Annotated in this window: 35 protein-coding genes and 1 pseudogene; 12 read left to right on the forward strand and 24 right to left on the reverse strand. The window is 70.7% G+C overall.

What is annotated here, in order from left to right:
- Positions 1 to 244 precede the first annotated feature (244 nt).
- Positions 245 to 877, reverse strand: a complete 633-nt coding sequence (locus ACWD6R_RS26705; RefSeq protein ID WP_451821033.1) for a TetR/AcrR family transcriptional regulator — start codon at positions 875 to 877, stop codon at positions 245 to 247.
- Positions 878 to 1,001: 124 nt separating this feature from the next.
- On the opposite strand from ACWD6R_RS26705, the gene ACWD6R_RS26710 reads away from it, so the two are divergent.
- Positions 1,002 to 1,952, forward strand: coding sequence for an alpha/beta fold hydrolase (locus ACWD6R_RS26710; RefSeq protein WP_451821034.1), 951 nt, complete (start codon positions 1,002 to 1,004; stop codon positions 1,950 to 1,952).
- 381 nt (positions 1,953 to 2,333) lie between these two features.
- On the opposite strand, the gene ACWD6R_RS26715 is transcribed toward ACWD6R_RS26710, so the two are convergent.
- The 3 genes from ACWD6R_RS26715 to ACWD6R_RS26725 form a co-directional block, all read right to left on the reverse strand.
- Complete coding sequence (locus ACWD6R_RS26715; protein ID WP_451821061.1) at positions 2,334 to 3,539, reverse strand: vWA domain-containing protein; 1,206 nt, start codon at positions 3,537 to 3,539, stop codon at positions 2,334 to 2,336.
- A 131-nt stretch (positions 3,540 to 3,670) separates the two neighbouring features.
- The gene (locus ACWD6R_RS26720; RefSeq protein ID WP_451821035.1) at positions 3,671 to 4,978 is read right to left on the reverse strand and encodes an AAA family ATPase; all 1,308 of its coding nucleotides are present in this window, start codon (positions 4,976 to 4,978) and stop codon (positions 3,671 to 3,673) included.
- Between the two features lie 108 nt (positions 4,979 to 5,086).
- Entirely contained in the window at positions 5,087 to 6,613 is a 1,527-nt protein-coding gene (locus ACWD6R_RS26725) for a hypothetical protein (protein ID WP_451821036.1), read from the reverse strand.
- A 743-nt stretch (positions 6,614 to 7,356) separates the two neighbouring features.
- Here ACWD6R_RS26725 and ACWD6R_RS26730 point away from each other — a divergent pair.
- A pseudogene (locus tag ACWD6R_RS26730) lies at positions 7,357 to 7,479 on the forward strand (NAD(P)/FAD-dependent oxidoreductase); the annotation flags it as partial.
- A 359-nt stretch (positions 7,480 to 7,838) separates the two neighbouring features.
- A complete protein-coding gene (locus ACWD6R_RS26735) occupies positions 7,839 to 8,768 on the forward strand; it encodes an oxidoreductase (RefSeq protein ID WP_451821037.1) in 930 nt (309 codons plus the stop codon).
- Between the two features lie 21 nt (positions 8,769 to 8,789).
- On the opposite strand, the gene ACWD6R_RS26740 is transcribed toward ACWD6R_RS26735, so the two are convergent.
- From ACWD6R_RS26740 to ACWD6R_RS26765, 6 genes are all read right to left on the reverse strand, one after another.
- Entirely contained in the window at positions 8,790 to 9,200 is a 411-nt protein-coding gene (locus ACWD6R_RS26740; RefSeq protein WP_406424920.1) for a VOC family protein, read from the reverse strand.
- A gap of 478 nt (positions 9,201 to 9,678) precedes the next feature.
- Complete coding sequence (gene ppdK, locus ACWD6R_RS26745; RefSeq protein ID WP_451821038.1) at positions 9,679 to 12,417, reverse strand: pyruvate, phosphate dikinase; 2,739 nt, start codon at positions 12,415 to 12,417, stop codon at positions 9,679 to 9,681.
- A 543-nt stretch (positions 12,418 to 12,960) separates the two neighbouring features.
- Positions 12,961 to 14,109, reverse strand: coding sequence for a tRNA dihydrouridine synthase DusB (dusB, locus tag ACWD6R_RS26750; RefSeq protein WP_451821039.1), 1,149 nt, complete (start codon positions 14,107 to 14,109; stop codon positions 12,961 to 12,963).
- Positions 14,110 to 14,309: 200 nt separating this feature from the next.
- The gene (locus ACWD6R_RS26755; RefSeq protein WP_451821040.1) at positions 14,310 to 14,540 is read right to left on the reverse strand and encodes a DUF6243 family protein; all 231 of its coding nucleotides are present in this window, start codon (positions 14,538 to 14,540) and stop codon (positions 14,310 to 14,312) included.
- Positions 14,541 to 14,827: 287 nt separating this feature from the next.
- Positions 14,828 to 15,031 carry a hypothetical protein gene (locus ACWD6R_RS26760; RefSeq protein ID WP_451821041.1) on the reverse strand — a complete coding sequence of 68 codons (204 nt, stop codon included), beginning with the start codon at positions 15,029 to 15,031 and terminating at the stop codon, positions 14,828 to 14,830.
- Positions 15,032 to 15,131: 100 nt separating this feature from the next.
- Complete coding sequence (locus ACWD6R_RS26765) at positions 15,132 to 16,514, reverse strand: glycine--tRNA ligase (protein WP_451821042.1); 1,383 nt, start codon at positions 16,512 to 16,514, stop codon at positions 15,132 to 15,134.
- Positions 16,515 to 16,669: 155 nt separating this feature from the next.
- On the opposite strand from ACWD6R_RS26765, the gene ACWD6R_RS26770 reads away from it, so the two are divergent.
- The 4 genes from ACWD6R_RS26770 to ACWD6R_RS26785 all read left to right on the forward strand — a co-directional run bounded on the left by ACWD6R_RS26770 (position 16,670) and on the right by ACWD6R_RS26785 (position 19,864).
- A complete protein-coding gene (locus tag ACWD6R_RS26770) occupies positions 16,670 to 17,629 on the forward strand; it encodes a metal ABC transporter substrate-binding protein (RefSeq protein ID WP_451821043.1) in 960 nt (319 codons plus the stop codon).
- A 38-nt stretch (positions 17,630 to 17,667) separates the two neighbouring features.
- Positions 17,668 to 18,450, forward strand: coding sequence for a metal ABC transporter ATP-binding protein (locus ACWD6R_RS26775; RefSeq protein ID WP_384034569.1), 783 nt, complete (start codon positions 17,668 to 17,670; stop codon positions 18,448 to 18,450).
- Between the two features lie 2 nt (positions 18,451 to 18,452).
- The gene (locus ACWD6R_RS26780) at positions 18,453 to 19,361 is read left to right on the forward strand and encodes a metal ABC transporter permease (protein WP_451821044.1); all 909 of its coding nucleotides are present in this window, start codon (positions 18,453 to 18,455) and stop codon (positions 19,359 to 19,361) included.
- Between the two features lie 65 nt (positions 19,362 to 19,426).
- Positions 19,427 to 19,864: a Fur family transcriptional regulator gene (locus tag ACWD6R_RS26785; RefSeq protein ID WP_451821045.1), complete on the forward strand. Its 438-nt coding sequence runs from the start codon at positions 19,427 to 19,429 to the stop codon at positions 19,862 to 19,864.
- A 107-nt stretch (positions 19,865 to 19,971) separates the two neighbouring features.
- Here ACWD6R_RS26785 and ACWD6R_RS26790 read toward each other — a convergent pair whose 3' ends face one another.
- The 4 genes from ACWD6R_RS26790 to ACWD6R_RS26805 all read right to left on the reverse strand — a co-directional run bounded on the left by ACWD6R_RS26790 (position 19,972) and on the right by ACWD6R_RS26805 (position 25,873).
- The gene (locus tag ACWD6R_RS26790) at positions 19,972 to 21,240 is read right to left on the reverse strand and encodes a beta-ketoacyl-[acyl-carrier-protein] synthase family protein (protein WP_451821046.1); all 1,269 of its coding nucleotides are present in this window, start codon (positions 21,238 to 21,240) and stop codon (positions 19,972 to 19,974) included.
- A 95-nt stretch (positions 21,241 to 21,335) separates the two neighbouring features.
- The gene (locus tag ACWD6R_RS26795; protein WP_451821047.1) at positions 21,336 to 22,301 is read right to left on the reverse strand and encodes an IclR family transcriptional regulator; all 966 of its coding nucleotides are present in this window, start codon (positions 22,299 to 22,301) and stop codon (positions 21,336 to 21,338) included.
- A 288-nt stretch (positions 22,302 to 22,589) separates the two neighbouring features.
- A complete protein-coding gene (locus tag ACWD6R_RS26800; RefSeq protein ID WP_451821048.1) occupies positions 22,590 to 23,600 on the reverse strand; it encodes a hypothetical protein in 1,011 nt (336 codons plus the stop codon).
- Positions 23,597 to 25,873 (reverse strand): MMPL family transporter, encoded by a 2,277-nt coding sequence (locus ACWD6R_RS26805; RefSeq protein ID WP_451821049.1) that lies wholly within the window; start codon positions 25,871 to 25,873, stop codon positions 23,597 to 23,599. Before ACWD6R_RS26805 ends, ACWD6R_RS26800 begins: the two co-directional genes overlap by 4 nt.
- 301 nt (positions 25,874 to 26,174) lie before the next feature.
- Here ACWD6R_RS26805 and ACWD6R_RS26810 point away from each other — a divergent pair, with 301 nt between their 5' ends.
- The gene (locus ACWD6R_RS26810; protein WP_451821050.1) at positions 26,175 to 26,903 is read left to right on the forward strand and encodes a TetR/AcrR family transcriptional regulator; all 729 of its coding nucleotides are present in this window, start codon (positions 26,175 to 26,177) and stop codon (positions 26,901 to 26,903) included.
- A gap of 391 nt (positions 26,904 to 27,294) precedes the next feature.
- Entirely contained in the window at positions 27,295 to 32,070 is a 4,776-nt protein-coding gene (locus ACWD6R_RS26815) for an aminotransferase class I/II-fold pyridoxal phosphate-dependent enzyme (RefSeq protein ID WP_451821051.1), read from the forward strand.
- 106 nt (positions 32,071 to 32,176) lie between these two features.
- On the opposite strand, the gene ACWD6R_RS26820 is transcribed toward ACWD6R_RS26815, so the two are convergent.
- The 7 genes from ACWD6R_RS26820 to leuA all read right to left on the reverse strand — a co-directional run bounded on the left by ACWD6R_RS26820 (position 32,177) and on the right by leuA (position 40,761).
- Positions 32,177 to 33,031, reverse strand: coding sequence for an isoprenyl transferase (locus ACWD6R_RS26820; RefSeq protein ID WP_451821052.1), 855 nt, complete (start codon positions 33,029 to 33,031; stop codon positions 32,177 to 32,179).
- A gap of 36 nt (positions 33,032 to 33,067) precedes the next feature.
- On the reverse strand, positions 33,068 to 33,814 hold the full coding sequence (gene recO, locus ACWD6R_RS26825; RefSeq protein WP_037698093.1) for a DNA repair protein RecO: 747 nt from the start codon (positions 33,812 to 33,814) through the stop codon (positions 33,068 to 33,070).
- A gap of 83 nt (positions 33,815 to 33,897) precedes the next feature.
- Complete coding sequence (locus ACWD6R_RS26830; RefSeq protein WP_451821053.1) at positions 33,898 to 34,581, reverse strand: response regulator transcription factor; 684 nt, start codon at positions 34,579 to 34,581, stop codon at positions 33,898 to 33,900.
- The gene (locus ACWD6R_RS26835; RefSeq protein ID WP_451821062.1) at positions 34,578 to 35,783 is read right to left on the reverse strand and encodes a sensor histidine kinase; all 1,206 of its coding nucleotides are present in this window, start codon (positions 35,781 to 35,783) and stop codon (positions 34,578 to 34,580) included. The genes ACWD6R_RS26830 and ACWD6R_RS26835 overlap by 4 nt, the downstream gene beginning before the upstream one ends.
- Before the next feature lie 44 nt (positions 35,784 to 35,827).
- A complete protein-coding gene (locus ACWD6R_RS26840) occupies positions 35,828 to 37,927 on the reverse strand; it encodes an MMPL family transporter (RefSeq protein ID WP_451821054.1) in 2,100 nt (699 codons plus the stop codon).
- Between the two features lie 161 nt (positions 37,928 to 38,088).
- The gene (locus ACWD6R_RS26845; protein WP_451821055.1) at positions 38,089 to 38,793 is read right to left on the reverse strand and encodes a TerB family tellurite resistance protein; all 705 of its coding nucleotides are present in this window, start codon (positions 38,791 to 38,793) and stop codon (positions 38,089 to 38,091) included.
- A 180-nt stretch (positions 38,794 to 38,973) separates the two neighbouring features.
- Positions 38,974 to 40,761, reverse strand: coding sequence for a 2-isopropylmalate synthase (leuA, locus tag ACWD6R_RS26850; protein WP_451821056.1), 1,788 nt, complete (start codon positions 40,759 to 40,761; stop codon positions 38,974 to 38,976).
- Between the two features lie 294 nt (positions 40,762 to 41,055).
- On the opposite strand from leuA, the gene ACWD6R_RS26855 reads away from it, so the two are divergent.
- Both ACWD6R_RS26855 and ACWD6R_RS26860 read left to right on the forward strand, forming a co-directional pair.
- Entirely contained in the window at positions 41,056 to 42,132 is a 1,077-nt protein-coding gene (locus ACWD6R_RS26855; protein ID WP_451821057.1) for a M4 family metallopeptidase, read from the forward strand.
- Between the two features lie 118 nt (positions 42,133 to 42,250).
- Positions 42,251 to 42,517 carry a protealysin inhibitor emfourin gene (locus tag ACWD6R_RS26860; RefSeq protein WP_393299178.1) on the forward strand — a complete coding sequence of 89 codons (267 nt, stop codon included), beginning with the start codon at positions 42,251 to 42,253 and terminating at the stop codon, positions 42,515 to 42,517.
- A gap of 41 nt (positions 42,518 to 42,558) precedes the next feature.
- On the opposite strand, the gene era is transcribed toward ACWD6R_RS26860, so the two are convergent.
- From era to ACWD6R_RS26875, 3 genes are all read right to left on the reverse strand, one after another.
- Complete coding sequence (gene era, locus ACWD6R_RS26865; protein ID WP_451821058.1) at positions 42,559 to 43,533, reverse strand: GTPase Era; 975 nt, start codon at positions 43,531 to 43,533, stop codon at positions 42,559 to 42,561.
- 50 nt (positions 43,534 to 43,583) lie between these two features.
- Positions 43,584 to 44,528 (reverse strand): WxL protein peptidoglycan domain-containing protein, encoded by a 945-nt coding sequence (locus tag ACWD6R_RS26870; RefSeq protein WP_451821059.1) that lies wholly within the window; start codon positions 44,526 to 44,528, stop codon positions 43,584 to 43,586.
- Between the two features lie 87 nt (positions 44,529 to 44,615).
- A complete protein-coding gene (locus ACWD6R_RS26875; RefSeq protein WP_451821060.1) occupies positions 44,616 to 45,995 on the reverse strand; it encodes a beta-xylosidase in 1,380 nt (459 codons plus the stop codon).
- Between the two features lie 522 nt (positions 45,996 to 46,517).
- Between ACWD6R_RS26875 and ACWD6R_RS26880 the strand changes: the two genes are divergently transcribed.
- Positions 46,518 to 47,514 (forward strand): IS701 family transposase (locus tag ACWD6R_RS26880; RefSeq protein ID WP_451821063.1); only part of this gene is annotated, 997 nt, incomplete at its 3' end.

A 47,514-nucleotide genomic window follows, 5' to 3' on the forward strand; every position in this document is an offset into this window, starting at 1 on the left:
CGGATTAGGCGTAGGAACCTCGATCTTCTCAAACTCGAAGCGCACCTGTCGTCGTATCAGCTACCGGACACCGCCACTACCTGCGGATTCGGGTCAGACCGGATATCGAAATCCAAGCACCGGTTGATTCCCAAGCTCAGAGCGCGAGTTCGATTCTCGTCACCCGCTCTTGAGAGAAGGCCCAGGCCTTCTCGGAGCCCACGCGCCATTCGCGCGCCACAAGTGCCCTGACAGCGCGTCAGATTTAGCCCGCCGCCCCGTTCACCGACGTCTCAGTGGTCGAGAAGATCCGGTCCAGATGGTGACGAAGTACCGCGATGGCCGACTCCGGACTCCGCTGGCCCACGAGGATGCTGGTGCCCATGGTCGCCGCCATGGCGAGCAGGCTGATCGCCTCCGTGCGCGCGGCAATGCCGGGATCGGTCAGGCCTGACGCCTGGGCCTGTTCGAGCAGCCCGGTCAGGGCGTTCTCCGCGGCGTCGGGGTTGCCGATGAAGGGCTGGGCAGCCAGCGCCTCGTCGGTCACGGACAGGATCGAGTAGGAGCTGTAGAGGAGGTGGAAGGTGCGGCTCTCCTCGTCGGTCGGCAGGGAGGCCAGCAGCAGCGCTTCGATCGTCGCGCGCGGGTCCGGGTCCGGACCGGCGGCGGCGAGGCGGGCGCCCACCCGCGCCGTGAAGCGGTCGGTCAGGTGCTGGAGCCCGTAGAAGAGCAGCTTCTCCTTGGTCTCGAAGTAGTATTGAACGAGCCGGAGCGAGACGCCGGCCTCTGCGGCCACGTCGCGCATGCCGACGGCGTGCAGCCCTCGCCGCCCCGCGACCTGGATGAGCGCCTCGGCGATCTGGGCGCGTCGTTCCTCGTGGTCCACGCGCTTTGGCATGTGCCGCGTCTCCGCCCGTCGGTCGCGTTCGCGGTCCGGCCTGCCCGAACCTCTTCATGGTACCGCCGTACCATCGTTATGGTACGGTCGTATCACGAAGAACGGATCTCCCCGGAGGTGCCCCGTGCCCGAGAACACGACCCGTGTGCGCCGCGACGTCGGCCGCTACGTCAACGACACCCTGCGCGACCGCTACTTCGCCGCCAGCGACGTCCTCTACACGATGGGCGCACCCGCTCGTTCCGAGACGGACGTCGAGACGAGCTTCGGCACCACGCACGTCTACCGGTACGGCCCCACCGACCCGGCCGCCGAGTCCCGCACTCCGGTGGTCCTGATCCATGGCGCGGGCTACTGCTCGGCGATGTGGTACCCCAACACCCCCGAGCTCAGCGCCGAACGGCCCGTCTACGCGCTCGACACCCCCGGCGACGCCGGGCGCAGCGTCCACCGCGAGCCCATGTGGCAGCCCGAGCGCGCCGCGCAGTGGATGGACGAGGCCCTCGACGCGCTCGGCCTCGACCGGGTCCACCTCGTCGGCTCGTCCTACGGCGGCTGGCTGGTCATCAACCAGGCGCACCGCCGGCCCGGACGGCTCGCCTCGGTCACCGCCCTCGACCCGGGCGGCCTGGAGAAGGTGGGCCTGCGCTTCTTCGCCTGGGTCTTCGTGAGCCTCTTCGCCAGCTTCGCTCCCAAGGCGCTGCGCCCGCACCTCGCCTCCTGGCTGGAACAGCCGGTCATCGCCGTTCCCGAGTTGCGGAAGTGGGTCCAGGTAGGCGCCCGGGCCTTTCGGATCCGCCGTCCCGCACCTCTGCCGCTGGCCGAGGACGCGCTGCGCTCCATCCGGACCCCGCTCTACCTCATCATGGGCAAGCGCAGCCTCCTGGTACACCCGAAGCGGCAGCTGGAGCGCGTACCGCGCCTGATCCCCGGCGCCCGCGCCGAGATCATCGCCGCGACCGGCCACGGACCGCAGATCGACCACCCCGACGTCGTCAACGCCCGGATGCTGAGCTTCATGGAGGACGTCGACTCCCTCGACCCGGCCGCCGTTGACGGCGCAGTCGACGCGTAGGACCTGCAGCTGGGAACACTGGCGTCGGCGTGGCGGCTATGAACCACCGGCCTCGAAGGAACCCGTCGGTCCGGGTGAGCGGTGCCTTGCAGGTGTCCCAGTGGAAGCGTGCCACCCCAGTTGGATTCCCACGCTCTGGCGAAGCCCCGCAGGGCGTTGGAGGGGGACGTCATGGGCCTCCCGTGCCCGTTCGGCCGGGAAACTGCAAGGTCCGTCCCTCACGGTGACGCAGGCGGAAGGCTTCGATGATCGAGACGCTGACGGACGTCTATTGGAAGGACAACTCGTCCAATCACGTCCGAAGGTCGAGCGTCGGTAAGGCGCTCCGCGCTCCCCCCACGAACAGCAGCCCGGGTGGCGACACCGCGCCGCCGCGCTTTCTCAGGTGATGGTGACGACACGCGCCCAGGGCGGCGGGGTGTCCGGGACGTAGTCGGGGTTCTCTTCTTCCGCAACGCGGACGGGACGGGGGAAGAGACCGACAACGGTGCGGCAGGGCGGATGCGCGGCGGGCCACGGTGTCTGACCGTCCGTCAGGGCGACGATCACGTCCGGGCAGGGCCGGGAGCGGAGCGCCCGGGCGAAGCCGGAGCGCAGATCCGTTCCCCCACCGCCGACCAGTTCGATGTTCTCGGCGCGGCAGAGCGGGACGGCGACCCCGGCCGCCGCGTCGCAGGAGATCACCGAGACCAGGTCACGCCGCCCGCCCACCGCCCGTGAGATCGCCGCCACCTCCAGCAGCGCGCTGCCCAGCTCGGCGTCGCTCACCGACCCGGAGGTGTCGATCACGACGCAGACCCGGGGCGGCGTATGGCGCAGGCTCGGCAGCAGCACTCCGGGGACACTGGCCGAACGCCGGGACGGACGCCGGTAGCTGTGGTCCTCGCCCACCCCCGGCGCACTTGCCGCGGAGCGGATCGCAGCCCCCAGCAATCGCCGCCACGGCTGCGGTGGATGGAACGCCTCGTCAGCCCACCGGCGCCATCCCTCCGGAGCTTCGCCCGGCCGGCCCCTGATCCCCTCGGCGACCCGGAAGCGGACCGCGTCCCGCTGCTGCTTGCTCAGCCCGTGTGCCCCATTGGGCCCCAGCTCCCACGGTCGGCCCTGCCCGTCGGCACCACTGCCGCAGTCCAGCCAGGCCAAGTCCCCAGTGAGCCCTGACATCGACGCCGTCCGCAGGTACTCCTCCATCAGCAGCCCGTCGGGCAGCCGCAGCAGAGATGGCAGCACCGCCCCGGCAGGCAGGGGCAGACCGTCACCGTAGATGTCGTCGTTGATCTCGAAGTCGGCGGCGATGTTCCGCCGCAGCCGCGCGCCCGGCCCGTACTCCTCGTGCTCCCGCGCATACCGCTCGCCCCGCCCGTGGTGGTCCCGGAGCAGATGGGAGACCTCGTGCACCCAGACACCCGCGAGCTCCTCCACCGGAGTGCGCGCCACGAAGCCGGGGGAGACGTAGCAGTGCCAGTGCGCGTCCACCGCCATCGTCGGCACCGACCGGTCTTCCACCACGTGCAGCGCAAAGAGTGCGCTTGCCAGGTAGGGACGGACCTTCACCGCGTGCAGCCGGGCGGCCAGCAGTTTCTCCATGTCCAGCGGTAGTCCGGGCGGGCCGTACGGCGTGCCGGAGCCGGCCGGTGCCACCGGCACGGTGGCCCGCACCGGGCGCGGCGGCGCGGGCCGGGCCGTCGGGCGCGGCAGCGGGTGCTTCGCGCCCCCCGTCATCGGCGTACCCTCGTCGCACGCCCGGCGTCGGCTGCCGCTGCGACCCGCCCCACCGACCGGTCCGCCCGTCGGGCGAGACCGATCACCCCGATCAGCCGCTCCACCGCCGCCGGCACCTCCCAGTCGTCGCGCCGCAGCGAGGCCAGCGCCGTCGCCGGGGCGACCAGCAGGTCCGGGGCGCCGGTCTCCAGCGCCCGGACCAGCACCGCCCAGCCCGCCTCCCACCGCGCCCGCTCGGGCCGCGCCCCGACGGCGGCCACCACCGCATCCAGCGCAGCCTGACGCAGATCGCCCCGCACCGGCAGCTCGGCGGAGGCCGGATCGGCGAGCAGCGACTCCGGGTCCGGCAGGTCCATCCGGTCCAGATGGGCGAGAAGTTCGAGGCCCGGCCCGTCCCCTACCGTGCCCCGCACCAGCAGTGCCAGCACCTCCCGGGAGACGGAGGCCGCCGTGCCGAAGGCCAGCAGGGCCAACGCGGCCTCCCAGCTCCGGGGCGAGGGCCAGGCACCGCCGCGCCGTGTCTCCGTGCTGGGCAGCCGGTGGATCAGCGTCGGCCGGGCCTCCAGAAATCCGCAGACCGCGTGCCGGGCGAAGGCCACCGCCTCCGGCAACCGCTCCGGCACCAGCCGGGGCAGCTCCGCCCGGGGCCAGACCCCGCCCAGTCCGCGCACCACCACCTCCCGGTCGTGCACCCAGTACAGATGCACGAACCGGTTGGCCAGTGGCGGGCTCAGCTCCCACCCGTCCGCCGCCGACGTGCTCGGATTGGCCGCGGCCACGATCCGCACCTCCGGCGGCAGTTGCAGCGCACCGACCCTCCGCTCCAGGACGACCCGGAGCAGCGCGGCCTGGACGGCCGGTGTGGCGGTGGAGAGTTCGTCCAGGAAGAGCAGCCCCCGCCCTGCCCGCACGAGTTCCACGGCCCACTGCGGCGGCGCCATCGGCACCCCCTGCACCGCCGGGTCGTCGCCGACGATGGGCAGCCCGGAGAAGTCGGTCGGCTCGTGGACGCTGGCGATCACGGTCGTCAGCGGCAGGTTGAGGGAAGTGGCGAGCTGCGTCAGGGCCGCGGTCTTGCCGATGCCCGGCTCGCCCCAGAGCAGCACGGGCAGGTCGGCCGCGACGGCCAGGGTGAGGGCTTCGAGTTGCTCGTCCGGGCGCGGCTCGGTGGTGGTCGTGCGCAGGAGGGCCAGGAGGTCGTCGGCGACAGCGAGTTGGGTGCCGGTTCCGGATGCGCCGGCGGGGGTGGGTGCGGGAGCGCCGGGGGCCGGGAGCGGGGCGGACAGGAGGGTACTGGGGGTCATGGGCATCACCTTGGGTGGGATAAGGGAACGGGACGGCCCGTCCCGGATGTCGTGGGCGTACAGCGGGGAATACGCAGTGCGAGCACGGGACTCAGGTGGGACAGCTGGTCAGCTGGTACTCAGGTTCAGGCCGGTACGGGGCCGGGCCCGGCTGCTCTGCTTGAGGCGGATTGCGGGAGGCGTACGGCGGTCGAGTCGGGGGCGGTGGCCCGCCTCCGCGTGCCTCAGGTCCGAGGCCTGTCCGCCCGCTGCCGCACCCGCACCGGGGTGCACGGCGACCAACCCCGAGCGGAAGAGCCCGTGGTCGATGCGGCGGGCCGCAGCCGACTCCAGTTCCTCCCGCAGCGGACCGTCGCGCAGGACCGCACCGGGACCGAGCAGCCCCTCGACTACGGCCAGCGCCCCAGCGACGTCACCATGGCCCAGCCGCTCCCGGACCGCAGGCAGTGCCTCCGGGTCACGGTGCACCTCGTCGATGGCCCGCAGGCAGGCCAGCGCGGGCCCGCCGAGCGCCACCAGCAGCTCCTCCCGGCGCAGTTGTGCCGGGTCGTGATCGATCGCTGTCAGTGTCCCGTCCCGCAGCGCTATCCGGTGGACCTCACCCCGGCATTCCACCCGGTGCGGATCACCGGGCTGGAGGGCGGGGCCGGTCGCCGGACCCGAGCTGGACGACGCCGCTGAGCCGAACGCCGCCAATGCTGTGGCGACGAGCGGATGCAGGCGATCGGTCGCGACCAGCCCGGCCCGCAGCAGCTCCAGATCCGGAAGGACCCGGGCCGCCGCCTCCGGCAGCACCGGAAGCGCCGCAACCTCCTGCTGCGGCAGCGTCTCCCGCAGCGGCCGGAACGTCGGGGCATGGCTGTCGTCGGGGGCGATGAGTTCGAGCACGGCGCGGCTCCGCGTACCGAGCCGCACGGTGAAGGCCCCGCGAGGGCTTCCCTCGGCCTTCAATAGCAACTCCGCCTCGGCGGCCCAACGTGCCAACGCCCACGAGTAATCGTGGACGGCGGGCCGATCCAGCCAGTCCGGCACGTCTGGCCGAGCGGATGCGTGGGGCCGGTCGGGCGGCACCATGGACGGCGCCTCGCCCGCACCGCACCGCCACGCCAGTTCGCCGCTCCGCTCGGAGTCCCAAAGATGCCGGTGCAGGTCGAGCCGAAAACGCCGGTCGGGATGCGGGTGCGGATGCGGAAGGTGCCCTGGGGCGCCGTTCCCGGACTCCTCCCACAGAGCCAGGGATATCCTCTGTCCAGCGTCCGCCCAGGCTGGCGGTGTCCGCACCACCAGCTGCAGCGGCGTGGCGCCGGAACTCCGGTAACGGGCCAGGGAGATGGTGAGGCCGGCGCGGAGCCGCCCGTCGGGGGCGATCCGGGGCATGTGCCAGCGGAGCAGATCCGGAGCCAGGCGGCGCAGATCTGCACGAAGGTGGGTGACGAGATCGGTGCCGTGGCGGTCACGCACGGCGCGCAGATCGAGATCGATGTCGACCCGGGCGGCGGCGCACGCCCCGGCCCAGTCACCAACTGCACGCCGTGCGGTCGCGGTCTCGATCATGGACGGTGGCACGGCGTACTCGCGCACGCGCTGCCACATCAACAGGTGGGCCGGAATCGCATTCGCGAAGTGATGTGCCATCAGCAATCACCTTGCGCGAACGATTCCCCCGATCTGTACGAGGAGTAGTTCTTCATCCCCGGCATCATATGCACCACGATGAGGATCTGTCAGTCCCCCTCCACCGCCCATCGACCTTCCTCCACGCACGCCGCAACGCCCGGAGTCGCGCGGCGAGTACCGCCCTCGCCGCCCGTTACGGACCGTGTGGACCGGCATGGAGGGAAAGACCAGCGGCCGAGCCCGAGCACTGCACGGTGGCGACCAGCCGGGCAGAGCGATCATTTGCCCGATTTCGGCCACGTGGTGAGGGCCATTCGTCGTCTGCGGCAAACAACCCGACCGTGCCATAACGTGCCAGTCGGAGCGGTAAACAGCGGTCACCGGCAGCACCTACAAGGCAACCCCAAACTGCTCTGGATCGACTGTTTCAGCAGCTCAGAGGCCTTACGACAGCCCAGTGCCGGTTGATTCCCAAGCTCAGAGCGCGAGTTCGATTCTCGTCACCCGCTCCATGAAAAAGCCCCAGACCAACGGCCCGGGGCTTCTTTGTTGTCTAGTCCAATTTCACAGCCGCCGCCGTCCTCGACCAGGCACTGGACCAGCCCACCCTGGACGACGCCCGCAACCCCGCACGCGCGCTGACCTGGCGCGTCCGCCGCCTCGGCCAACGTCACGCTCCCAGCCCACCGGCACAAGCAGCCAGGGCTCGCAGCGCCGCGCAATGCCCCGCCGCTCCGATCCCCCCAGCCGCAGCCGCTCCGCTGGCGGGCGGTGTGCTGCTCGGCGATCTCGCCGCGGTCGGCACCCTCGCCCGCACCTGGGAGGACGACGAACCGCTCCCCGCCGAAACATCCCTGCTCCACCTGCTCACCAACGACGGAGGCTTCTGAGATGCCGGTGTCCACTCCCCCGACCGACCGTACCTCCGCCCTCCCGACCATCGTGGTCGTCGGACACGGCATGGTCGGCCAGCGGTTCCTGGAGGCGCTCGCCGAGCGCGGTCTGACGGCGAACGATGGGGCCGCCGCCGCAGGCCATTCACCGCCGACGGCCGGTTCTACCGCGTCCGCCCCACCACCTGGGGCAACCTCGCGAGCGGCACCCTCGAGGCGCTCGTGGCGCGTACCGCCACCAGCGGCACAGGCACCAGCGGCAGTTCCTCCGGCGGCGGCATCACGTACGAGGTGAAGGGGCCGTTCCGCAGCTGATTCCGGCCGTGGGGCTCCGGTCGTACGCTTGTTCCATGACCCAGGGCTGGAACGCGAGCGACATCCCCGACCAGAGCGGCCGTACGGCCGTGGTCACCGGAGCCAACAGCGGTATCGGACTTGTCACGGCACGCGAACTGGCGCGCAGCGGTGCGCGGGTGCTGCTCGCGTGCCGTGACGAGACCCGCGGCAAGGAGGCCGAGTCACGCATCCGGGCGGCCGTGCCGGGCGCGGAGGTGGAGTTCGTACCGCTGGATCTGGCCGATCTCTCCTCCGTACGGGAGTTCGCCGCTTCGTACCGGTCCGACCGGCTGGATCTGCTGATCAACAACGCCGGTGTGATGGCCCTGCCGTACCGGAAGACGGCCGACGGTTTCGAGACCCAGTTCGGCGTCAACCACCTCGGGCACTTTGCTCTCACCGGTCTGCTGCTGCCGAAGCTCATCAACACTCCGGGCGCCCGGGTGGTGAGCGTGTCGAGCGGGATGCACGCCCTGTCCAACATCGACATGGGCGATCTCAACAGTGAGCGGAACTACCGGCGTTGGATCGCCTACGCCCGCTCGAAGACCGCCAATCTGCTCTTCGTCCATGAGCTGGCGCGCCGGCTCTCCGCGGCCGGCTCCGACGTCGTCGCCGTGGCCGCGCACCCCGGATACGCGGCGACCAATCTGCAGACGGCAGGCGTCAGGATGGAGAACCGCAGGACTGCGGAACGGGTGGTCGGACTCGGCAACCGGATCCTCGCCCAGCCCGCGTCCTCCGGTGCGCTGCCGACGCTGTACGCGGCCACCGCGCCCGGGGTGCGCCCCGACTCGTTCACCGGCCCGAAGCTGCTGGGCTGGCGGGGTGCGCCCGCCCCGTCCTGGCGGACGGGCTGGACGCGGAACGATGTGGCGAGCGAACGCCTGTGGGTGGCGTCCGAGCAACTCACCGGGGTGACCTGGCCGGGCCTCGGGACCTGAGGCCCGGGCCGCGCGCTGCGCTCAGCCCTGGTCCTGGACCGCGGCCGGGTCCATCCACACGATCTCCCAGATGTGGTGATCGGGGTCCTGGAAGGACCGGCCGTACATGAACCCTTGGTCGATGGGCTCGTTGGCGGGCGATCCGCCGGAGGCGAGCGCGGTGTCGGCCAGCTCATCGACCTTCTCGCGGCTCTCGGCGCTCAGCGCAATGATCGCCTCGGTGGACTTCGAGGCGTCGGCGATCTCCTTCTTGGTGAAGTCCTTGAAGCGCGGCTCGGTGATGAGCATGGCGAAGATCGTGTCGCTGATGACGAGACACGTGGTGGTCTCGTCACTGAACTGCGGGTTGAACGAGAATCCGAGCTTGCCGAAGAAGCTCTTGGTCGTCTCAAGGTCCTTGACCGGCAGGTTCACGAAGATCATCTGCGGCATGTCCGTCTCTTCTCTACTCATATGTGGTGCTCTGTTCGAGCGCTTTCGAGGGGTAGACGGCGGGCAGACTCCGAACTCATCGCCGACGGCGAAAAAATCGCCGGAGTTCCTACCGTCGGACCCATGAACGTATCGAAGGACGGGGCAGGAAGCGGAGCGACCGGCCGACGGATCACGGACGCAGGACGGCGATGAGCCGCCCGAGAGGTTCGGCGCGCCCCACGGAGAGCGCGTCCAGCCGAAGGGGCGGCACGGGCCGTCCCTCGCCGGGGCGCCCGCCCATGGGCCGCACCCCACCAGCTGGGTGCGGCAATCACCGAAAGCGCTTGCGCGCTCCTTTTGTCTCCGCCCGGGATCCGGACATGACGAAGCGGCGGCACCCCCGCACAGGGTGCCGCCGCTTCAGGGTTGTCCGGAGCTGTCGTCGAGTCGTTGAGGGTGGTGAGCCGACGACGGCCCCGGAGTCCGGGTGATCAGGTCAGCGGCTGTCGCTGCCCTTCGCCTCTGCCGCGGCCCGGCCCGCCTCCAGGCGGGCGACCGGGATCCGGAACGGCGAGCAGGAGACGTAGTCGAGGCCCACCTCGTGGAAGAAGTGCACCGACTCCGGGTCGCCGCCGTGCTCGCCACAGACACCGAGCTTCAGGTCCGGGCGGGTGGCCCGGCCGGCCGCGACGGCGCTGCGGACCAGCGAACCGACGCCGTCCTTGTCGATCGTCTCGAACGGCGACACCCCGAAGATGCCCTTCTCCAGGTACGCGGTGAAGAACGAGGCCTCCACGTCGTCACGGGAGAAGCCCCACACCGTCTGGGTCAGGTCGTTCGTGCCGAAGGAGAAGAACTGTGCGGCCTCGGCGATCTGACCGGCGGTCAGCGCGGCGCGCGGCAGCTCGATCATCGTGCCGATGGTCAGCTTCAGCTCGGTGCCGGTGGCCGCCTCGACCTCCGCGATGACCTGGTCGGCCTCCTCGCGGACGATCTCCAGCTCCTGGACCGTGCCGACGAGCGGAATCATGATCTCGGCGCGCGGGTCGCCCTTGGCGTTCTTGCGGTGGGCGGCCGCCTCGGCGATCGCCCGCACCTGCATCGCGAACAGACCGGGGATGACCAGCCCGAGCCGTACGCCGCGCAGACCGAGCATCGGGTTCTGCTCGTGCAGCTTGTGCACGGCCTGGAGGAGCCGCAGGTCGTTCTCGTTCGCGTCCTTGCGGGACTCGGCGAGCGCGACCCGTACCGACAGCTCGGTGATGTCGGGCAGGAACTCGTGCAGCGGCGGGTCGAGCAGCCGCACGGTGACGGGCAGCCCGTCCATCGACTCGAACAGCTCGATGAAGTCGGCCTTCTGGAGCGGCAGCAGTGCGGCAAGCGCGGCCTCGCGCTCGTCGTCGGTGTCCGCGAGGATCAGCTTCTCGACCATCTCGCGGCGCTCGCCGAGGAACATGTGCTCGGTGCGGCACAGGCCGATGCCCTGGGCACCGAAGCGCCGCGCCCGCAGCGCGTCCTCGGCGTTGTCCGCGTTGGCCCGCACCCGCAGCCGGCGCACCCGGTCCGCGTACGCCATGATCCGGTGCACGGCTGCGACCAGCTCGTCGGCGTCGTCGGCGCCCGCGTGCATCCGGCCCTCGAAGTACTCGACGACCGGGGACGGCACGACGGGGACCTCACCGAGGTACACCTTGCCGGTGGAGCCGTCGACCGAGACGATGTCGCCCTCCTCGACGACGGTCCCGCCGACGGTCAGCCGGCGTCGCTTGGTGTCGACCTCGATCTCCTCGGCGCCGCAGACACAGGTCTTGCCCATGCCACGGGCGACGACGGCGGCGTGCGAGGTCTTGCCGCCGCGCGAGGTCAGGATGCCCTCGGCGGCGATCATGCCGTCGAGGTCGTCGGGGTTGGTCTCGCGGCGGATCAGGATGACCTTCTCGCCCGACCGGGACCACTTGACCGCGGTGTACGAGTCGAAGACCGCCTTGCCGACCGCGGCGCCCGGCGACGCGGCGATGCCACGGCCGAGCAGCACCGCCTTCGCGTCCTCGTCGAAGCGCGGGAACATCAGCTGCGCCAGCTGCGCCCCGTTGACGCGCTGGAGCGCCTCCGCCTCGTCGATGAGCCCCTGGTCGACGAGCTGCGTCGCGATCCGGAACGCGGCACCGGCGGTGCGCTTGCCGACCCGGGTCTGGAGCATCCACAGCTGGCCGCGCTCGATGGTGAACTCGATGTCGCACAGGTCCTTGTAGTGCGTTTCGAGGGTCTGCATGATCTGCATCAGCTGGTCGTACGACTTCTTGTCGATCGACTCCAGATCGGCGAGCGGCACGGTGTTGCGGATACCCGCGACGACGTCCTCGCCCTGCGCGTTCTGCAGGTAGTCGCCGTACACGCCCGCGTGGCCGCTGGCCGGGTCGCGGGTGAAGGCGACGCCCGTACCGGAGTCGGGACCGAGGTTGCCGAAGACCATCGAACAGACGTTGACGGCCGTGCCGAGGTCGCCGGGGATGCGCTCCTGGCGGCGGTAGAGCTTGGCGCGGTCGGTGTTCCACGAGTCGAAGACGGCCTTTATGGCCAGGTCCATCTGCTCGCGCGGGTCCTGCGGGAAGTCACGCCCGGCGTCGCGCGTGACGATCTTCTTGAACTGCTTGACCAGCTTCTTCAGGTCGGCCGCGTCGAGATCCACATCGACGGTGACGCCCTTGGCCTCCTTCGCGGCCTCCAGCGCCTCCTCGAAGAGGTCGCCGTCGACTCCGAGGACGGTCTTGCCGAACATCTGGATCAGGCGGCGGTACGAGTCCCACGCGAACCGCTCGTCGCCGGCCTGGGCGGTGAGACCGACGACGGACTCGTCGGAGAGGCCGATGTTGAGAACCGTGTCCATCATGCCGGGCATCGAGAACTTCGCGCCGGAGCGGACGGAGACCAGCAGCGGGTCGCCGGCCTGGCCGAGCTTCTTGCCCATCTGCTTCTCCAGGGCGGCGAGGTGCGCACTCACCTCGTCGCGGAGCGCCGTCGGCTCCTCGCCACTGTCGAGGTAGACCTTGCACGCCTCGGTGGTGATCGTGAAGCCCGGAGGGACGGGCAACCCGAGGTTCGTCATCTCGGCGAGGTTGGCACCCTTGCCGCCGAGCAGGTCCTTCAGATCCTTGTTGCCCTCGGTGAAGTCATAAACGAACTTCTGACCCCGGAGCTCCGGCGTGGGTACGTGAGGATCTTTGTTTTCCGACACGGGTCTCGACTCCTAGAGGACTCGGGTGGCTGCCCTGACGGCGAGGAACATACCCAGATCGAAGGTGTCTGGGTACGTCCACTTGCGCGTCATGCGGCCTTAACCACTCGTCCGCCAGCAGATCGAAAGTTTCGTTCCAGACTCACGCATCGACGCGTTCATTCACTTCTTGAACGCATCACTACTCAAAGTCCCCAAGATCGCGAGAATTGCACACGGTGCGTAGCGTATGCGTCGATCGATCAAAGTAAAGTCGAGTGGCACCGAGTGCCATCATTTGAGAAGTGCAGTTCCCAGAAATCCGCTCATCTGAGCAATGAACCCTCGGGGGTGGCGAGAATCACGCCCCGATGGGCGCTCAGATGTCACCATCCGGACGCCTCCGCGGCCACGCACGGTCACGCGCCGACCACAAGGGGCGAAAGAAATGCGGACGCGGCACCTCCCTCGCACGCCGCGACGCCCCGCGCCATCCGGTCCACCCTCAATTCACCCCGGATTGGCGCTCAGATGAGCGGGCGTGAATCAAGGGCACTGGGTGCCTCATCCGCCCGAGGTGTCGAGCTCGGCGTCCGCGCTCACGCCCGAGCAGTCGTAGGGGTCCTTCAGCCAGCCGTCCGGCAGCACCACACGGTTGTTGCCGGAGGTGCGCCCGCGCGGCCCGTCCGCCCCGTCCGGCCAGGCCTGGTCCAGGTCGAGCTCGTCCAGCTGCCCGCCCAGCTCGTCCAGCGACGAGGTGATCGCCAGCTTCTTGCGCATCTCCGAGCCGACCGAGAAGCCCTTGAGATACCAGGCCACATGCTTACGGAAGTCGATCACGCCACGGGTCTCGTCGCCGATCCACTCCCCCAGCAGCGTCGCGTGCCGCAGCATCACCGTCGCGACCTCCCGGAGCGTCGGCGCCTGCCTCGCCTCCGTACCCTCGAAGGCGCTCACCAGGTCACCGAAGAGCCACGGGCGCCCCAGGCAGCCGCGGCCCACGACCACGCCGTCGCAGCCGGTCTCGCGCATCATCCGGCGGGCGTCGTCCGCACACCAGATGTCGCCGTTGCCGAGGACCGGGATCTCCGGGACGTGCTCCTTGAGGCGGGCGATCGCGTCCCAGTCGGCGGTGCCGCCGTAGTGCTGGGCGGCGGTCCTGCCGTGCAGGGCGACCGCCGTGACGCCCTCCTCCACCGCTATCCGGCCCGCGTCGAGGTAGGTGAGGTGGTCGTCGTTGATGCCCTTGCGCATCTTGATGGTGACCGGCAGGTCGCCGGCGTTGGATACGGCCTCGTTGAGGATCGCGCGCAGCAGCGGCCGCTTGAACGGGAGCGCGGAGCCGCCGCCCTTGCGGGTCACCTTGGGGACCGGGCAGCCGAAGTTCAGGTCGATGTGGTCGGCGAGGTCCTCGTCGACGATCATGCGGACGGCCTTGCCGACCGTGACCGGGTCCACTCCGTACAGCTGGATCGAGCGCGGGGTCTCGCTCGCGTCGAAGTGGATGAGCTGCATGGTCTTCTCGTTGCGCTCGACCAGCGCCCGCGTCGTGATCATCTCGCTGACGAACAGCCCCTTGCCGCCGGAGAACTCCCGGCACAGGGTGCGGAACGGGGCGTTGGTGATACCGGCCATGGGCGCGAGCACCACTGGCGGCTGCACCGTGTGCGGGCCGATCCGGAGCTGCGGGAGCGAGGGGGCGAGCGTGGTCATTGCTCCATTGTCGCGTACAGCGGGAGCTGCTTCGGCGGGCGCCGGGGCGAGAGGCGGGCAACCGCACGGGCGAAAGTCGTTGGTCAACCGTGCTGTCCATGTATGCCCGAGCTCAGCCACCGCCGACGGGCGGGAACGGGTGTGGGCCCGGATCACCAGAGGTGATCCGGGCCCACAGTCGTACGGGCGCCGAGAAGGCGTCAGCTCTGCGCCGCGGAGTCGCCCTCCTGGGTCGACGTCGCGGCATCGGCGGACGCCGTGGCCTGCCCGGCCCCGGCGCGCTCGCGCATCTTGCGCAGCAGCTCCTGCTTCCGGTCGTCCGCGGTCCTGCGGTCGGCGTTACGCGCGCTGCCCGCTCCCTGCTGATCGGCGCGGGACAGCTTCTTGCGCTGTCCGCCGACACCGAGAAGGTTGTTGCGGCTCTTGGCCACGGGGGTTCTCCCATTCGTGGTGAGACGTCGTGAGACGTGAGGTCGTGAGCGACCTGGAATCGATCCGGTGGGCGGCGGGCGGTCGGGCCCGCCGCGCTCTCACTCGTAGATCTGGAAGAACGAAGACATACCGGAACCGTACCCCGGCCGCACCGGGTGCGGCACCCGGTTTTCGGCCTGCCCGCGCGAAGCACACGGAACCCGCCCCGTCGAAGCTGCGGCACTGGCCGGCGGCGCTGTTCGCCCTGACAGCCCCGCGCACCGGGGCAGGTCACACCGGGCGGCCGTCAGGCCGTCGGGTCGATCGTCGCCTGGTGGGCCCGGGCCAGGTGTTCCTCGGCCTTCAGCCAGGGCAGGAACTGCACGCCCTTGCGCCAGTCGCACGTGTCGCAGCTCAGTTGCCGCTGCATCCCCGACTTCCGTACATGGACGACATGTTCACGGCCGTGCTGATCCCATCGGCTGACCTTGCTCGTGGTCATGGACGGCATCCGAGCCTCCTGTTGACGCATGGTCGCGTGGTGCCCAGTGTGTAACGAAGCCCCGGTTCCGTACGAGGAACCGGGGGCTTCGCGGTGGAACCGTGATGCGTCAGCAGCCGAGCAGACGGGCGCCGAGGTACGCCTGGATCTGGTCCAGCGAAACACGCTCCTGCTTCATGGTGTCGCGCTCGCGCACCGTGACCGCGTTGTCGTCGAGGGTGTCGAAGTCGACGGTGACGCAGAACGGCGTACCGATCTCGTCCTGGCGGCGGTAGCGGCGGCCGATGGCGCCCGCGTCGTCGAACTCGATGTTCCAGTTCTTCCGCAGGTCGGTCGCGAGGCCCTTGGCCTTCGGCGACAGCTGCGGGTTGCGGGACAGCGGCAGCACCGCGACCTTGACCGGCGCAAGGCGCGGGTCGAGGCGCATCACGGTGCGCTTCTCCATGACGCCCTTGGCGTTGGGCGCCTCGTCCTCGATGTAGGCGTCGAGGAGGAAGGCGAGCATCGAACGGCCGACACCGGCCGCGGGCTCGATGACGTACGGAGTCCAGCGCTCGCCGGCCTCCTGGTCGAAGAACGACAGATCCGTGCCGGAAGCGGCGGAGTGGGCCTTGAGGTCGTAGTCCGTGCGGTTGGCGACACCCTCCAGCTCGCCCCACTCGCTGCCACCGAAGCGGAAGCGGTACTCGATGTCAGAGGTGCGCTTGGAGTAGTGGGAGAGCTTCTCCCTCGGGTGCTCGAACCACCGCATGTTCTCCTCGCGCAGGCCCAGGTCCGTGTACCAGTTCCAGCGCTGCTCCATCCAGTACTCGTGCCACTGCTCGTCCTCGCCCGGCTTGACGAAGAACTCCATCTCCATCTGCTCGAACTCGCGGGTGCGGAAGATGAAGTTGCCCGGAGTGATCTCGTTCCGGAAGGACTTGCCCATCTGCGCGATGCCGAACGGCGGCTTCTTGCGCGAGGTCTGCTGCACCTGACCGAAGTTGGTGAAGATGCCCTGCGCGGTCTCGGGACGCAGGTAGGCGACCGAGCCGGAGTCCTGGGTCGGGCCGAGGTGCGTGGAGAGCAGACCCGAGAACTGCTTGGGCTCGGTGAAGGTGCCCTTGTTGCCGCAGTTCGGGCAGTTGAGGTCGGCGAGCCCGTTGACCGGCGGCTTGCCGTGCTTCTCCTCGTACGCCTCCTCCAGGTGGTCCGCGCGGAAGCGCTTGTGACAGGAGGTGCACTCGGTCAGCGGGTCGGTGAACGTGGCGACGTGGCCGGAGGCGACCCACACTTCGGGGGCCAGGATGACCGACGAGTCGAGACCGACCACGTCCTCGCGCGAAGTGACCATGTAGCGCCACCACTGGCGCTTGAGGTTCTCCTTCATCTCCACGCCCAGCGGCCCGTAGTCCCAGGCGGCCTTCTGGCCACCGTAGATCTCACTGCAGGGGTAGACGAAGCCACGGCGCTTGCTCAGGCTGACGATGGAGTCGATCTTGTCGGCGGCCACGGTGCTCTCTTCATTACGACGACGACGAACGGCGAATGCTTCAGATTACCGGCGGGCACGCCCTCCGGATCAAATCGATGTGCGGACGGCTCACCCGGTGGGCATCCCATCAGGCTTGTTGACAATCGTTTCCAGTTTTGTTGAAAATGACTGTCATGAACGTACGCCGCCTCATACCCACCGCTGCCGTCGCCGGAGCAGTCGCCCTCGGGCTCATGGCCCTCTCCGCCTGCTCCACGTCGGACGCCGCCGACCGCAAGCCCGGCGACAAGCTGAATGTGGTGGCGTCGTTCTATCCCATGCAGTTCCTTGCCGAGGAGATCGGCGGGACCCACGTCTCGGTCAGCACGCTGACCAAGCCGGGCGCCGAGCCGCATGACCTGGAGCTCAGTCCGCGGCAGATCGGCAGACTCGGCGACGCCGACTACATCCTCTACCTCAAGGGTATCCAGCCCGCCGTCGACGACGCGATCAAGCTGTCCGAGTCGACCCACAGCGTCGACGCGGCGAAGCTGACCACGCTGGAGGACCACGGCACCGAGACCGGCGGCGACGAGCACGGCCACGAGCACAAGGGCGAGGGCGAGGGCGCCGGGGCCGACCCGCACATCTGGCTGGACCCGGTGAAGTACGCCGAGGTCGCCAAGGGCGTCGGCGCGTCCCTGGAGAAGACCGACCCCGGCCACGCCGCGGACTACCGCAAGAACACGGACGCCCTGGTCAAGAGGCTCGACGCGCTGAACACGGCGTACGAGACGGGCCTGCGGAACACCGCCACCAAGACGTTCATCACCACCCACTCCGCCTTCGGCTACCTCGCCGAGCGCTTCGGCCTGGTCCAGGAGGGCATCGCCGGCATCGACCCCGAGGCCGAGCCCAGCCCCGCCCGGATCCAGGAGATCCACAGCATCGCGGAGAAGACCAAGGCCACCACGGTCTTCTTCGAGACCCTCGCCAGCGACAAGACCGCGAAGACCGTCGCGGCGGACACCGGCCTGAGGACCGACGTCCTCGACCCGCTCGAGGGAATCACGGACAAGTCCAAGGGCGATAACTACTTCGAGGTCATGCAGTCCAACCTCGCCGCCCTCCAGAAGGCGCTCGGCGCGAAGTGACCCTCGTAACACCCGCCACAGCAGCATCGGAGGCGCTCATGCCCGAGCCCGAGAGCACCCAGCCCGACCCCGTGATAGCCCTGCGCGGAGCCACCGCGACCCTCGGCGCGCGCCCCGTGCTGCGTGGCATCGACCTCACCGTGCACCGCGGCGAGGTCGCCGCACTGCTCGGCGCCAACGGCTCCGGCAAGTCCACCGCCGTCCGGTCCGTCATCGGCCAGGTCCCGCTCACCGGCGGCTCGGTCGAGCTGTTCGGCACCCCCCTGCGCCGCTTCCGCAGCTGGGCACGGATCGGCTACGTACCGCAGCGCACCACGGCGGCCAGCGGGGTTCCCGCCACCATCCGCGAGGTCGTCTCCGCCGGGCGGCTGTCCCGCACGAAGCTGGGGCTGCTCCGCAAGGCGGACCGGGCCGCCGTCGACCGCGCCATCGCGCTCGTCGGCCTCGCCGACCGGGCCGGGGACTCGGTGAGCGCGCTCTCCGGCGGTCAGCACCAGCGGGTGCTGATCGCGCGGGCACTCGCCGCCGAGCCCGAGCTGCTGATCATGGACGAGCCCATGGCCGGCGTCGACCTGGCCAGCCAGGAGATCCTCGCCGAGACGCTGCGCGAGCAGGTGGCGGCCGGCACCACCGTGCTGCTCGTCCTGCACGAGCTGGGGCCGCTGGAACCCCTCATCGACCGCGCGATCGTCCTCCGCGACGGCTGTGTGATGCATGACGGGCCGCCCCCGAAGGCCGTCGGCCAGCACGCGCTGCCCGGCCACGACCATGTACACCCCCATGCGGCTTCCGAGCCCGTCCGGACGGGACTGCTGACCTGATCATGGAATTTCTCCAGCCCCCCTTCATGCAGCGGGCCCTGCTCGCCGCCGTACTGGTCGGCGTCATCGCCCCCGCCGTCGGCATCTACCTCGTGCAGCGCCGCCAGGCCCTGATGGGCGACGGCATCGGCCACATCGCGATGACCGGTGTCGGTCTCGGCTTCCTGCTCTCCACCAGCCCGGTCTGGATGGCCACGGCCGTCGCCGTCGTCGGCTCGATCGTCATGGAACTGGTCCGCTGGTACGGACGCACGCGCGGCGACATCGCGCTGGCCATGCTCTTCTACGGCGGTATGGCGGGCGGTGTGCTGCTGATCAATCTCTCCGACACCGGCTCCAACGCCAACCTCACCTCGTACCTCTTCGGCTCCCTCTCCACGGTCTCGTCCGAGGACATCACCGCGATCTTCCTGCTCGCCGCCTTCGTGCTGCTGGTGACGCTGGGGCTGCGGCGACAGCTATTCGCCGTCAGTCAGGACGAGGAGTTCGCGCGGGTCACCGGTCTGCCGGTGCGCGCACTCAATCTGCTGATCGCGGTCACGGCGGCGGTGACCGTCACCGTGGCGATGCGGGTCGTCGGTCTGCTGCTGGTCAGCGCGCTGATGGTGGTCCCGGTCGCCGCGGCGCAGCAGATCTCGAAGTCCTTCAAGGTGACGTTCGTGCTGTCCGTCGTCATCGGTACGGCGGTGACCCTGGCCGGCACCGTGACCTCCTACTACCAGGACGTACCGCCCGGCGCGACCATCGTGCTGCTGGCCATCGGCATCTTCGTCGTGCTGACCCTGCTCGCCACGCCGCTGGCCAGAAGGCGCGCCCGCAGCAGCGATGCGGTCTCGGCGGAGTGCACCCTGGAAGGAGAGACTCCGGAAGTACCGGCTGCCCGCCCGGTCACGAACGGCGTCCGGGTCTGACCCCGGCGCCCGGGCGGGCTGGCACAATGGCCCGACACATGTACGGGCGACATGAGGAGGCACCTGTGGCGACGGCGCCGATCAGTGGAACGAACGCAGCCCCGGTACGCGGCCGGTCGACCCGGCAGCGGGCCGCGGTGGCGGCGGCGCTCGACGAGGTGGCCGAGTTCCGCAGCGCCCAGGAGCTGCACGACGTACTCAAGCACCGCGGTGACTCGGTCGGGCTGACCACCGTCTACCGCACCCTGCAGTCCCTCGCCGACGCGGGCGAGGTGGACGTCCTGCGCACGACGGACGGTGAGTCCGTCTACCGGCGCTGCTCGACCGGCGAGCACCACCACCATCTGGTGTGCCGGGTCTGCGGCAAGGCGGTCGAGGTCGAGGGTCCCGCAGTGGAGCAGTGGGCGGAGACGATCGCCGCGCAGCACGGGTATGTGAACGTGGCCCACACGGTGGAAATCTTCGGGACGTGCGCGGAGTGCGCGGCGCCGCCGGAGAGCTGAGCGGGACCGGCGGTACGCGGGATCGGCGGGCGGTGCTCGAAGGAGCGCCGCCCGCCCGTGCGTCGTGGTGACGGCCGCCGGTGCGTCAGGCGGTGGCCGCCGGAGCGTCACACGGTACGGAACGCCAGCACCACGTTGTGGCCGCCGAAGCCGAAGGAGTTGTTGAGCGCCGCGATCCGTCCGTCGGGCAGGGGGCGGGGCTCGCCGCGGACGATGTCGGCGACCGCGGCGATCGCCGGGTCGGGGTCGTCGACGTTGATGGTCGGCGGGGCGAGCCTGTGGTGCAGGGCGAGCACGGTGGCGATCGTCTCCACGCCGCCCGCACCGCCGATCAGGTGTCCGGTCATGGACTTGGTGGCCGATATCGCGAAGCGGTCGGTGTGGTCGCCGAAGACCTGGCGCAGCGCCCTGATCTCGGCGACGTCGCCGAGCGGGGTCGAGGTGGCGTGCGCGTTGATGTGCGCGATCTCGGCGGGTTCGAGGCCGGTGGAGTCCGTCAGGGACCGCAGCGCGGCGGATATGCCGCGGCCCGTCGGCTCCGGCCGGGTGATGTGGTGGCTGTCGAAGGAGACGCCTTCGCCGAGGGCCTCGGCGTAGACCCTGGCACCGCGCCGGGCGGCGTGCTCGGCGGACTCCAAAACGACGAGGCCCGCGCCCTCGCCCAGGACGAAACCGTCGCGCCCGGTGTCGAAGGGGCGCGAGGCGCCGGTCGGATCGTCGTTGTTCTTGGACATCGCCATCATGTTGCCGAAGGCGGCGAAGTTCAGCGGGTGCACCGCCGCCTCGGTGCCGCCGGCGATGACGACGTCGGCGCGGCCGCTGCGGATCATGGTGATGGCGTAGCCGATGGCCTCGGCGCCGGAGGCGCAGGCGCTCGCGAAGGTGTGGACGCCGGCGCGGGCACCGACTTCGAGGCTGATGTGGGCCGACGATGTGTTGGGCATCATCATCGGGATCGTGTGCGGCGAGACCTTGCGGGCTCCCCGCGTCTTGAGGATGTCGTACTGCTGGAGCATGGACGTCACCCCGCCGACCGCGGTGGCGACCACGACGCCGAGGCGGTCGGGGTCGACCGGCTCGTCGTCTCCCGCCCGGCCCTTGAACCCGGCGTCCTCCCACGCCTCACGGGCCGCGACAAGGGCGAACTGGGCGGCGCGGTCGAGCCGGCGCGTCTGGGCGGGCGGGAAGATCTCCGCGGGCTCCACCGCGATCTCGGCGGCGATGCGCACCGGGAGTTCCTCGGCCCATGCGTGCGGGAGCCGTCGGACGCCGGAGCGCCCGGCGAGCAGGGCGTCCCAGGTCGCGGTGGTGTCGCCACCGAGCGGCGTGGTCGCGCCCATGCCGGTGACCACTACAGTGCGGTTCTTCTTATCCACAGAAATCTGTCTCCAACGTCTGAACTGGAATTGCGCGGCCTCGGGTCCGCTCCGGCTCTCTCTGTTTCTCACTGTGTCCTGGGGCGATCGAATAGTCAGGGATGGCGGGTGAGCGTGGTTTCCATGCCTCCTTCCACGACCGCTCCGACGGCAGATACCACAGCGCATTCCACGGCCGATTCAACGGCCGATTCCATGGCTGATTCCGCATCTGATTCCGTGGCTCTGAACGCGTGGAGCGGAAGGGGGCGTCCCCCCTGGGCGTGTGCCCGTTGGTGCGGAATTCCACCCTCCCGGTCCTGGGCGGTGGCGATTTTCCGGGATATGCGTACGGCCGTCGCCAGCAAGGGGCTGACGCATTGCGGTCCGCCGGCCCCGGCGAGATCCGTCACCAGGGACAGGGACGCGACGACGGCTCCGCCGCGGTCCCGCAGCGGGGCGGCGACCGCGAAGGTGCACCGCTCCGTCCGGAAGTCGCCCGCGGCGTAGCCCGAGCGCCTGACCTGGCTGACGATCCTGCGCAGGACCAGGGGGTCGGGCACTGCCCCTGCCGTGTGCCCGGTCAGCGTGCGGGCCAGGATGTCCTCCTGCGCGTCGGGGCTCGCGTAGGCGAGCAGGACGTTTCCCGAGGCCGTGGTGTGCAGGGGGAACCGGTCGCCGACGGTCATCGGTGCCACGCGCACCGGACCGCCCCAGCCGAGACTCTCCAGCCAGATCCCCTCGGCGCCGTCGCGGACCGAGAGATTCACCGTTGCTTTCGTCTTCTCGTGGAGCTGCAGCATGTGCGGCAGCGCCGCGGCGCGCAGCGCGCGGTGCCGCGGCGCGTGCGCGGCCAGTTCCCACAGCCTCAGCCCGATGGTGTATCTGCCCCCTTCCCCCCGCTCCAGGACCCCCAGGGAGACGAGCTTGGTCGCCATGCGGTGTGCCGTCGCCACGGGAAGGCCGGAGAGGCGGCTGATATCGCTCACCGACAGCGAGTGGTCCCGACCGCTGAAGACACCGAGAACGCTGAAGGCGCGCTCGACGACCGAGCGGTTTTCCGTGGTGCTGCGGATTTCCATCCGTAGGCCTCGCTTTCGCCTGGTACACCTTGATGCACTGCGATCCCCCGATGAGACGAGCAAGATCTTCACAGGTATGGAGCAATTGCGAAGGTCGCTTCGATGACACAGAGGAAGCCAGTGCCCGAACAACCACGTCACCCGCCTGTCGGCGGCGACGGCACGAGCGCCGTCGCCCGACGGGCGGGTGATCGCCAGGGGCCGGCCGTCTCCGGACCGGCCGTCAACCCGGTTGCCGCACGGGCCGCGTGACGGGGCGTCGGAGCCCGGCCACGCGGCCGTGCCGGGTCACTGCGGCGGCAGGTCGCGGCGCGGGTGCCGGGGGCGCAGGGAGGGGTCGACCGCGGGGATGCCCACTCTGAAGAAAACCAGCGGGCGTTCGCCGTCCTCGGCCCCGCACAGGGCGGCCAGGTCCCCGACCGTGTGCGGGCAGTCGATGACATGGCTCTGGGGGTGGACGTAGATCCCCTGCCGGAAGAGGTCCAGCCAGAGGCGGGTGACCAGGCGTCCGGCCGTCACCTCCTGGGCCGGGTCCTCGCCCTTGCCCAGGATCACCAGGACGACGCCGTCACCGGCGGTCGCGCCGGAGGAGAGCGGGGTGAGGAGGCGCGGCAGCCCCAGCGGGCGCAGCGCCCGGTAGACGGCCGGAGAGAAGAGCAGCCCCATGAGGAAGCGCTCCACCCGGTTCAGTACCAGCATGACGTCGTTCAGACCGTCGCGGTAGTACTTGGGGTGACGGGGGCTCAGCCGGGTCCATGCCATGAGTTCGGCGGCGATTCCGGGGTCGCCGAAGAACCAGTGGTAGGCGCGGACGAGCAGCGGCCTGGCCGCGGTCGTGCTGATCGCGGCCACCCGGAAGCCCGCCGTGCGGGCGGTTTCCCGCGCAGCCTCGATCGCCTCCGGGTCGATCTGCTGCGGGGTCCAGGCGCCGCGCCAGACCCGGCGGCCGGCGATGTCGGACGCCCGGAAGCCGGTGTCGTAGGGGCGCTCGGCCGGCCGCAGCCGGCCCACGCGCCGGGCCGTGGTGTCGAGGTCGAGCTCGAAGCCGACGGCGATGCCCTTCTCGGCCGCGGCGATGAGCAGGCTCTCCACGTACGTGCCCAGCGACAGCCGCAGGTCGCGGTGGGCCGGGTCGCTCGGCCCCAGCGCGTCCTCGGCGCGCCAGCCGACCTCGACGTGGTCGGTGCCGTGGCGGAGCTCCCAGGGCTGGGTGTTGTGCGCGTTCGCCGCCCGCGAGGCCTGGGTGGCGACCTCGCTCAGCCGGTCCAGGGACGTGGTCGTCTTCTCGGGACTCGTCATGCTCTGGCTCCTTCCTTGTGACGCCGCTCCTCGGCCGCGGCAGTGTCCGCCCCGGTGGCCGGGCCGGTGGTGGCGGAGGCCGTTTCCCCGGCCGACTCCCGGATGCCGAAGCGGCCGTGGACGCTCCGCAGCCAGGAGGGGGCCCACCAGCTGATGCGGCCGGTGGCCCGCAGCGACGCCGGTACGAGTGCGCCGCGCACCAGGACGGCGTCGATGAGGATCGCCAGACCGGTGGCGGCGCCGTACAGCTTGATCAGGGAGACGCCGGAGGTGAGCATCGCGAAGAAGGAGACCGCGAGGATGGCCGCGGCCGCGGTGATCACCGGCCCGCTCGCGCCGAGGCCGTCGCGGACGGCGGTGGCCAGGTCGCCGGTGCGCTCGTAGTGCTCCTTGATCCGGGAGATCAGGAAGACTTCGTAGTCCATCGACAGTCCGAAGGCGATACAGAAGACCAGGACCGGCATGGAGACCGCCAGCGGCGAGGGGGTGAAGCCGAGGGCGTCGGAGAGGTTGCCGTCCTGGAAGATCCAGACCGTCACGCCGAGGATCGAGACCAGGCTGAGCAGGTTGAGCAGCAGTGCCCTGATCGGCTGGACCACGCTGCCGGTGAGCAGGAACAGGAACAGGAGGCTGAAGACCACGATCAGGACGAGGGCGATCGGCAGCTTGTCGGCGATGGACCGGTTGATGTCGGTGACCTGGGCCGCCTGGCCGCCGACGAGCACGCGGTTGCCGGCCGGGGGGTCGATGTCCCGTACGTCGCGGGCGAGTTGAGAGCCCTCGGAGGAGTACGGGGCCACGTCCGTCTGGACCTGGAGCCAGGTCGCGGTGCCGTTGTCGTAACGGGCCGCCCGGGCCGCCGGCATGGGAGCGGCCTTGGCGCCCTTCTCGAAGACGCCCGCGGCGCTGACGACCTTGGTCACCTCGTCCGTCCGGGACAGGGCGGCGGCGTACGTCGCGAGGTCGGCGTCGGTGCCCTTCCAGTTCCGGGCGACGACGTTGAGTGCGTGCTCGTCGCCGGTGCCGAAGTCCTTGCGCAGCGCCTCGGCCACGACCCGGCTCTCGCTGCCCTTCGGCAGCACCCGCTCGTCGGGGACGCCGAACTGCGAGTGACCGAAGGGCAGTGCGATGCCGATCAGCAGGATGACGACGGGCATGGCGAGCAGCAGCGGCCGGCGGAACGCGAGACCGGCAATGCGGCCCCAGGTGGTGTTCGCGGCGGGGCGGGGCGCGGTCCGCCGGGCCCAGCCCAGGGCGTCGATCTTGTCGCCGAGCAGGATGAGGGCCGGGGGCAGCAGCAGGAGGGCGCCGCCGACGGACAGCAGGACCACCGAGATACCGGCGAAGGCGAAGGAGCGCAGGAAGTACTGGTCGAAGACCAGCAGGGTGGCGAGGGCGGCACCGACGACGCCACCGCTGACGAACACGGTGCGGCCCGCGGTCGCGCGGGTGACGCGGAGGGCGTCGGCGTTGCTGCGGCCGGCGGCGCGTTCCTCGCGGTAGCGGGTGACGATCAGCAGGCTGTAGTCGACCGCGAGACCGAGGCCGAGCGCGGTGATGAGGTTCACCCCGAAGACCGAGACGTCGGTGAACCGGGAGAGGACGTTGAGAATGCCCATGGAGCCGACCACGGTGAGCAGCGCGAGCAGCAGCGGGAGCAGCGCCGCGATCACGCCGCGGAACACGAGAACGAGCAGCAGCAGCGTCAGCGGGATCGCGATGGTCTCCGCGGCGACGATGTCCTTCTCGACCTGTGTGTTCATGTCGTTGTTGACGGCGTTGATGCCGCCGAAGGACACCGCCACGTCGCCGTCCGGGTCGGACAGGTCCTCGTGGAGCTTCTTGGTGGTCTTGAGGCTCTCGTTCTCGTCACCGTCGACCCGGACCAGGACCAGCCCCGCGTCGTCGGAGCGCAGCGACGGGTCGGGGGTGGCGAAGTACGAGGAGACGATCCGGGCTCCGGAGCCGTCGCCGATCGTCTTGGTGACCCGGTCGGCGGCGGCGCGCGCTTCGGCGCTGTCGACCCCGCCCTTGGCGTCCTTGATCATGACCACCATGTTGGGCTGGCTCTCCGGGAAGGAGTGCTCCAGCGCCGAGGCGGCGGCCACGGAGTCGGAGGCGGGGTTGTCGAACCCGCCGGACTTGAGGTTTTCGAGTACTCCTGCGCCGGCCGCGCCGGTGATGATCAGGAACAGCAGCCCTGCGAGCAGGGTGAACCACGGGCCGCGTCGGCTCTGCCGACCGCTTTGGGGTGGCACCGAAGTGGTCACCATGGGAGGTCCTTTCGTTCTTCTCTGACGGTTCGTCCGATGCCTGTCCGGGCTCTGCCGAGCGCTGTCGGGCCTCATCGGTACTGGGGGATGCGGAGGTACTGGGCGTTGCGTCGAGGAGCACGGCTCGTCCTCTGCAGGGCACGCCTGTCGATGGACCGACCCGAGTCAGAATGATGCTCCCATTCGAGAGCACCGATCTGGATATGAATCAGTGTTGCCATTCGGTGAACACTGGTCCAAGAGCAATGCTCTGATCGTGGACGAGTGATCCAATCAGCGACCATGGGGCAAACTTGAGGCCGTGAGCGTGATCCGAGGAGCCAGAGAAAGGGCCCGTGCCGAGGTCGGCGCGGCCATCAAGGAGGAGGCCAGGCGCCAGCTCGCGGCGGAGGGTGCGGCGCGGCTGTCCCTGCGGGCGGTGGCCCGTGAGCTGGGCATGGCACCGTCGGCTGTCTACCGCTACTTCCCGAATCGCGACGATCTCCTCACGGCCCTCATCGTCGACGCGTACGACGCCCTCGGTGCCGCCGCCGAGGCCGCGCTCGAGGAAGCCGGGACGGCGGATCCGCTGCGGAGCTGGACCGCGGCCTGCCGGGCGATCCGGGACTGGGCGCTCGCCCAGCCCCACGAGTACGCCCTGATCTACGGCTCACCCGTCCCCGGGTACGACGCCCCGCCGGACACCGTCGGCCCCGCCTCGCGCGTCGTTCTCACCCTGATCGGCGTCGTGAAGGCGGCCGACGCGGCGGGGGCGCTCGCCCCGTTCCCCGGGAGCGGGCGGCGACACGAGGGGATGAGCGCCGACGCCCAACGACTCTTCCAGGAGTCCGGCCGCGCGATTCCGCCGACGGCCGCGATCCGGCTGGTCGCCGTCTGGGCGCAGCTCTTCGGGCTGATCAGCTTCGAGGCGTTCGGGCGATTCGACCGGATCATCGACGCCCGTGACGACGTGTTCGACCAGGCGGTGCTCGACCTGGCGCACCAGGCCGGGCTGCGCCCCACCGGCGCCGGATCCGCGGCCGGCCGGTAGCCGTACGGCCCCGGCCGGTGGCCCCGCCGCCCCGCCCCGGTGGCCGTACCTCCCCGGCCGGCCGGGCCGCCGGGGCGGCGGGGCGGCGGCGGGCCGGGGCGCCGGGCGGCGATACCGTACGGACACCCGCGGGACACACGCGACGGCAGATCGACACCCCGCCCTTTAAGTCATGTTCATTCCGCTGAGTGAAAAGGCGCGCCGCCGACCTCCCCGCTTGCAGAACTCTGAAGGCGCGGCGCGAAGTTGACGCACGGCCAGATCGGACGCTCCATCACCACGGCCTTCCGGGTTGCCCGTTACCCGAATGCCCCCGCACGACCTGTCATTTCGTCCACTTCTGACGCCGCGTCATGCAATCCGTCAATATCGGATCGGGGTATCAGCAGCTGTGACTGGTATAGCCATCGTCGGCATGTCGTGCCGCTTTCCCGGCGCCGGGAACCTCAACGAGTTCTGGCAGATGACCATCAACGCCGAGCCGCAGTTCGCAGGGGTGCCCGAATCGCGCTGGGATCACTCCAAGTACCACAGACCAGGCGATTTCCGGGAGTCGCACAGTACGTACACCGACCGGGTGGCCTTCCTCCCCGCCATCGACCAGTTCGCCCCGTCCCACTACGGCGTACCACCGCGCCGGGCGAGGGCCATGGACCCCCAGCAACGCCTCTTCGTCGACCTCGCCCGGGAGGCCCTGCAGGACGCCGGCTGGGAGCGGGGCTCCTTCGACCGCGCGACGACCGGCGTGTTCGCCGGGGTGTCCTCGATCGACTACCGCGACGCGACCTTCGCGCGGATCAACGCCAGGCTCCTCGCGGACGGTTCGTTTCACGTCGGCGAGGACGACCCCGAGCTCCTGGCCGACCTGGAAAAGGCCGCCGGGTCGGCTGTCATGCCCGTGGGGCCGTTCTCCATCGCCGGTGTCATCGGCAACATGGTGCCGGCCGCCGTGAGCGAGGTGTTCGACCTCGGCGGTCCCTCGTACGCCGTCGACGCGGCCTGCTCGTCGGCGCTGGTGGCACTGGACACGGCGGTGCGGAGCCTGCGGTCGGGCGGGTGCTCGGTGGCTCTCGTCGGCGGGGTCTTCGTCAACCTCACACCCAACGCGCTGATCGGCTTCTCCCGGGCCGGCGCGCTCTCCCGGGACGGCGTGTGCCGGCCGTTCGACGAGCGGGCGGACGGCTTCGTGCTCGGCGAGGGCGGCGGTGTGCTGGTGCTCCGTCCGCTGGCGGACGCCCTGGCGGCCGGCGACCGCGTCTACGCCGTCGTGAGCGGCGTCGGCACTGCCAACGACGGGCGCGGCGGCGGCCCGATGACGCCGCAGGCCCAGGGACAGCTGGCCGCGCTGCGCGCCGCCTACCGGGACGCCGGAGTGGCCCCCGGGGCGATCGACCTGCTGGAGGCCCACGGCACCGGCACGCCGGTCGGCGACCGCACCGAGATGGAGGCGATGCGCCTGCTGCGCGACGAGGCGGGCCAGACCCGGCCCTGCTACGTCTCCTCGTCCAAGGCCCTCATCGGCCACACCCTCTCCGCGGCCGGCGCGGCGGGTCTCGTACGGGCCGCCCTGGCCCTGCACCACGGTGTCGTACCGCCGCAGCCCGCCGAGCACCGCGCCAACCCCGAGCTGCGGCTCGACGAGTCGGGGCTGCGCCTGGCCACCGCGCCGCAGGAGTGGCCGCGGGGCGAGCTGCGCCGGGCGGGGGTCAGCTCGTTCGGCTTCGGCGGCACGAACGTCCACGCCGTCCTCGAAGGCGCGCCGCTCCCGGAGTCCGGGGCCGATCCCGCCCCGGAGCGGCCCGAACGGGAGGACGAGCCGTGGCTGTTCCTCCTGTCCGCCGGTTCGATGCCTCAACTGGCCCGGCACGCCCGGGAGATCCGGGACGCCGTCACCGCGTCCGCCGCGCGGCCCGCCGCGGTGGCCCGCACCCTGGCCGGCCGCGAGCTGCTCACCGCCCGGCTGTCGTTCGCCGCCGCCACGCGCCAGGAGCTCCTCGACCGGCTCGACCTGGCCGCCCGGCGGCTGGACGAGGGCGCCATCGGCGAGCTGGCCCCCGGCGTCCACGCCGCGGCCAAGCCGCTGCCCGAGGCGGAGCGGAAGATCGCCTTCGCCTTCCCCGGGCAGGGGGCGCAGCAGCCGGGAATGCTCGCCGACCTGGTCCGGCGCTTCCCGGCGTCGGCCCGGCGCGCCGAGGAACTGACCGCCCTGACCGCCGAGGAGTCGGCGGAGCTCCCCGCGCGACTGCCCGACCTGCTCTGGGCGCAGCACGGGCCCGACGACGCCGAGGCGATGGCGGCCCTCACGGTCACGGACCTGTGCCAGCCCGCGCTCGGCATCACCGCAGTCGCCACCACCGAGCTGCTGGCCGCCTGCGGCGTCGTCCCCTCCCTCACCGTCGGGCACAGCGTCGGCGAGTTCCCGGCGGCGGCCGCGGCCGGCGCGATCGCGGCGGACGAGACGGTCCGGTTCATGGCCCGGCGGGGCGCGGCACTCGCCGCCGCCGTACCGGCCGGAACCGGCGTGATGCTCGCCGTCCAGGCGACGCACGAGAAGGCGGAGAAGCTCGCCGCCGACGTGGACGGGGTCTGGCCCGCCTGCTACAACCACGAGCACCAGCTGGTGTTCAGCGGCGGCGAGGCGGCCGTGGAGCGGCTGCGCGAGCACTGCGCGGAACGCGGCGTGGCCGCGGTGCGGCTGCGGGTGTCGCACGCCTTCCACTCGCCGCTGGTGGCCGCGGCCGACGAGGCGGTGGCCCATCACATCGCGGCCCTGCCGCTCGTGGCGCCCGCCCGTACCTTCGTCTCCGGCGTCGGCGGCCGGGTGTGCGACCGGCCGCAGGAGATCCGGGACCTGTGGAGCCGGCACAACACCGTCCCCGTGCGCTTCAGCGAGGCCGTCACGTCGGTGGCGGACGCCGGGGCCCGTTTCCTGGTGCAGATCTACGGCGGCGACTCGCTGCTGCGGATGGCTCGGCGCACCCCCGGTGCCAAGGTGCTGGACGTCGTACCGCTCACCACGAGCCGGCCGGACGGCGCGCGGGCCTTCCTGACGGCACTGGGCAGGCTCGCCGTGGCGGGTGTGCCGGTGGATCCCGCCCCGCTCTTCCCGGCGGACGCCCCGCCGCTGCTGTCGCTTCCGGCGTCGCCCCTGGAGACCTCGTCCTTCACGATCCTCAAGGGGACGGGCCGGAAGCGGACCACCGACGCCCGGCGCCCCGACGCCCCGGCCCCTGCCGCCCTGGCCGCCTCTGTCGCCCCTGCCGCCCTGGCCGCCCCTGCCGCCCTGGCCGCCTCTGTCGCCCCTGCCGCGGCCGCCGTCACGGCCCCGGCTCCGGTCGTCGTCGCGTCCACGGCCGCCGTGCCGTACGGCTCCACGATCGACCACACGTCCGCCGCCTCCACCCACTCGAACGGTGAATCGAGCATGAGCAGCCTTATCTCGTTCCTCCACGCCCAGGTCGATCTGCTGCAGTCGGTCGGCGCCGTCGCAGGCGACGGCCCCGTACCGAACGGTGCGCCGGCGACCGTGACCGCAGCTGCGCGTCCGCTCCCCGTCCCGGTGCCACCGGCCGACGTCCTCACGGCCGACGCCCCGGCGGTCGCGACCGCTGACCCGGCGGACGTGGTGACGTCCCGTGTGCTCTCCGCGATAGCCAAGGTCAGCGCGTACTCCGAGGACTTCCTGCAGCCGGAGCACGTGTTCGCCACCGACCTCGGCTTCGACTCGATCATGCTCGCCGAGCTCGCCGCGGGCCTGCGCAGGCAGTGGCCGGACATCGAGGTGCGGGCCTCGGACGTGGTGAGGATCAGCACCGTCGGCGAGCTGATCACGACGGTCCAGGAGCTCCTCGGCACCACCCCGACCACCCCCGCCCCCGCCCCGGTGCCGGTACCCACCGAGGCCCCCGCCGTACCCTCCGTGCCCGCGCCCCGCACCGAGGCCGTCCCCGCGCCGGACCGCACCGCGACCGGTGATGTCAGGGCCCTGCCCGAAGTCGTCGCCACGCTCGAACGCTCACGCATGTACGAGCGCTTCGGCGTCCGCAACCCCTACTACCTTCCGCACGAGGGCACGATCCGGGACGTCACCCGGGTCGAGGGCACCGAGCTGATCTCGTTCTCCAGCTACAACTACCTGGGCCTGTCCGGCCACCCGACCGTCGTCAAGGCCGTGACCAAGGCGGTCAAGCAGTACGGCAGCTCGGTCTCGGCCGCCCGCATCCTGTCCGGCAACCGTCCGCTGCACGAGGAACTCGACCGGGGCCTCGCCCGCCTCGTCGGCGCCCAGGACGCGGTCACGCTGGTCAGCGGCCATGCCACCAACGTCACCGTCATCGGCCACCTGGTGGGCCCCGAGGACCTGATCCTGCACGACGCGCTCGCGCACGACAGCATCATCCAGGGCTGCCGTCTGTCGGGGGCGAGCCGCCAGCCGTTCCCGCACAACGACATCACCGCCCTGGACCGGATCCTGCACCAGGTGCGCGACCGCTACCGCCGGGTGCTGATCGTGGTCGAGGGCGTGTACAGCATGGACGGCGACATCGCCGACCTGCCCGCCCTGATCGCCGTCAAGCAGCGGCATGCGGCGCTGTTGATGGTGGACGAGGCCCACAGCATCGGCGTGCTGGGCAAGACCGGTGGCGGCATCGGCCAGCACTGGGGCGTCGACGCCGACGACGTCGACGTGTGGATGGGCACCCTGTCCAAGTCACTGGCGAGCTGCGGCGGTTACGTGGCCGGCCGGCACGAGCTGATCGAGCACTTCCGCTACACCCTCCCCGGCTTCATCTACAGCGCCGGCCTCACCCCGCCGAACACCGCCGCCTCTCTGGCCGCGCTGCGGGTGATCCAGGAGGAGCCCGAGCGGCTCGACCGGCTCCACCAGCGCTCGGCCCTGTTCCTGCGGCTCTCCGCGGCGGCCGGGATCGACGTCGGTACCAGCGAGGGCACGCCGGTCGTGCCGTGCATCACGGGCGACTCGGAGAAGGCCCTCAAGCTCGCCGACCGGCTCTACCGGCGTGGCATCAGCGCCAACCCGATCCTGCACCCGGCGGTCGAGGAGCGGCTGGCCCGGCTCCGGTTCTTCATCACCTCCGAGCACACCGAGGAGCAGATCGAGTACACGGTGAAGGTCATGGCCGAGGAGCTGGCGAAGCTGGCCTGACCCGTCGGCGTCCTGACCCCGTCGGCATCCTGAACCGCCGGCGTCCTCGTCGGCGCACGGAGCGGGCGGACCGGGGCACCCGGGTGCCTCGGTCCGCCTCCCCGGGTCAGACCGCCGTGTCGGGGCCCGCGTCCTTGCCCCGCATGGCGAGGCGTTCCTCGTTCGGGACGACGCCACCGAAGCGGCGGTCCCGCTGGGCGTACTCCAGGCAGGCCCGCCACAGGTCACGGCGGTCGAAGTCCGGCCACAACACATCCTGGAAGACCATCTCGGCGTACGCGCTCTGCCAGATCAGGTAGTTGGAGGTGCGCTGCTCGCCGCTGGGGCGCAGGAAGAGGTCGACGTCCGGCATGTCCGGGTAGTAGATGTACTTCGCGAACGTCTTCTCGTTGACCTTGGCCGGGTCCAGCTTCCCGGCCGCGACGTCCTGCGCGATGCGCTGCGCGGCGTCGGCGATCTCGGCCCGGCCGCCGTAGTTGACGCAGAAGTACAGCGTCATCCTGTCGTTGTCCTTGGTCTGCTCCTGGGCGACCTGGAGCTCCTGGACGACGGACTTCCACAGCTTCGGCATCCGGCCCACCCAGCGGATGCGGATGCCCAGTTCGTCCATCTCGTCGCGGCGGCGGCGGATGACATCCCGGTTGAAGTCCATCAGGAACTTCACTTCTTCCGGGGAGCGCTTCCAGTTCTCGGTGGAGAAGGCGTACAGAGAGAGGTTCTTGACGCCCATCTCGATGCAGCCCTTGAGGACGTCCATGACGACGCCCTCGCCGACCTTGTGGCCCTCGGTGCGCGGGAGACCCCGCTCCTTGGCCCAGCGGCCGTTCCCGTCCATGACGACGGCGACGTGCTTGGGCACCAGCTCCCCGGGGATCTTCGGGGGCGTGGCCCCGGAGGGGTGCGGCTCGGGGGTCTTGTATGTACGCCTGTTACGGCCACCGAGGATCCCGCGTACTGCCATGAGCTGTCTCGTCTCCCTGTGCCTGATGTGCCTGTGTTACTTCTCTACGTATCGCAGCGAGCGCAGTCCGCGCTCCAGATGCCAGTGCAGATAGGCGGACACCAGCCCGCTCCCCTCCCTGACATGCCGCGCCTCGCACGCGTCGGCCGTCTCCCAGTCACCGGTGAGCAGCGCGCTCAGCAGGGCGACGGCCTCAGCTGAGGGTACGACGCTGCCGGGCACCCGGCAGTCGCCGCATATGACGCCGCCCGCCGCGACGGAGAAGAACCGGTTCGGACCGGGCATTCCGCACCTCGCACAGTCCTCGAAGCTGGGTGCGTAGCCGTTGACCGCGAGGGAACGCAGCAGGAAGGCGTCGAGGATCAGGTTCGGGGCGTGCTCGCCGCGGGCGAGGGTCCGGAGCCCTCCGACGAGCAGCAGGTACTGCTGGACCGCGGGCTCGCCCTCGTGGTCGGTGAAGCGCTCGGCGGTCTCCAGCATCGCGGTGCCCGCGGTGTACCGGGCGTAGTCGGTGACGATGCCGCCCCCGTACGGTGCGATCGTCTCGCTCTGGGTGCACAGAGGCAGTCCGCGGCCGATCAGCTCGCTGCCCCGGGCGAAGAACTGCACGTCCACATGGGAGAACGGTTCGAGGCGGGCGCCGAACTTGGACTTCGTACGCCGCACCCCGCGCGCGACGGCCCGCACCCGGCCGTGGCCGCGGGTCAGGATCGTGATGATCCGGTCGGCCTCGCCCAGTTTCTGCGTGCGCAGCACCACGCCGTCGTCCCGGAACAAGCTCATGCGCCCATTGTCCTGTACGCAGCCACCAGAGCGGGCCCGCCTCCGAAGACCGTCCCCGACGGCTGCCCGAGGGGCTCCCCGGTTCAGCTTCCGTCGGCCGCGTCGCCGGCCGGTACCGCGAGCCCCGACTCGTACGCCACGATGACCAGCTGCGCCCGGTCCCGGGCGCCCAGCTTGCCCATGATCCGGCTGACGTGGGTCTTGGCGGTGAGCGGGCTGAGGCCAAGGGTCTCGGCGATCTCGGTGTTGTTGAGTCCGCGCGCGACCAGGCCGAGCACCTGCCGTTCCCGGTCCGAGAGGCAGTCCGGACCGCCCGGGGCGCCCCGGGACGGCAGCTCGGGCCCGCGCAGCACACGGGAGATCAGCCGGGCGGTCGGGCCGGGCGAGAGCAGGGCCTCGCCCGCCGACACCGTTCTGATCGCCGCGAGGAGTTCGGCGGGCCGGGTGTCCTTGACCAGGAAGCCCGAGGCGCCCGCGCGCAACGCCTCGACGACATGCTCGTCGGTGTCGTACGTGGTCAGGACCAGCACCTTCACCCCGGCGAGCTCCCCGTCGGCGGCAATCAGCCGGGTCGCCTCGATGCCGTCGAGCTCCGGCATGCGGATGTCCATGACGACGATGTCGGGCCGGTGCGTGCGGGCCAGGCCGACCGCTTCGAGGCCGGTGCCCGCCTGTGCCACGACCTCCATGTCGGACGCCGACTCGACGAGCATCGCGAACGCCGCCCGGACAAGGGTCTGGTCGTCGGCGAGCAGTACGCGGATCATGGCGCGGTCTCCCCCTCGTGGCAGGGCAGCACCGCCGCGACCTCGAAGCCCCCGGCCGGGCCCGGCCCGGCCGTCAGCGTACCGCCGGTGCTGCGTGCGCGTTCGCGCATCCCGACTATGCCGAACCCGGTCGCCGAGCCGTTCGCCCGGGGGCCCGCGCCGTCGTCGGTGACCTTGACGCTCAGTGCGCCGCGGCCGTCCGGTTCGACGGCCACCATGATCCGTACCTCGGGTCCGGCATGGCGCAGCGCGTTGGTCAGCGACTCCTGCACGATCCGGTACGCGGCCGCGCCGGTCGCCGGGGCCACCCTGCTGCCCGGTGTGCGGACGGCCAGGTCGACCCGGGCCCCGGCGGCCTCCGCGGCCCGCACGAGACCGGGCAGCGCCGCCAGGTCCGGCAGCGGTCCGTCCGCCTCGTGTCCGTCGCCGCGCAGCACCTGCAGGGTGGTGCGCAGTTCGGCGCGTGCCTCCCGGCAGGTGTCGGCGATGTCCTCCAGCGACTGGGCGACCGCCTGCCGGTCGAGCCGGTCGGGGTCGACGGTCAGGATGTGCGAAGCCACCGAGGTCTGGACGCCGATCAGGGTGATGCTGTGGGCCAGCAGGTCGTGCAGGTCGCGGGCGATCCGCAGCCGCTCCTCGGCGACCCGGCGCCGGGCCTCCTCCTCGCGGGTCCGTTCGGCGCGTTCGGCGCGCTCCAGCACGGAGGCGACGTACTGGCGGTAGATGCGCACATCGACGCCGCAGAACAGCACGGCGATGATCCACCCGGAGACCCGCAGCACCTGCAGGCCTTCATGGGCGTTGACGGTGAGCCACACCGTCACCATGACGGAGAGCACACCGATCCCGGACAGCAGCGTGCGCAGCGGCCGTCCGGTCACCGCCACCGTGTAGAGGGCGATCCAGGTCTGCGGCATCGGTGCCGAGTGCGCGTTGTCGAGCGCGTGGTACGGCACCAGGACCAGGATCATGGCGAGCAGGGCGAGCAGTGGGCTGCGCCGCCGCCACACGATCGGTACGGCGCTCGCGATCAGCAGCACCCAGCCGAGCGCGTCCGGCGTCCGCGCCTGGTCGGTGGTGAGGGCGAGGACGGCGGAGAGCGCACCGGCGCCCCCCGCGACGAGGGCGTCGGTGCGCGTCTTGTGCGGTGCATGCAGGGGGTCGCGGTTGACGACCGCCAGGATGCGTTCGCGCCGGCGCATGGATCGGGACACGCCGTCATCCTCCGGTACGCGCACGGGCACCGTCACCGGTTCCGCACGAGTTCGGGCTCGCGCGGCCCGGGGGCGGCGGGCGTCCGGCTGAGCTTCCCCGGCCACCAGATGGTGCGCTGGAGTGCCACGCTCGCCGAGGTCACCAGGTAGGTGCGGACGAGGAAGGTGTCGAGGAGGACACCGACCGCGATGACGAAGCCCATCTCGACCAGGCTGACCATCGGCATGTTCGTCAGGACGGCGAAGGTGGCCGCGAGCACCAGTCCGGCCGAGGCGATCACGCCGCCGGTGGTGCGCAGGGCGGTGAGTGCGGCGGCGGTCGGTTCGGCGCCGGAGAGCGCCTCCTCGCGGACCCGGTGCATCAGGAAGATGCCGTAGTCGACGCCGAGCGCCACCAGGAAGACGAAGGAGAGCAGCGGCAGTCCGGGATCGGCGCCCTTCAGTCCGAGGACCGGTTCGAAGACCAGCCCGCCGATGCCGAGGGCGGCGCCCCAGACGGCGACGACTGCGGCGACGAGCAGCAGCGGGGCGACGAGGCTGCGCAGCAGCGCGATCAGGATCAGCAGGACGGAGAGGAGGACGAGCGGGACGACGATCTTCAGGTCCCGGGCGTCGGCCGTCTCCAGATCCATCTGCTGGGCGCTGGGACCGCCGATATGGCTGCCGTCCAGTCCGTCGCGCAGGGCCTTGATGGTGGCCTGTTCGCCCGCGGACTCGGGGGCGTCGGTGGCGGCGGCGGAGAGTTCGGTCCAGCCACCGCCGCTGCGGCCGCGTTCGACGGCGGCGACACCGTCGGTGGCGCGGGCCTTCGCCATGGTCTCGGCCACCCGGTCGGTGGGGGCGATCACGGTGATCGGCCGGGTGGACCGCTCGGGGTAGGCGGCGGCAAGTGTCTCCATCGCGGAGATCGAGTCCGGTTTGCTGGTGAAGGAGTCCTCCTGCTTCAGGTCTCCGGGCATGTTGAACGCGCCGAGCGCCAGCGCCCCCAGCAGCACACCGCCGCAGGCGAGTACGGCGACGGGCCGGCGTCCGGCCGAGCTGCCCATCGCGGCGAACAGTGAACGCCGTTGCCGGGGCGTGCTGCCGTACGCGGGGACGAGCGGCCAGAACACTCGGCGGCCGAGCAGGACAAGGAGCGCGGGCAGCAGCGTCAGCATGGCGAGCAGTGCACAGAGTACGCCGACAGCGGCGATGGGGCCCATGCCTCGGCTGCTGGTGAGGTCGGCGGCGAGCAGGCACAGGAGGCCCGCGGCGACGGTGCCGGAGGAGGCGAGGACAGCGGGTCCGCAGCCGCGCAGGGCGGCGGACATGGCGTCGTACGGCCGTGCGGCGCGGCTCAGTTCCTCGCGGTAGCGGGAGACGAGCAGCAGCGCGTAGTCGGTGCCCGCGCCGAAGACGAGGATGGTCATCACGGCGGAGCTCTGGCCGGTGACGGTGACGTCGAAGCCCCGGTTGAGCCCGTGGACGACGGCCATGGACAGCGCGTCGGCGACGCCCGCGACGACGAGCGGCACCAGCCACAGCAGCGGACTGCGGTAGATGACGATCAGCAGGATCGCCACGACGGCGACGGTCGTGTAGAGCAGCGGTCCGCCCAGCGACGTGTAGACCTCCTGGGAGTCGACGACCAGCGCCCCGGGGCCGCCCACCTCGACGCTCAGCCCGCCGCCGCCCTTCGCGACGTCGCGCACCTCGTCGACGAACGCCTTCCTGGCCTCGTCGTCCTGGCCGGGCTCGGTCGAGGAGACCGGGTACATCAGCGTCGTACCGTCCTTGGCGGGGACGCCCCTGGGGGTGCCGGTCAGGGTGTGGCCGCCCGCGAGCGCGGCGGCCTGCCGGTCCGCCTCGGCCCGGTCGGCGGCGGTCAGACCGCCGTCGCGGTGGTAGACGAGGACGAGATCGGTGGACTCCCCGCCGGGCAGCGCGTCCTGGATCTTCGCCACCTGCGTGGAGTCGGCGCTCGCCGGCAGGTAGTCGACGGCCCGGTTGGTCTGTACGCCGGCGAGCTTGCCCGCCAGGGGCCCGGCGAGCGCGATCACGGCGACCCAGAGCGCGAGGACCGCCCAGGGCAGCATGCGCCTGCGGCTGCCCGCCCGGGGCGGTGTGCCGCTGTCTTCTGTTACGGCCCTCATCACGGGCCCCCCTTCGGCCGGTTGTCCGGTACGTGTCCAGACTCCCGGCCGCCGGGGGCCGATTCGTCGCGCTGGGGGCCGACTTCGCGGCTACTGCCGGGGTGGGCGAAGGGGCGCCCGTACTCCCGCGGGAGTACGGGCGCGGTGCGCAGCGGTGTATGTCACGAGGGGGTGCGCGCCGCCGCGGCGAGCAGCCGGGCCGTGTCCTCCGGGCAGAGCTGCAGCGCGGCGCCGACCGTGGTCAGCACCTCGCGCTCCGCCGGGCTGTACGGGCCGTCGGCGAGCGCGATCCTGGCGCCCTGCAGGAGGATCGATTCGCGTCCGCCGGGCGCCAGGTGCGGGGCGAGGGGTTCCAGCGCCTCGTGGAGCTCGATGGCGAGGGCGGCGCCGCACGCCTCGGCGGCGGCGTCGAACGCGGAGCCGTGTCCGATGTCGGCGGCGAGGACCTCGACGACGGTGGAGAGCTGGTCCTCGGTGCAGTCGTCGAACCCGGCGCCGCGCACGGTGGCCGCCGCCGTCTCCAACGCGGTGCGGGAGGCGGTGCCACCGGCGGCGAGGATGCCGAGCGCGACGATGTGGACGGCGCCCCGGAGCATCGCGGAGAACCGGGTGGTGGTGGGGTGGTCGAGCGCGTCGGTGCCGAAGTGGGTCCGGCAGGCGGCGCATTCGACGACGGGGCCCGCGGTGCCGCGGCGCAGCAGTGGCACGCCGAGCACGGCGAAGCGGCGACGGCCGGTGAGACGGCGGTAGTTGCGGTCGCCGCCGCAGCCGGGGCAGAAGAACTCGCCGTCACCGACGGCGTCCCACGTGGTGCGGATGCCGCAGATACGCAGCTTTATGGCGCGTTGTCCCAGGGCTGACCGCACGTCGCACACCTCCGTAACGCTCCGGCAACATTGCCGTGTTGACGTGATGTTAACCACAGTCGCGAGGTGACGTCAGCACCTCGCTCGTCACAACCGTCGGGAGATGGCCGAACCCCGCCCCCTGGAGCGGGTGGGCGGGGTCCGTCGGCCGTGCGGTTCTACGCCCTTTCGGGCGCGGGGTCAGCGGGTCGCGCGGTTGACCGCGGAGACGACCGCCTTCAGCGAGGCCCGTGTGGTGTTGGCGTCGATGCCGATGCCCCACAGGACCTTTCCGTCGATCGCACACTCGATGTACGAGGCGGCCTGGGCGCTCGCGCCCTCGCTCATGGTGTGCTCGGTGTAGTCCAGCAGACGGGCGTCGATGCCGATGGCCTGCAGCGCTTCGAAGAACGCGGAGATCGGACCGTTGCCGGTACCGGTCAGCACGGTGTCCGCGCCGTCCACGGTCGCGTCGACCGTGATCGTGTCCTGGCCGTCGGAACCGGTCGTGGTCTGACCGGAGCAGATCTGTACGCGTCCCCAGGCGTTCTCCGGGTTGGGCAGGTACTCGTCCTGGAACGTGGACCAGATCTGCGTCGGCGTGACCTCGCCGCCCTCGGCGTCGGTCTTGGCCTGAATGATCCGGGAGAACTCGATCTGCATCCGGCGCGGCAGGTCCAGCTTGTGGTCGTTCTTCAGGACGTAGGCGATTCCGCCCTTGCCCGACTGCGAGTTGACCCGGATGACCGCCTCGTACGAGCGGCCGACGTCCTTCGGGTCGATCGGCAGGTACGGCACCGCCCACTCGATGTCGTCGACGGTCTTGCCCTGGGCGGCAGCGTCGGCCTCCATGGCGTCGAAGCCCTTCTTGATGGCGTCCTGGTGGGAGCCGGAGAAGGCGGTGTAGACCAGGTCGCCCGCGTAGGGGTGGCGCGGGTGGACCTCCATCTGGTTGCAGTACTCGCTGGTGCGGCGGATCTCGTCGATCTGCGAGAAGTCGATCTGCGGGTCGACGCCCTGCGAGAACAGGTTCATGCCCAGCGTCACCAGGTCGACGTTGCCGGTGCGCTCGCCCTGGCCGAACAGGCAGCCTTCGATCCGGTCCGCACCGGCCATGATCGCCAGTTCGGCGGCGGCGACGGCGGTGCCGCGGTCGTTGTGCGGGTGGACCGACAGGCAGATGTGCTCGCGGCGCGACAGGTTGCGCGACATCCACTCGAACCGGTCCGCGTGCGTGGACGGCGTCGAACGCTCCACGGTGGCGGGCAGGTTGAGGATGATCTCGCGGCCCTCCTCGGGCTGCCAGACGTCACAGACGGCCTCGCAGACCTCCAGGGCGAAATCCAGCTCGGTGTCGGTGAAGATCTCCGGGCTGTACTGGTAGCCGAAGATCGTCTCGTCGCCGAGGATCTTTTCCGCGTACTCCATGACCAGTCGGGTGCCGTCCACCGCGATCTGCTTGACCTGCTCCTTCGAACCGCGGAAGACCACGCGGCGGAAGGTGGGAGCGGTGGCGTTGTACAGGTGCACCGTGGCGCGGTGGGCGCCGCGCAGCGACTCGACGGTCCGCTCGATCAGCTCCTCGCGGGCCTGGGTCAGGACGGAGATCGTCACGTCCTCGGGGATCGCACCCTCTTCGATGATGGAGCGCACGAACGCGAAGTCGGTCTCGCCGGAGGACGGGAAGCCGACCTCGATCTCCTTGTACCCCATGCGTACGAGCAGGTCGAACATCTCGCGCTTGCGGGCCGGCGACATCGGGTCGATCAGTGCCTGGTTGCCGTCACGCAGGTCGGTGGACAGCCAGCGGGGCGCCACGGTGATCCGGTTGTCCGGCCAGGTGCGGTCGGGGATCTCGACGGCCTCGTACCGGCCGTACTTGTGGACCGGCATCCCGGACGGCTTCTGCAGCTGAGTGGCGTTGGTGATCGGCGTGGGCCGGCCGACGGCGTTCTCGGCGGGGGTCTGAGCGGGATTCGCGGCGGTCATGACGTACGGCTCCTCGGGGTCCAGCGGTGGGACGGCCGACTGTGTCGCTGCAACACCAGACTCCGCGGGGAGGGGGTCGGCCTACGACTACAGGCCCTCGCCGCGGCAGCTAAGAAGAAGCAGCCCGAAACGCATGATGCGACGAGACTAACCGAGAGGCGCCCGAGACGTCGGTCGTGTATCAGTATGCGGGACCGGACCTCGGTAACGGGTAAACAGTGATCGGTCACTCCATTTGTCCAATCCTGATGGCAAACAGTGACATGGCGATGACGCAGTGCCACAGTCGAACCCATGCAGCCTCGACCTCAGCACGGGTTCCGCCCCGTCTTCTGCACGATCGTGCCGCCCCACGTACTCGACAAGCTGTCACAAGCCGACGACCCCGATCTGGCCGGTCCGGCCCGCCGCACCCTGGAGGGCGACGCCGCCCGGCGCACCCGCCGCCAGATGGCCACCCTCGTCACCCCCGCACCCGGCCCCGTGACGACGGACCAGCTGTCCGACAAGCCTGAGCGCACGCTCTACGACTGCCGCCACAGCACGCAGCTGCCGGGCTTCAAGGTCCGCGGCGAGGGCGGGGAGCCGACGAGGGACGCGAGCGTCAACCGCGCGTTCGCGGGACTCGGCGCCACTTTCGAACTGCTGCTCACGGCGTACGGCCGCCATTCGATCGACGGCAACGGGCTGCCGTTGATCGGCTCCGTCCACTACGACGAGAAGTACAACAACGCCTTCTTCGACGGCGAGCAGATGGTCTTCGGCGACGGGGACGGGGAGATCTTCCTCGACTTCACCGTCGCCATCGATGTGATCGCCCACGAGCTGACGCACGGGCTGACCCAGTACACGGCCAACCTGAGCTATTTCGGCCAGTCCGGTGCGCTCAACGAGTCCATGTCGGACGTCTTCGGTTCCCTGGTGAAGCAGTACTCACTGGGCCAGACCGCCGACCAGGCGGACTGGCTGATCGGCGCAGGTCTGCTGGCCCCACGGGTGCAGGGCGAGGCGCTGCGCTCGATGAAGGCGCCCGGGACGGCGTACGACGACGACGTGCTCGGCAAGGACCCGCAGCCCGCGTCGATGGAGGACTACATCCACACCACCGAGGACAATGGCGGTGTACACCTCAACTCCGGCATCCCGAACCGCGCCTTCTACCTGTTGGCCACGGCACTCGGCGGCAACGCGTGGGAGCGGGCGGGACAGCTCTGGTTCGACGTCCTCACGGGCCGCCGCCTGGCCGCGGACGCGGAGTTCACGGACTTCGCCCGCCTGACGGTCGAAGCGGCGAGGGACCGCTTCGGCGAGGGCGACGAGTTGGAAGCGGTACGGAAGGCATGGTCGGAGGTGGGCGTGCCGTCCGCGTAGGCCCGGTCACGGTTCCTGTCCTCGATCGCCGGAGCTCGGCCAAAAAACAAGCCCCTCCGGCGATTGAGGAGCGGGGTCCGGGGCAGAGCCCCGGAAACAACCCGAGAGGAGTCGAACCATGCGGATCCAGGTCACCCGCACCGGCGGCTTCACCGGCATCGCCCGCCACCGCGAGATCGACACCTCGGACCTCACCGACGCAGCGGAGTGGGAAGCCCTGGCCGAATCCGCACTCGCGGCGGGCCGCGGCACCCCACCACCCGGGGTGCCGGACGGCTTCCGGTACCGGATCACGGTCGACGACCGCACCGCGCACTGCGCGGATCCGCACCTGACCGACGCCCAGCGCGCACTGATCTCACGCGTCCTCAAGGAGGGCGCGTGAGGTCGACGCACAGCTGACCCGCCCACGGACTCCGCCGGCGCTCAGAACCCCAGCTTGCGCAGCTGCTTCGGGTCGCGCTGCCAGTCCTTGGCGACCTTCACATGCAGGTCCAGGAAGACCGGCGTGCCGAGCAGCGCCTCGATGTGCTTGCGCGACTTCGTGCCGACCTCTTTCAGCCGCTTGCCCTTCGGGCCGATGATGATGCCCTTCTGGCTGGGCCGCTCGATGTACACGTTCGCGTGGATGTCGAGCAGCGGCTTGTCCGCGGGCCGGTCCTCACGCGGCAGCATCTCCTCGACGACGACCGCGATCGAGTGCGGCAGCTCGTCGCGTACTCCTTCGAGCGCGGCCTCCCGGATCAGCTCCGCGACCATCACCATCTCGGGCTCGTCGGTGAGGTCGCCCTCCGGGTAGAGCGGCGGGCTCTCGGGGAGCAGCGGCGCGATCAGGTCAGCGAGAAGGTCGACCTGGCTGTCCTTCACCGCGGAGACCGGAATGATCTCTGCCCATTCGAAGCCGAGCTCCTCGCCGAGACGGGAGACGGCGATCAGCTGTTCGGCGAGCTGCTTGGAGTCGACCAGGTCGGTCTTGGTGATGATCGCGATCTTCGGGGTCTTCTTGATGCCCGCGAGTTCCTTGACGATGAACTTGTCGCCGGGGCCGAGCTTCTGGTCGGCGGGCAGGCAGAAACCGATGACGTCGACCTCGGCCCAGGTGGTCCGCACGACGTCGTTCAGCCGCTCGCCGAGCAGCGTGCGCGGCTTGTGGAGGCCCGGGGTGTCGACCAGGATCAGCTGTGCGTCCTCGCGGTGCACGATGCCGCGCACCGTGTGGCGGGTCGTCTGGGGCCGGTTGGAGGTGATCGCCACCTTCTGGCCGACCAGAGCGTTCGTAAGGGTGGACTTGCCCGCGTTGGGGCGGCCCACGAAGCAGGCGAAGCCGGCCCGGTGGGGGGCGTTGTTCTCAGCCTGCTGCGCAGCAGCTTCTGGGTTCGGTCGAGCGCTCATGGCGCCCATTGTCCCCGATCCCGGCGGCCCCGCCGCACAGCGGGCGGCCTGCTGTCGTCTCAGGCCCTGCGGATGCGGCTCCGCCGGGCCCGTATCCACACCCCCGTACCGCCGCCGACGATCACCAGCAGGACCGCGGCCATCAGCCAGGGCAGTGCGATGTACCGGGCGGCGGCGGACTCGTGGGTGTCGCGAGCGCTCGCGGTCAGTTCGATCTCGCCCCATTCCAGCTGCGGCGCGTCGGCCCACTTCTCGGTCAGCCGGACCTCTTGGCGGGGCAGCAGCTCGGACGGGATCTTCTTCAGGTCGCGGGCGAGCAGGGTACGGCCGAAGAGTCCCTGGGCCTTGAGGGCGACCTTGGGGTTGAGGGTGACGTTCCCGCGGTTGTGGAGGGTGTACGAGATGACGGCCCGGCTCTCTCCGGTGCCCGGGACGAGCGGCTGGGTGTGCTTGACGGTGACGTCGTCGACGGACAGCGCGGGCATCGCCGGTCCGTTCACCCGGAGATAGATCCGGGCACCGACCGCTTTCCGGATGCCGACGGCGACGGCTCCCCGGTCGGCAGGGTCGATGCGTTCGTCGAGGGCGACGAAGGCGCCCGGGTGGTCGCCGGGCTCGGCGGTCTCCGGGAGGGTGACGGTGACCGGCACGGTGACGGAGCCGTGCCGTTTCACGGTGACCTTGTCGCGGCCGGTCCTCGCCCAGGCGCCGATGGAACGCTGCTTCTCGCCCGGGGAGCGGACGGCGAACCCGCCGTCGCGTTCGGTGTTGTAGGCGTCGGCGGCGTACAGCCGGAAGGTCAGCGGCTCGGCGGTCTTGTTGGTGACGGTGACCTTGTCGGTGAGGGTGGCACCGGGGTCGGCGGAGAGATAGAAGTACGGGCGCTGCCCGTACTTCGTGGTGGCCGGGTAGACGGACCAGCTGCCGTTGTCGGCGGCATGGCCCGCGGGTGCGCCGAACAGCAGCAGGACGGCGGCCAGGAGGAGTATGTACAGCTTGCGCACGGTGCGGAACCCCCAGGGTGCTCGGTGCGGACGGGGTGGGCCGGCCGGGTTCACCGCCCGGCCCACCGGTCGGTCGGGGACCGACGCTCAGGTGAGGGTGAGCGTCAGCACGCCGGAGTACGTGCCGGTCGCGGTGTACGCCGGTACGTCCAGGGCGAGCCGGGCGTCGACGGTGAACTCACCGCCGGTGAACGCCCCGTTCGGGGTGGACGCCAGGGTGGCGCCCGCACTGCCGACCGAACCCTCGGAACCTGCGGCGCAGGTGCTCGGGCTCCCGGGCTTTGTCGCGCAGACCGGGGTCCAGCTGAGCGCGGAGGCGCCGATCGTCGCACCACCGGGGCCGCTGAAGTCGGTGACCTTGCCGGTCAGGGACCAGCCCGCGGGACCGCCGCGGAAGTCCTTGACCGTCACCGTCTGCAGGGAGCCGCGGGAGGCGCCGCCCGTGCCGAAGTCGACCGCCGACATCTCGACGGTGTCGCCGGCCTGGGCCATGGACAGGGTGCCCGCCTTGACGGACGAGGTGAGTCGCTGGCTGTCGCCGGGGATCTCCCCGCCGCCACCGGTGACGGTGTACGCCTGCGGGCCCGCGCCCTTGTCGGCGTCCCAGCCGGAGCCCTCGTACGCGACGATGCCGGTGGTCGCCGGATCGTTGACGGTGAGCTGTCCGGTGAAACCGCCGTGGCTGTCGGCCGTCACCGTGACCGTGTCCGCGGTCTGGGTGCCACCGGCCCGGCCCGCCAGGGTGACGTTCGCGCCCGCGGTGAACTTCGATCCGGTCACGGTGACCGGGTCGCCCGCCTTGCCGGAGGCCGTACCGAGCTGGATGGCACGCTCGTTGACCTGGCCGCCGCCGTTCGTCGCGATGACCGTCTGGGAGACGGGGGCGGGCGGGTTCGTCACCGTGCAGGGGGTGTCCAGTTCCATGATGTAGCTGGTGTGGATGTTGTAGTCGCCGGGCGAGAGCGTGATCTCACCGGGTGCGGTGACCGTGAAGGCGCCCGTCATGGAGAAGGACGGGAAGGTGCCCTTGCCGGGTACGGGGTCGTTCTTCTTGGGGCCGGCGACGGTGACACTGCTGCTCTGGGCGCCGCCGACGGTGACCTTGCCGGTCGGCGTCATGATGTCGGCGGGCAGGGCCAGATCGACCGGGTTGCTCGCGGCCGGCTTGACCACGGTGTACGTGATGTTGACCGTGTCACCCACCTTCGGGGCGGCGTTGTCGACGCTGATCTGCGCCGTCGTCGTCCCGTCGATCGGCGGGATGCCCGCGATGGCCGGCGGGATGCAGTGCGTGGAGAAGTCCACCGCGACGGAGGCCGTCGCCAGGGCCTGCGCGGGGCCTGCGAGTCCTCCTCCCCCGGTGACGACGAGCGCGGTGACGCCGAGCGCGGCGGCCCAGCGGCGCCTGCGGTCCGGGTGTCTTCGGGTGGCGGATCTGCGAATGGTCGGATGCGTGGTCGGACGCATGAAGCCCCCTCCTGCGGGACGCGGCGCAGCGGCTCTTCTGCGCCGGCAGGGGGCCATTGATGACTCCGGCCGAAAAGAAGTCAATGACAGCGAAATGCCACAACTGATGGGCCATCAGATGCTGTCAAGATCCCTGCTCCCAGGAATCTTGACGACATCCGAGGTCAGAGCCTGTCGGGTGACCTCTGATCGGGCGGCCACGCCCTGGCACGCACGCTTCCCGCGTTGCCGAAACGCCCTAGTGCCCCTCCCGGCAAGCTTTGCCCCGTCGCGCCGCCCAGCACGCCCGCTCGCCGCGTTGGCCAAAAGCCCTGGTAGCTCCTTCCCCAAGCTCTCAACTTCGTTCGAGCAGGGGAGACCCCATCCAAGGACTTCCGGCCGCCTTGCGATCGCACGCACTGGACGACGCTCCTCATGGGGCAAACATTGCCGGTCACGGCACTAGTAGGGCTTTGTTAGGTACCCCGGATGATCACGCAGGAGTAGGGTTGTGATCTTCTTTCAGGTGTGACACCTGAGGAAATGGAAGAGGTCCGTCCGCGCCTGGAGGCGTTCGCGGCTCAGATGCTCGGCTCGCTGGCCCGTCGGGACCAGCGGGCCAAGGGTGAGCTGTATCTGCGTGGGCTGATGCTGGACGGCAAGCGCAAGTCCATGCAGCCGATGGCCGATCGCTTGGGCGTGGACCACCAGCAACTCCAGCAGTTCGTCTCCTCCTCCACCTGGGACTACTCCAAGGTCCGGGAACGGGTGGCCCGTTGGGCTGCGGCGCACATCTCTGCCCAGGCGTACGCCATCGACGATGTCGGTTTCCCCAAGGACGGCTACGACTCGCCGGGGGTGGCGCGGATGTACTGCGGCGCGCTGGGCAAGCGCGGCAACTGCCAGATCGGCGTCAGTGTGAACCTGGTGTCCGACCGTGCCTCCTCCGCCATCGACTGGCGCCTGTTCCTTCCCGAAAGCTGGGACGACACCAAGCACGGCGACGACGCGTTGCTGGCGCAGGCGATCCGACGCCGCCGCGCCAAGGCCGGCATCCCCGAGACTGCTCGCCACCGGGAGAAGTGGCGCCTGGCCCTGGACATGCTCGACGAGGTCCGCGAAGACTGGGAGCTGCCAGACCTGCCGGTCGTCGCCGACGCCGGATACGGCGACGCCACGGGCTTTCGCGAGGGCCTGACCGAGCGCGGCCTGACCTACGCGGTCGCGGTCAAGGCCACCACGACCGCACACCCCGGCGACGCCACGCCCGCGCGCCCGCCGTACTCCGGGCAGGGCCGCCCTCCCGTGTCCGCCTACCCCCAGCCGCACACCACCCTGCGCGCGCTGGCCCTGACAGCCGGACAAACGGCCACCCGCACCGTCACCTGGCGCCAGGGCAGCAAGGCCACCAAGCACAACCCGAACGCCGAAATGCGCTCACAGTTCCTGTCCCTGCGGGTCCGCCCGGCCAACCGGTCCATCCGCCGCGCCGCCGACGGCTCCCTGCCCGAATGCTGGCTGCTCGTCCAGTGGCCACCCG

Source organism: Streptomyces sp. NPDC005151, assembly GCF_053599875.1.

Bases quoted from the DNA above. Each gene is read 5' to 3' on its own strand.
- ACWD6R_RS26795 (WP_451821047.1), bottom strand. From the start codon at position 22,301: ATGGAAATCCGCAGCACCACGGAAAACCGCTCGGTCGTCGAGCGCGCC.
- ACWD6R_RS26715 (WP_451821061.1), bottom strand. From the start codon at position 3,539: ATGGAGAAACTGCTGGCCGCCCGGCTGCACGCGGTGAAGGTCCGTCCC.
- ACWD6R_RS26860 (WP_393299178.1), top strand. From the start codon at position 42,251: ATGCGGATCCAGGTCACCCGCACCGGCGGCTTCACCGGCATCGCCCGC.
- ACWD6R_RS26780 (WP_451821044.1), top strand. From the start codon at position 18,453: ATGGAATTTCTCCAGCCCCCCTTCATGCAGCGGGCCCTGCTCGCCGCC.
- ACWD6R_RS26725 (WP_451821036.1), bottom strand. From the start codon at position 6,613: ATGGCACATCACTTCGCGAATGCGATTCCGGCCCACCTGTTGATGTGG.
- ACWD6R_RS26805 (WP_451821049.1), bottom strand. From the start codon at position 25,873: ATGGTGACCACTTCGGTGCCACCCCAAAGCGGTCGGCAGAGCCGACGC.
- recO (WP_037698093.1), bottom strand. From the start codon at position 33,814: ATGAGCTTGTTCCGGGACGACGGCGTGGTGCTGCGCACGCAGAAACTG.
- dusB (WP_451821039.1), bottom strand. From the start codon at position 14,109: ATGACCACGCTCGCCCCCTCGCTCCCGCAGCTCCGGATCGGCCCGCAC.
- ACWD6R_RS26855 (WP_451821057.1), top strand. From the start codon at position 41,056: ATGCAGCCTCGACCTCAGCACGGGTTCCGCCCCGTCTTCTGCACGATC.
- ACWD6R_RS26735 (WP_451821037.1), top strand. From the start codon at position 7,839: ATGACCCAGGGCTGGAACGCGAGCGACATCCCCGACCAGAGCGGCCGT.
- era (WP_451821058.1), bottom strand. From the start codon at position 43,533: ATGGGCGCCATGAGCGCTCGACCGAACCCAGAAGCTGCTGCGCAGCAG.
- ACWD6R_RS26800 (WP_451821048.1), bottom strand. From the start codon at position 23,600: ATGACGAGTCCCGAGAAGACGACCACGTCCCTGGACCGGCTGAGCGAG.
- ACWD6R_RS26820 (WP_451821052.1), bottom strand. From the start codon at position 33,031: ATGGCAGTACGCGGGATCCTCGGTGGCCGTAACAGGCGTACATACAAG.
- ACWD6R_RS26840 (WP_451821054.1), bottom strand. From the start codon at position 37,927: ATGAGGGCCGTAACAGAAGACAGCGGCACACCGCCCCGGGCGGGCAGC.
- ACWD6R_RS26875 (WP_451821060.1), bottom strand. From the start codon at position 45,995: ATGCGTCCGACCACGCATCCGACCATTCGCAGATCCGCCACCCGAAGA.
- leuA (WP_451821056.1), bottom strand. From the start codon at position 40,761: ATGACCGCCGCGAATCCCGCTCAGACCCCCGCCGAGAACGCCGTCGGC.
- ACWD6R_RS26770 (WP_451821043.1), top strand. From the start codon at position 16,670: ATGAACGTACGCCGCCTCATACCCACCGCTGCCGTCGCCGGAGCAGTC.
- ACWD6R_RS26835 (WP_451821062.1), bottom strand. From the start codon at position 35,783: ATGCGCCGGCGCGAACGCATCCTGGCGGTCGTCAACCGCGACCCCCTG.
- ACWD6R_RS26760 (WP_451821041.1), bottom strand. From the start codon at position 15,031: ATGCCGTCCATGACCACGAGCAAGGTCAGCCGATGGGATCAGCACGGC.
- ACWD6R_RS26705 (WP_451821033.1), bottom strand. From the start codon at position 877: ATGCCAAAGCGCGTGGACCACGAGGAACGACGCGCCCAGATCGCCGAG.
- ACWD6R_RS26830 (WP_451821053.1), bottom strand. From the start codon at position 34,581: ATGATCCGCGTACTGCTCGCCGACGACCAGACCCTTGTCCGGGCGGCG.
- ACWD6R_RS26720 (WP_451821035.1), bottom strand. From the start codon at position 4,978: ATGACCCCCAGTACCCTCCTGTCCGCCCCGCTCCCGGCCCCCGGCGCT.
- ACWD6R_RS26740 (WP_406424920.1), bottom strand. From the start codon at position 9,200: ATGCCGCAGATGATCTTCGTGAACCTGCCGGTCAAGGACCTTGAGACG.
- ACWD6R_RS26775 (WP_384034569.1), top strand. From the start codon at position 17,668: ATGCCCGAGCCCGAGAGCACCCAGCCCGACCCCGTGATAGCCCTGCGC.